Raw genomic sequence first — 40,406 nt, forward strand, 5'->3', positions numbered from 1 at the left:
TAGGGTAAGTAATGATAATCCCATGTCAGAATCGTTATTTAAAACCTTAAAATATAACGCATTATTGCCATTAAAACCGTTTGATAATATACAAGAAGCTAGAGAATGGGTGTATCAGTTTGTTCAGTGGTATAACCATGAGCACTTACACAGCAGCAATCAATTTATTACCCCTGCTGATAAACGCGTAGGTAAGGATGTGGCTAAATTACAGAAAAGACAAGAGGTAATGAACCGCAAGAAAGAAAGCCATCCTAATAGATGGGCTAAAGGGCGTATACGTGATTGGAGTCCAATAACTAAAGTGACGCTTAATGAAATGCCTAAAAAGGAAAAAACAAACGGTGTTGCTTAGTATGTAAAAATTATAAATAACTAACAACTATCTTGACAAGTTCCGCCTTTAATGATGGTGTGCTATAAAATTCTTAACAAGAATCCTAATTGATATCGATATTGATATTGATATTGATATTGATAGGGGGCATGTAATGCAGCAAAATTTGAAAGCAACATCAAACGCCCACTGAAATTTTTAAAGGCTAATTGATTAGCTTCATTCACATTCAATCGTTTGCATTTCTTTAGTTGCTGCTTTAATCATTGAGTTAATTTGACTTGCATTATTAGCCGTAAATACTTTCCCATTAGTGGCATTAGCTAAACAGGTCCCCGCCCCAGCACCTAGAATATCAATAACATTAATTTTTAGTTTAGGATGAGAATTTGCAAGCGCATTGGCTATAGCACAAGGATCACCATTACATGTTTCCTTGCCATCAGAGATAACTAATATCATAGATTCTTTAGAAGGATCTAATTGATGTCCTGCGTAGATCAAACCTTGTGCAAGAGCAGTTCCACCGGCCGGTGCCATATTATTTATTTTGCTTATCAATTGGTTTCTCATATTGCTTGCTACAGGTTTATTGATATCAATTCGATTACAATCGAAAGCAGAAACTAAACCAATATCAACATGCTTAGGCAATTTATTTATTACATCCACAGTTGATTTTTTGGCTACGCTCATTCTTTTAGGTTCATCTTCTATTCCCGGGACAGGGATGCCATTTTCCCATAAAGCAATTTGATCAGGCTTTGCATTCATATTTATTGACATAGAACCAGATGCATCTATTAACAAAACAATCTGTGCCTTCTCAGATTCAATTCTTTTTTTCTTAATTTTACACTGAGCAATCTCTTCCGCTTTTTTTATCTCAGCGGGAGATAATTTAGTTGTTACCTTAGGTTTATTTTCTGGCATTTTTACTTCTTTAGGTTTTTCAGACTCTTTAGGTTTCTCTGAATCTATAGGTGGCTGCGGTTCTTTTATGGGTTCAGGCTCTTGAGGTGGTTCTACTTCTTTTATCGGCTCAGGATCTGGTATGGGGGCAAGCACAAGAGGTAAATTACTTTTCACAGGAGTAGAGACTTTGCGTTTTAATTCCTCAATAGGTTTTTTTAATTCCTCTGTGGACTGTGCATTTTCAACCAAAGGCTTGTCGAAAAAAGGGAAGTGCCCATTTTTGTTCCAAAAGTCCCATAAGTAATAGCTAACAAAACCTATAATTAACAAAACGAATAGAGTAATTAATCCAGGTAAAATACAGCCCTTGTTGAAAAAAGGGGGAGCAGGTGTAGGTGGTGGTACTATTGGTTTAATAGGGGTGATAAATTGTTCATCTAAAGTAATAATTGGTGTGCCGTTTAAAGAATACAAAGCGTTAAGATTTGGAAACTGAACGGCACTATCTATAATACTTCTCTCTTTATCATTAGTTAAATGATTAGAATGCTCTTTAATCGCTGAAAGAAAGTGATCGAGGGTTTGTTTTAAGTTGCTTTGTGCTTCAGGCTCAAGAGATTCAAAAGCGACAGGTTGGCCTTGAATCTCAGTATACCACTCTAATACTCCTGCTTCTGGCGATTTTGGGGTAGCGTACAGTTGAGTAATTGTCTGGCCAAAAGGGGCAAGCACAGAACGGAGTAATTCATATTTAGCAAGTATTTCATCAACATTTCTAATATTTTCACGTCTTGCAATTCTATTCATGTGCTTGTTCACTCTTTTGCTTATATATTAAAAAATAAGTGTAATTAAACACTTAATTTTAGACTTTCTCAATCTTATTTTTCATTATTTGCGTCTGAGTGATCTGCGCTAGAGAGGGTGTTTATCTCAAGCAACCAGTGCTGAAGTTCACTCGCCGTTTTAAATAAGTTAGTGTTTTTATCTTTTGAGAAGCGACTCTCTTTTTGTTCAGTACCACTGACTTCAGAAATTAATGAGAGACGATCTTGTTCAAGCACTAAAGTGTTGTAATAATTGATTAATTCTTCCTTATTTGTATTTTTAAGTGCATTAATCAGTTCTTGACGACGATTGAATTCAGCATTCATTTTATGAAAATCCGTTAAAAATCGCGACGCTTCCTCTGATAGGGTTTGCTCAGGTTCTAGCAATTGACTTAATAATCCAGATTTATATTGTTCAAAGTCATTATCGCTAAGCGCTTTAAGTTTTTCTTGTGCTTCATGATAAAAGGCATCAAAATAAGTTTTAAGTTCTGCTGGCTGTTTTATGTTGCTCTGCAATAAAAATCCTAACCCAAATTGCTCACCTACAGGCATCGACAAAGTAAAAAGCGCATAACCCAATTGTTCTTGACTTCTTAATTTATCGTAAAACCATGGCTGAATTATCTCGTTCAAGAGACGAGTTTTCGCCTCGTCTTTAAATAATTGCTTATCCGCCTCTTGCGATATGTTTAGCTGATGAAGGGGGACGAATAAACTGAATATTGCAGAATCGGTAGTTGTTCCCTTGCGAGTTATTTGCGCTTGAGCAGGATGACTTATTTTTAGTTTGGGATAAATAAATGGATCAAAAGCAGAAGTGTCTTTATGAATAAGCTGAGGGCTAGCTGATGCTAATTCATTGATAAAATCTGCAATTTGTTTATTTGTCAAGTTTCCTACTGAGAGGATCTCTAATCCTTTGTTAGAAAATAATTGATCCTTGAACTCAACCACTTCACTTAAGGAAATATCTTCCAGTGCTTGGCGTCTATCGTCTCTTTCAAAGTAAGGTAATTGGGAAACAACTTGAATCGGCTGAATGGCTAGTTCATAAGGTTTGACGTTATCTGCTTGGTCTAATTTTTCCTTATACCACAATTTTGCTTGTGCGAGTTCTTGTTCACTGATATTGAATTGCGCATATTGGTTTATCAATTCAGCGAGTAACTCTAACAAATGCTGGGTGTAGCCGTTCGCATTAATCGTTAAGCCTGCATTATCATAGCTTGAAAAAGAGATGCCAGCGATATCTGCCTTGAATCTAAGTTCATTTAAACGTAAGACAGCGATATAATCAACAAGGGCTGAAAGGATCTGTTGTTTTTTTTGTTCATTTAACGCTTCAGGTACATCTTGGGCTGCCGTTCTTAATTTTAACGTGACATCAGCTTGTGGTTGGTTAATAAAAGAGAGACTAGGCATTGAATAAACGGTAATAGCTAAATTTTTAAGCGCTTCGTTTTTGGCTAGTTGAGCAATTTCTAGGCTATTTATTTTAGCCGGTATAGAGATACTGTCATCGGCCTGATGAACTAAAGAAAAGTCATCCGCAAGAAAAGGATTTAACTGTGGCAGTGACAGAGTCCAATTTTTTTTACGCTCGTCTAGACTGTTTTTGTCTTCAGGGCTTATCTTCGCTATTTTATAGGGAGCATCAACGAAATAGGCCACTTTATCGGTTTTTTCATCAGGAGACATTATCCAGATTCTGGCATTGTCAAGTGTGAATTGATTGAGTCTATTTTTTATTGCTTCTGGATTCATTTCTGAAATAGCATGATCAACATCAAGCACATTTTCTAATGGATAAAGTAGCATATTATCCGCTAAGTCAGAAACATAATCTAAATCGCGAGTCAGGGTAGGAAATTCATAATCTATATTAAGTACGCGTTTTATTTCATCAAAATAACTCGTTTGTATGCCTTTTTCTTTGATTAAATCGATGTATTTAAAAACTGCTGCAATCACATCCTCTTTATTTTCGTAGCCTTTATCAGTCAATTCAATGGAGATATTAAAGGTTCCTGCATTTCTAAATTGAGGCAAATAGGCACCAGCGCTTAGCGTATTAATTAAACCTCTGTTTTTTAGTTCTGAGGATAAGGTCCCTTTATCTGAATTACTTAGTAGATAAGAAATATATGTTTCATTTTTTTCTAAGAAACGTCTGCTTTGAGGATCGATTTGGGTATCTGTTAAGATAAATTCAATATTTAACCTTTTTTGAGGTTGAACGGGAACATAGTGAATAAAAACACCCCTGTCTTCATCTCTAACGACAGGTATATTGAGCTCAGGAGAATTTTTATTATGATTCGGTATCCGCCCAAAGGTATTCACTGCTAATGTTTTGAGTGCTTCAATATCTCTAGGGCTATAGATGACGCCTACCATATAGTTTGCCGAGTAGTTCTCTTGATAAAAGCGTGTTAGTTCTTCTTGTAGTTTACTCTCTGGTTTATCACTTAATGTTTCAAGATTGCCACCAAAAAATTGTGATACAGGATGAGCAGGATTCAATGTTTCAGAACCGATTTGTGCTATTCTCATCCCATCACGAGCTCTTGCTAATGTAAGTTCTGAATTAACTGCATTTCTCTCTTTGTCTGCATTTATCGGATCTAAAAGAGGCGCAGCAATCGCATCAGCTAATCTGTCTAACCCTTCTTCAAATCCACTGTCGTCTATTTCAAAAAAATAATTGGTACGGAATGCGGCTGTACTTGCATTATGCATCCCACCAAATTTTTTTAAGAATTCACTGAAGCCGCTGGGTTCAGGGTATTTTTCGGATCCCATCAGTACCATGTGTTCAAGGTAGTGTGCTAAGCCCTGTTGAGATGAGGGATCGTCTAATGAGCCTATGGGTAAGGCAAGAACTCCCATGGAACGAGTGGCTTTAGGATCTGAAACTAACAGAACGGTCATTTGATTACTGAGTTTTATTGGTTGGTAAATTCTATTATCTGCTGGGCTTTTATTTATTTTTATATTTAAGATCTCAAGGGCGCTGCTTGAATCATCATGGGCAGAATTGCTTGCTTCGCTGGCTTTTGCTTGACTAATTAAGGAGATATTGCTAGACAAGAAGCTTGTAATCAGAGTGCCTGTAATAACTGTGGTTAATATACGTTTTTTAAAATAAGATTTTTTCATATTTTTTCCTTAATTAAATTTCATCCGTGGTTAATTAAAAAAGAGAGCAAAACAGATAAAAAACATAATAAAAACAGACTGATTGTTTTATGCTTTGTGGTAACTATATGCTCGCAAACAGTGTAAATAAATCGAATGCTAGTAAGACGTAATTTTTTATTTCACTCTGACTAACAAGCTTAGGAACTCTTGGCGAGTGGTTGGATTGGTTTTAAAAATCCCGCCTAAAGCCGTCGTTGTCGTGACACTTGTTGCATCTTTTATGCCTCTTGCTTTAACGCAATAGTGAACAGCATCAATAGAGACTGCCACATTTTTTGTGCCTAAAAGTGTTTGTAATGCGATTAGAATTTGCTGAGTTAATCTTTCTTGTACTTGAGGGCGTTGCGAGAAGAATTGCACTATCCTGTTTATTTTAGAAAGACCGATGACTTTTTCCTTAGGGATATAAGAGATAGTGGCTTTACCGTCAATAGTCACAAAGTGATGTTCACATGTGCTGGTCATGGTGATATCTCTTACCGTGACCATTTCATCGACATTCATTTTATTATCTATGACGGTAATTTTAGGGAAATTACTGTAATCTAGTCCCGAAAAAATCTCATCGACATACATTTTTGCTATTCTTTTTGGGGTTTCAGTTAAACTGTCATCCATCAAATCAAGCCCTAATACTTTCATAATTTCTTGCATATGGGCTTCAATTTTTTTTCGGCGGGAGGCGTTGTCCAGCATAGGTTCAATCAATGGCGTTTCAAGTCCTTGAGCCATTAGAGCATCTTTTACTGCGATCGCTTCACGTGTTAAAGAGTTCATTTTATTTGTCATAGATAGGTTACCTGATGCTAAGATTTATTATGCTTACATAGCCAATATAGAGAAATTAATATAAAGAGTCATTATATGTGAAATTTAAAGGGTTAGGGTGACTATACCTAAAATTTATATCCCGTGTAATTGCTAAACCATCTATTACCCTTTGGTCGAACTTAAAGGGGTGATTAGAACAAGAATAGTTACTTTGTTTGAATATAGGTGCTGGTAACCCTAATAGCTCCGATGTCAGTTGGTAAAAAGCATTTCTTGATGGGTGTATCGGTGCACATAGATTATATATGGGCATTAACTTGCGATTGCAAGGGGAGAATGGATGAATTAATTTATCATTTATTATTGAGTCTATCGCATTGATGACATCCTCACCATGGACAAAGTTAACTAATGAGGTTCCCTCAAGTTGCAATGCAGCCTCCGGCTTTTGAAAGAAACGGCCAGGATGTCTGTTTGCACCAGCTAAGCCTGCAAGCCTGAGTATGGTGATGTTATCTTGTAAACTTTCAATCAAATACTGTTCTAACTCAACAAGTACCTTACCGGGTAGAGAAGATGGATTACAACTACTTGCTTCATCATAAACGCCGGGTGAATCGCCATAGACTGAGGTTGAACTGGTGAATATTGTGTGCTTGACTTTAAAGTTTTTAGCGATTGTGATTAGTTGTTTAACGCTAGCACTGTAATGTTCTAAAATAGCAGGGTTTCTAGATGCAGGAAGCGTGATGATTAAACAATCTGTTTCTTGAAATAGCCCTTGAATTGAAAGTAAAAGAGGATCGGGTAGACGTTTTTTTTCGTTTAAAAGGGCTTCATATTCATTTTCACTTATCGGTAAAGTCAAAGGATAACAGCCAACTGAATTTTCTTTTGGGGGCTGATAGTCTAAAAGACTTCTTTTAGAGCCAACTACTTGATGCTTAGAAGAGAGTCTATGAGCAAGCGGCATACCTAACCAACCGAGTCCAACAATGGCTATTTTCATCTCTTCTCCTAAGTGATTTTCAATGATTACCTTATTATAATTTAATTTCCCCCACTGAACAGGGGATAGTTTAATTCTATTTTAAAGCGAATACAGTTGATCATTTTTATTCTGTCATCAGGACAGTGAAACGATAATAACAATTATGATTGTAACTTACTTTACCTCTTAACGGGCAAAAAAGTCGTAAGCATGCGTAAAAAAACATACCTTTACTATAAAAAAAGTTATTATAATAAAGTCAATCTTCAGATATTATTATTATTGGGGATATTTACTTTTTCAACGCGCTACTAGCTTTTGCGTTTACTCAATTTTTTAAATAAGGAACCTTGCCATGACAAATCAATCCATGCAGCAGATTATTGAAAGTGCGTTTGAAAAACGCTTAGAGATTACCCCGAAAACAGTAGATGAAATGACTAAATCGACCATTTTCGCAGTCGTTGATAAATTAGATTCCGGTGAATTACGTGTAGCTGAAAAAATAAATGGTCAATGGGTAACTCACGAATGGTTAAAAAAGGCAGTGTTACTTTCATTTAGAGTTCAAGATAATCAAGTTTTGCCAGGTTCTGAGACTCAATACTTTGACAAAGTCCCTCTAAAATATAGCCAAACAACTCCTCTTGAATTTATAGAGCAAGGTGTTCGTGTTGTTCCTCCAGCTACGGTAAGAAAGGGCGCATTTGTTGCTAAAAATAGTGTCTTAATGCCATCTTATGTAAATATTGGCGCCTATGTTGATGAGGGTACTATGGTAGATACCTGGGCAACCGTAGGATCTTGTGCACAAATTGGTAAAAATGTGCATTTATCTGGCGGTGTGGGTATAGGAGGGGTGCTAGAACCTCTTCAGGCCTCTCCTACTATTATCGAAGATAACTGCTTTATCGGTGCTCGTTCCGAAATAGTAGAAGGCGTCATTGTGGAAGAAGGTTCTGTGATTTCAATGGGCGTATACATAGGTCAAAGTACAAAAATCTATAACAGAATGACTGGAGAAATAACTTATGGAAGAATTCCTGCGGGCTCGGTCGTTGTGTCAGGTAATCTACCAAGTAAAGAGGGTAACTATAGCTTGTATTGCGCAGTTATTGTTAAGATTGTTGATGAAAAAACCCGAGGTAAAGTCGGCATTAATGAGCTTCTTCGAGTTCTAGATGATTAATTTTTGAGAGACACTTCAACTCTTTTAGTAACGTAATACGCTAGTATTTTTTTAGGTATTACGTTGATTAACGCAAACTGTGCATAAGATTGCATATAAGAAGGTTGAGCAGATAGGCTGCTTTTAGGCAAATAATCATTCAGTTGTTGCTATTTGCAAACCCCCTTACTTTTGCCAGTATCATGTAGTCAATAACAATTTATCTTATAGCACTAAAAACTGAGATTTAATTTTTTGGAGTTCATCTCTTAGTAGAGCCGCCTGCTCAAATTCAAGATTTTTAGCATGTTCCAGCATTTTTTGCTCAATACGTTTAATTTCCTTAGTGAGTTCTTTGGGATTAAACAGGCTATAATCTTTTTGTTCAATCACCACTTGTTTTTTATTGCCTTTAGATTTGCCTTGCTGAGTCTCAATTTTGTAACCAATTTGTAGTATATCACCTACTTTTTTATTAAGTGCTTTAGGGATAATCCCAAGTTTAAGGTTATGAGCCTCTTGTTTAGCTCGACGTCTTTCTGTTTCTTCAATCGCTTCTTTCATCGCGGGTGTTATAGAATCCCCATATAAAATGGCTTTGCCATTTAGATTTCTTGCCGCGCGGCCTATGGTTTGGATGAGTGAACGAGTTGATCTTAAAAAACCCTGTTTGTCAGCATCTAAGATAGCAACTAACGAGACCTCTGGCATATCAAGACCTTCTCTTAGCAAGTTTATCCCTACGAGAACATCAAATTCACCTAATCTCAAATCTCTGATGATTTCAACACGTTCTACCGTATCAATATCTGAGTGAAGATATCTGACTTTCACTCCATGTTCTTGTAAGTAATCGGTTAAATCTTCTGCCATCACTTTTGTAAGAGTAGTGACAAGGACTCTTTCGTTTACATCTACTCGTAGTTTTATTTCTGATAATAAGTCATCGACTTGGGTCATGACAGGCCTTACTTCAATGGTTGGATCTAATAATCCTGTGGGCCTTACCACTTGTTCAATAACATCTCCCCCTGATTTTTCAAGTTCATAATCACCGGGTGTTGCTGAAACATAAATCGTTTGAGGCGATTTAGCTTCAAACTCTTCAAAACGCATAGGGCGGTTGTCAAGAGCTGAGGGGAGACGAAATCCATATTCAACAAGTGTCTCTTTACGTGATCTATCCCCCTTATACATAGCGCCAATTTGTGAAACGGTCACATGGGATTCATCAATAATTAATAATCCATCGGCAGGTAAATAGTCAAATAGTGTGGGAGGTGGATCACCAGGATCTCTGTTAGAGAGGTATCTAGAGTAATTTTCTATGCCTGAACAATAGCCTAATTCATTCATCATCTCAATATCATATTGAGTTCGCTGACTTAACCTTTGCTCTTCGACAAGCCTGTTGTTTTCTAATAATTGCGCTTTTCTTTCAGCTAATTCTATCTTTATATTTTCTATTGCCTCTAATATACGTTCTCTTGGGGTAACGTAGTGAGTTTTGGGGTATATAGTTATTCTTGGTACAGAACTAATGAGATGTCCTGTCAATGGATCGAAGATACTCAATCGCTCAATCTCTTCATCAAAAAGTTCGATTCTAACTGCCCAGTCATCAGACTCGGCGGGAAATACATCAATGACTTCACCACGAACACGAAATGTTCCTCGGCTGAATACTTGATCATTACGAGTATATTGGAGCTCAGCTAACCGTTCTAGAATATCCCTTTGCCCAATTATCATGCCGACGGACATATGTAGCATCATTTTTAAATAGAGTGAAGGATCACCAAGACCATATATAGCAGAAACAGAAGCTACCACGATAACATCCCTTCTTTCTAAAAAAGCTTTAGTTGCAGAGAGCCTCATTTGTTCTATGTGTTCATTAATAGAAGCGTCTTTTTCAATAAATGTATCCGAACTTGGTACGTATGCTTCAGGTTGGTAATAATCATAATAGGAAACAAAATATTCCACGGCATTGTTAGGGAAAAAAGCTTTCATTTCACTATATAATTGAGCCGCAAGAGTTTTATTGTGAGCAAGAATTAGTGCAGGTCGATTTAAGTCAGCTATGACATTCGCCATTGTAAAAGTTTTACCTGATCCTGTGACACCAAGAAGAGTTTGGTGCGCCAGTCCATCTATCAAGCCTTCTTTTAAAGCTCGAATGGCTTCGGGTTGATCTCCTGCTGGCTTATAGTCACTGACTAACTCAAAATTTTTGCTCATAAATTTGAACCCTTAAGATAACTGAATCATAAAAATAGCGCGTTAGATTATATTGAAAATCAATGTTTCGTTGATAATTCTTTTTTTAATGGAGTTCACTTTGTGCTTCGTGATGTTTATTTCAATACAAAAAATAAACATAGTTGCCTGAAAACGTGTTCATTTAGTAAGAAAAAGAGCAAGTATTGCACACTCAATTGGCGTATTTATACCTCGTAATTCATTGTCCATAATAACTGCTGCTACGGTTCGTTGCAATAGGGTCAGTACAATCATAACTAGGGCATTATTCTATTTGCTAGTGTGGCATTTATTGTGCAAAATCGTGACTAATCCTCAATCTGAAGTAGTTGATTTACTGAGATAAACGATCTGGAAAACTTCAGTAAGAACTCACTTAGACTTGACCGTTTACGCCAGACTAACGCGATGTCTCTTTTAGGAATAGGTTCTTTAAAAGGAATGTAATGAATATTATTAGCAGTCAGGACGGGGGGAATGATGGCTAATTTAGGAAAAAGGGTTATTCCAATATTCATCATGACCATTTGTCTTAAAGTTTCTAGACTTGTTGCTTGAAAGCCTATTTGTTCTTTATTTCCAGCTTGATAGCATACTTCTAGGGCCTGAGCTCGCAAGCAGTGGCCTTCATCTAATAAAAGTAGATCATAGTCAGATAACTTTTTTAAACTAATATGAGTGGTATTTGACAACGGATGTAGAGGATTAACACCCAGCATAAACTCTTCTGTAAAAAGAAACTGAATATCTAACTGATGTTCTTGTGATTCTAACAGCGGCAAAGCCAGTATTGCAGCATCGATTTTTCCCTCTAATAACTTTTCAATCAAGACATCGCTTTTTTCTTCATGCAGCAATAAAGACAGTTCTGGGTAATCATTTTGTATGGCAGGGATCACATGTGGAAGAAGATAAGGAGCTATTGTTGGAAACAATCCTAATTTGAGACTGCCTTTTTCAGGTGATTGATTTCTTTTTGCATCTTCTTTAATCGCATCTACTTCACTTAAAATAACACGTGCACGGGCTAATATGGCCAATCCCGCCTCGGTAAATACAATATTCCTAGGTTCTCGTTCAATGAGTTGAACACCTAATTCATCTTCAAGTTTTTTTATTTGCATTGACAACGTAGGTTGACTGACAAAAGAGGCTGCTGCAGCTTTGCCAAAATGCTTATGCTCATCTAGGGCAATTAAATAACTTAAATCTCTTATATTCATTGAGTTTGCTAAGTGCTCGATAGTTAATTTGATTAAGATAAGCACCCATGATAGGCCATTAATAAAACTTTCCACTCAGGGTGCTTACTGATTACTTCTACTTTATGGGTTATTCCGATTTTTTAGAGATTAAATCGATGCATAAATACTTAAGATAATACGCTTATTTTTGGCGAATTAAATAATCAAATGCACCTAAACTGGCCTTAGCGCCTTCCCCCATCGAAATGATGATCTGTTTGTAAGGAACATCAGTTGCATCCCCCGCAGCGTAAACGCCAGGCATAGAGGTTGCCTGGTGATTGTCTGTCACTATTTCACCCATGCGATTTAATTCAATCGAATCTTTAAGCCATTCGGTATTAGGGAGTAAACCTATTTGTACGAATATTCCATCAACTGAGAGCTCTTTTGATTCGTTATTGGTTCTGTCAGTATATTTTAGTCCTGTTACTTTTTTACCATCACCTAACACTTCGGTTGTTTGTGCATTTTTTATGATAGTAATATTGCTTAAACTATTCGCCTTGTCTTGTAATACTTTATCTGCTCTTAATGTATCGCTAAATTCTAATACAGTTACATGAGATGAAATACCAGCAAGATCTATCGCTGCTTCAATTCCCGAATTACCTCCACCAATGACTGCTATAGGTTTTCCTTTAAATAGTGGGCCATCACAATGGGGACAAAAAGCGACGCCTTTATTACGATACTCATTTTCTCCAGGGACATTCATTAAACGCCAGCGCGCTCCTGTCGCTAATATCATCGCTTTAGTGACTAACTGCGCACCATTACTTAGCGTCAATTTGATCAAATCATTTTCACGTTCAATTGATTTGGCCATAAAGCCAGTCATGATATCAATATCATACTCTTTCATGTGTGCTTCAGATGCAGCAACGAGTTTTGGTCCTTCTGTATAAGGAACAGAAATGAAATTTTCTATGGCCATTGTATCCATTACTTGCCCACCTAAACGCTCTGCAATAACACCGGTTCTTATTCCCTTTCTTGCCGAATAAATAGCGGCAGCTGAACCCGCAGGACCAGCGCCCACGACCAGAACATCAAATGGGGCTTTTTGAGATAATTTTTGGGCGGCTTTTTCATCGGCACCAGAATCAAGCTTAGCCAAAATTTCTTTTAATGAGCTTCGACCTTGTAAGAAAAGTTCGCCATTTAGGAAAACAGATGGTACAGCCATAATTTCTCTTTTTTCAACTTCATCTTGATAGCTCGCACCATCAATTGCTGTATGGCTAACTCGTTTATTTAATGCTGCAATCATATTAAGCGCTTGAACGACATCTGGGCAGTTTTGACATGACTGAGAATAGAAAGTTTCAAATACTAAATTATCAGGCAACTCTTTGATCTGTTCGATTGTTTCTTCATCAAGTTTTGTAGGATGGCCACCTACATGCAAAAGTGCTAGTACCATTGACGTGAATTCATGCCCTAGTGGAAGCCCTGAGAAATATAGATGGGTTTTATGCTCAGGTGATGAGACTCTAAACGTGGCATCTCTAATGACTTTGTTGTGTTCAATGTTGATGGTTATCATTGAACTGAGCGAACTGATTTGCTCAAGCATTTTGAGCATATCTTTGGCTGTTTTTGATGCATTTTCTACATCAGAGTGAAGGTTCGCCGTTAAAAGTAAAGGGCGTTTTAAATGGGCTAAATAACCCTCTAATTGTTGTTTAATATCGTTATCTAACATAGTGTTGACTCCGTTCTATTTAGTTATTCGCTAATTGAATAGCAACCATTTGGTATGTTTTTAGATTAAGTTCTATTTTTAAACTCCATTTGCTCATGCAGGCAAGTGCGAGAGAGTTTACGTTTTTAGGCTATATAGGTTAAATAATTATCAGTTTTAAGTGTTGATTTATATTATCTATAAATACATTTTAACTAATAAATTATCTGAATATGTATCTATTTTAATCAAAAGTGCTAATTTTTTGGAAAAAAAAGGTTTGCAAAAGCAAACCTTTAAAAGTGCGTATCAGTTTAACTTTCTGTTAACTAATTAGATTTTACCTACTAAATCTAATGAAGGTTTTAATGTTTTTTCGCCTTCTTTCCATTTAGCTGGGCAAACTTCACCTGGGTTATTAGCAACGTATTGAGCTGCTTTTACTTTACGTAGTAATTCAGATGCATCACGGCCAATACCATTGTCATGAATTTCGCAAAGTTTGATATCTCCCTCAGGATTGATAAGGAATGTACCACGTAGTGCTAGGCCTTCTTCTTCTATCATTACATCAAAATTACGAGTGATGGTACCAGTTGGGTCACCAATCATTGGGTATTTAACTTTGCTGATAGCATCAGAAGTGTCTTGCCAAGCTTTATGTGAGAAATGCGTATCAGTAGATACTGCATATATTTCGACACCTAAGTCTTTAAAATGTTGGTAGTTATCTGCTAAATCTTCAAGTTCAGTAGGGCAAACAAAAGTAAAGTTTGCTGGGTAGAAAAAGAAGACTGACCATTTACCTTTAAGATCAGCATCTGAAACAGTTTTGAACTCACCATTGTGATACATGTTTGCTACAAATGGTTTTACTTTAGTATTGATTAAAGACATAACTTCTCCTTGTGGTTTAATGAACTATCATACGTTTTAAAAAAATATCTATACAAGTCTACTTTTATAGTATTCGCTTTGTACAGTATTTTTCACTTGCGGACTATAATACCTTAAATTATAGATAATAAAAATCGATTATTTTTATTAATTCAATAGATTTTATCTATTAATATAATTTTGTTTTATTAGAGCCCTCTTTTCATCTAAAGTGAGTTTTAAATGACTTTTCTATAAAAAATCGTTATTATATTTAGATTATAAAAGATTAATTAATCTCAAATTTTAAGTTTTAATGATATTGTTGTAAAAATAAGTCCATTACTTTCCTTTAAACAATGTTAATTAAAGTAAAACAAGCATAAGAAAACAATTAAACAATGGATATTCCTTGTGATAGATAATGATGGCTATCGCCCTAATGTCGGCATAATTATAACCAATGGCACTGGACAGGTCATGTGGGCGCGCCGGTATGGGCAAAATTCCTGGCAGTTTCCACAAGGGGGAATCAATCAAGGCGAGACGCCTGAAGAGGCTATGTATCGAGAGCTTTATGAAGAAGTAGGACTCAAACCAAAGCATGTCAAAATACTGGCTACGTCAAAATTATGGCTAAGATATAAACTACCTAAACGTATGATTCGTTGGGACAGTAAACCTTTGTGCATTGGGCAAAAGCAACGTTGGTTCTTATTAGAACTAATCGCTAAAGAAGACGAAATAAATATGGTAGCTAATGCTAAACCCGAATTTGACGGCTATAAATGGGTGACATTCTGGTATCCCATTCGACAGGTGGTCTCTTTTAAAAGAGATGTTTATAGAAGGGCCTTAAAGGAATTTGCTTCTATAGTTCAGTCACAGCATGCGCTAGCTAATAAATCCTTCGAGTCAAAAACTTACAGTTTTGATAAAAGTAAAGTGAATCGACATAAATTATTAGATCAAAATTATAGTGAGCTCCACAAAAAAGGAGGGAGTAGTGTAAAAGAGACTGATAAACAGGTTGCTGTAAGTTTTGAAAAAGAAGAAAAAGTGGAAAATAAAACCTTTAAACAGCCTCAAATCAATAGCCTTGGGAATCAACCTGCCACAACAGGAGCTACAAAAAACTATACGCACAAGAAAAAAAAGCGCTGGCCTCATAGGGCTGGCAAAAAAAATAAGACAAAATAGTCAGTTTAATAATAGTCAGTTTAATAAATGTTAGTTTCAATTAAATAATTTCTGTTTGGATACCTTAAATATGTCAGATAACACTTATTTCCTTTTTCCTAGTATTGATCCTGTGGCTTTAAGCATAGGCCCCTTATCTATCCATTGGTATGGACTTACCTATCTTGCAGGTTTTTTATTTGCTTTTATTCTCGGTGGCTATAGAGCCAAACAACCTAACAGCGGATGGAAAAAAGAGCAATTCGAGAATTTGCTTTTTGGCTGTTTTGCCGGAGTAATTTTAGGGGGGCGGGTAGGATATGTCCTTTTTTACTCTTTTGGGGAATTTTTAAATGACCCCTTATACCTTTTTAGAGTTTGGGATGGTGGGATGTCGTTCCATGGTGGATTAATAGGCGTATTTCTGGCTATATTAATTTACGCTAAATCTGCTGGCCGCTCTGTTATAAGTGTTGCAGACTTTATAGCTCCGCTCGTCCCATTTGGCTTAGGAGCTGGACGCTTGGGTAATTTTATCAATGGTGAACTCTGGGGGAGAGTGGCTGTAGATTTTCCTTATGCAGTATTGTTTCCGCACTCTCGAAATGAAGATGCACAATTCGTGACTCAACATACTGATCTTATGGACGTATTTATTCAGAATAACAATATGTTACCAAGGCATCCCTCACAGCTTTATGAAATGTTTTTAGAAGGGGCTGTATTATTTATTATCTTAAATTGGTTCATTAAAAAACCACGCCCTGTCGGGAGTGTTTCTGGTCTTTTCTTAATTTTTTACGGGTTATTTAGAAGTTTTGTTGAATTCTTTAGGCAGCCAGATGAGGGCATTGATTTAATGTTTGGTTTGATAAGTCGTGGCCAACAGCTTTCTATTCCCATGATAATTATTGGGCTTGTACTTTTTGTCTGGAGCTACAGAAAAAAAAATTAATTTAACAAAAGGGAGATATCAGTATGCAAGTCTATTTAGATTTAATGCAAAAAATTCTTGATGAAGGCACGTTTAAGGACGACAGAACTGGTACTGGCACCTACTCAATTTTTGGGCACCAAATGCGTTTTGATTTATCTAAGGGCTTCCCTTTAGTTACTACTAAAGCTTGTCATCTTCGTTCCATTATTCATGAACTTTTGTGGTTCTTAAACGGGGAAACTAACATTCAGTATTTAACTGAACATGGTGTGAAAATTTGGGACGAGTGGGCAGATGAATCGGGTGATTTAGGACCTATTTATGGACACCAATGGCGTTCTTGGCCAACAACTGATGGTGGACATATCGATCAAATATCTGCGGCAATTGATTTAATCAATAAAGACCCTAATTCAAGGCGAATCATTGTTTCGGCTTGGAATGTAGGTGAATTAAATAAAATGGCATTAGCCCCTTGTCATGCACTTTTCCAATTTTATGTTGCAGATGGTAAGTTATCCTGTCAATTATACCAACGTTCTTGTGACGTCTTTTTAGGATTACCGTTTAATATTGCCAGTTATGCCCTTTTAATCCACATGATTGCCGCACAATGTCATCTCGGTGTAGGTGATTTTGTTTGGACAGGAGGAGATACTCATCTCTATTCTAACCACATTGACCAAGCTAAATTGCAGTTGTCACGTGCACCTAAAGCTTTACCAATGCTTAAAATACATCGTAAACCTCCCTCTATATTTGAGTATCAATTTGACGACTTTGAAATAGTGGGGTATGAGCCTCATCCGATCATAAAAGCCCCGATTGCAATTTAGATAGAACTTTTACCAGAGGATATGTGTATGGCAAATGAAGAAAATAGGTTAGACTTGAGTCATCTAACTCAGTTACAGTATGATATTACTCAAAAAGCAGGTACTGAAAGGCCTTTTACAGGTAAATTACTTAATGAAGAGCGAAAAGGCCGCTATATTTGCATTTGTTGTAAAAGGCCCTTATTTAATTCTTCAAGCAAATTTGATGCAGGGTGTGGGTGGCCTAGTTTTTTTGAAACGGTAACACCTGAGGCAGTAAAATATCTAGAAGATCACTCCTTGACACGACTACGCATTGAAATACGCTGTAATGCTTGTGATGCGCATTTAGGTCATGTGTTTGATGATGGTCCTGCGCCTACCTTTAAGAGGTACTGTTTAAATTCTGCCGCGTTGATTTTTGAAGAAGCAGAGACAGGTTTACAAATCATAGGGTAACCTGAAACTTTGTTAATCTAAATCCTGTTAAACTAAATCCTGTTAAACTAAATCCTAGGTTAGTTACTTAGGATTTTTTCTAATATCCCAAAAAAGTAACTCATTTTACAAACTAAGATTTGGTATTGCGTACTGAATCAGTTGAGTTAAAATCCACTCATGCGTAAAGCAACGTTTAGTTTATAGCCAAAGCAGATAGCATAGCTTGTAATAGTAGGAAAAAATCCGCAAATAAAGATTCAAAGAATGGCACAATTTGTGGAAGTAAAAGACCAAGCACATAAATTCCCATAAATAAGCTCAGAGGAAATCCTACGACGAAAACTGATAGTTGAGGGGTCATTCTGTTTAAGATCCCCATTGTGATGTTCATTAACAACAACACAGCAATCAAAGGCAAAGCAAACAATAAACCGTGTACAAACATGTTTGTACCTGCTTTGACCAATATAATAAGACCATCTGCATTTAACTGGTTGGTAGAGATAGGCAGTATGCTAAAACTGTCGACTAACATACTAAATAGCCATAAATGGCCCTGAAAGGTTAAAAAAAGCAATATAGCCAGAATATTTAAAAACCTAGCTAGAACAGGCATATTAGGACCGCCAGACGGATCGAAAAACACAGCAAATGATAATCCCATCTGTAGACCAATAAGCTCTCCTGCAATTCTTATCGATACGAAAGCTAATTGCAACATTAGCCCCATCATTACCCCAATTAAAATTTGCTGGATTAATAACCAGAAACTGAGCGGTTCTAACAGTGGCGTGTCATTGAGGGGAATATGTGGAGTGATAATAAAGGTAGTTAATGCTGCTAATCCAATTTTCACCCGATTGGGAAATTGTTTTTCATTAAACACAGGAGATGCAGCAATTAAGGCCAGTATTCGTACAAAAGGGAAAAAATAGTAACTTATCCAACTGATAAGTTGGCTACTGTCAAAAGTCATCATGCTAGACAGTTCTTCATATGGTTAGCCAATGATATAGGGTAAATTATTAAATAAAGCTTTCATATAGTCCATGAAATATTCTAACATCCATGGACCTGCAAAAATTGCCATGAAGCAGACTGCAATAATTTTAGGTATAAATGAAAGCGTCATTTCATTGACTTGGGTAGCTGCTTGCAACAAGCTAATGATAAGTCCCACAAACAGTGCTGTCAGTAAAAGAGGCGCAGAGATTGATAAAGCAACTTTCATTGCTTCTGTGCCCATCGTGGTAACTAATTCAGGAGTCATTCTAAACCTCTTTATTCTCAGCTAACTAAAAAAGCTTTGGGCTAGAGAGCCTAACAATAATTGCCAGCCATCAACCAAAACAAATAACATTAATTTAAAGGGTAAGGAGATAGTCGCGGGAGGTACCATCATCATACCGAGTGACATTAATACACTCGCAACGACTAAGTCTATGATAAGAAAAGGTATAAATATGGTGAAACCAATTTGGAATGCCGTTTTTAATTCACTGGCGACAAAAGCTGGCAGCAGGACACGCAGCGGTATATCATCAGGTGTTTTAAAAGCAGGTTGATTACTTATTTTTGCAAATAACGCAATATCCGTTTCACGTGTTTGGTAAAGCATAAATTCGCGCATAGGAGCCATACCTTTCGCAAAAGCCTCCTCTCCACTGAGTGTTTCATTACTATAAGGAAGGTAAGCTTCATTATATATTTTATCTAGAATAGGAGACATGATAAAAAATGAGAGAAATAGCGAAAGGCCAATTAAAATTTGATTCGACGGGGCCGATGGTGTGCCTAAGGCATTTCTCAATAGTCCTAATACGATGATTATTCGAGTAAAGCTAGTCATCATCAGAATAACCGCTGGCAAAAAGCTAAGAGAGGTTAATAGAACTAAAGTTTGAACTGATACAGACCAGCTCTGATCGCCTGAGGGGAGATTCTTAACAATAACACCCGGTAATTCCGCAAACGCAAAGAGGGGCGTAAAGGAAATGAGTGGTAAAATAAATAATCGGATTAGTTTTAGCATGAGCCACTCTAAAATGTATGATAACTATTTTATTTCAATAAATTATTTTGACTTTTTATTGATCATTTGGTCAAGGGTGTTTTTAAAAGATTCACCTAACTTTCCTATGGTAGCATTTTGGCTTTCCCTTACCTGCTCATTATCAGCCGGTAAAGGACTTTTATCTTCTGAGCTAATATCGCTTTTATCTAAAAGAGTAATTTGAGATGAGGTCACACCGAGAGTAAGTAGGGTATCATTTTTTTTGATGATAACCACTTTCTCTTTAGTACCCACCGAAATAGAATCAATGATTGTAAGATGCTTTGACTTTTTAAAACGATTATTCGCTCCCATCTTTTTTACAATCAAAGCAAGCACAATGATAAAGCCAAGCACTAAAAATAAAGAATAATAAGCATCAGAAAAACTAGGTGTCTTATTGCTACTTTCAGGAACAGTCAATACGGTGCTATTTACTGCTTCGATGTCAATGGTTTTGTTTGACATAATATCTAGCTTTTATTGAGTCTGCGCATTCTTTCTGATGGTGTAATAATATCTGTTATACGGATACCATATTTATCATCCACAACAACAACTTCACCTTGAGCAATTAAATATCCATTAATTAGGATATCTAAAGGTTCACCTGCAAGACCATCTAAAGGAACCACTGAGCCTTGAGATAAATTTAATAGATCTTTAATGGCCATTTTTGTTTTGCCAAGTTGGACAGTCATTTTTACTGGAATGTCCATTATTAAATCTAAGTCTTTTGAATGCTGCGGTGCTGAATTCTGTTCAAGTTGTCCAAACGGGTCTTTGTCATTGTGAGATTGTGCAGTTTCCTCAGAAGATTCTGTTTCACCTTGCTCAGCAAAGGCATCAGCCCAAAGATCTTCAGCTGACGCAGCGTCTATTTCATCATTTTTTTCGTTGTCATTCACATCAGTTACATCGTTCATTTATCTATCCTCTAGTCTTATAAAATATATTTTTTGAGTACGGAGTCCATCATATCTTGAACCTTGATGGCATATTGTCCATTATGATTACCATATTTGCCAGTTAGTACGGGCACACCGTCAATATATGCCGTGAGCAAATCTGGTTTATCAATTGGCAGGATATCCCCCTTTTTAAGTGTTAGGATATCATTTACTCTGATAGGTATATTGACAAAATCTACGTTTAATTCCACTTTAGATGATTTAAGTTCAGTTTTCATTTGTAACTTAAAAAGCTCATCTTCACTTTGGGAATTTTCCAAAGGAGGATTTTTCAGCAACTCTCTTATGGGTTCTATCATAGCAAAAGGAATACATATACTAAATTCCCCCATAGCATTGCCCAACTCGATATTAAAGTCAGTCGTAACGACAATATCATTAGGCGAGGAAGTAATATTTGTGAATTTGATTTGTGATTCAGAACGAACAAATTCAGGTTCAATTTTATAAACAGCCGACCAGCAATCACTATACGCTTCTAGAGCCAATTTTAATAAGCGCTTAATAACTCGCTGTTCTGTCGGTGTAAATTCACGTCCTTCAACTCGAGTAGGAAATCGTCCATCACCACCAAATAAGTTATCAACAGCAATAAAAACTAAACTTGGTGAAAAAACAAAGAGGGTAGAACCGCGCAAAGGTTTTAAGTTCACCAAGTTTAAGTTTGTAGGAACCGGTAGGTTCTTAGCAAACTCATGATAGGGCATAGTTTTTAATGGACCCAATGTGATCTCTGGGCTTCGTCTGAATAAATTAAAATAAACAATCCTAAGTTGCCTTACAAACCGTTCATTGATAATTTCCAATGCTTGTAATCTTTCTCTAACCACTCTGCGTTGTGTGGCGGGATCATATTTCTTGATCCCTTTAGAGTTTGTATCTTTTGCATTGTCTGCATTTTTTTCTTCAGCAGGTTTACCACCGCCTAGAAGGGCATCTATCTCTTCTTGTGAAAGAATATCATCAGTCATAATTAGTATCTGATTCCAGTTAAAAAATTAACTCAATTAAAGTAAATGTCAGTAGCTAAAGCTATCTAAGTAAATACAAATTACAAACCAAATTATCTTAAAATAAATTTATTGAAAGAAATATTTTTAATTTTATTTGGCGGAAGTTGAGGGTGAACAGGCTGTGTCAAAATAGTTTTCATCTCTTCTGCCAGCTTAAGTTTCCCCTCTAATGTTTTAAGTTCAGTTTTAGTTTTTGACGAAATCAAATATAAAATTCTTGTATTCACTTCAGGAAGATAGTTGAATAAATTTTTTCTGTCATCATCTGTTTCTAACTCTAAACTGATAGCTACATAAAGTACATGGTCGTCGCCTTCGACTTCAGGTTGTAAATTGATTGTCGTTGGTTCTAATTCTAAAAAAATAGGTAGTGCAGGGGGAGGAGGAACTGCTGCATGACCTTCTGCAGGTGCTTTGCCTTTGATTAAAAAGAAATAGCCACCAGCCCCACCACCTACTAACAAAATGATTACAATGAGTAAGATAGTAATAAGTTTTTTACTTGATTTTGAATCAGCCATTTTCCGTATGCCTTTTGTTAATTAAATGAAATTATCTACACCCGCAGAACGACTTTTCATTCTATGGGGTGCATTGTGGTTTTCTTGTAGTACTTCTTCTGTATTTTGAATTATTTCTTCTTTACGTTTTAAATCAGTAAATGTAGTTTTAGCGAGTTCATTTTCATCAGCTTGGTTTTCAGACTCTGAAAAACCTACAAAGCTGTCTGATAAATCATATCCTTGTTCACTAAACGACTCTTTTAGTGAACCAAGTGCGCTTTCCATTGTGTGCCTAACTTGGGCATTCCCTGAAAAAAGTTGCAATTTAACTAAATTATCATCCAAAGACATTTGAATATGTATTACACCTAATTCTTGGGGATGGAGCCTTAATTCAGCGTTTTGAATGCCATTTTTGATAAAAAATAAAATCTGCTGTTTTAGCGCTGCTTGCCAAGCATCTGTTCCAAATTGTGTAGTTAGTTGACCTTGATAAGTTCTATTTACGTTATCCGCTACATTTGCACTCAACTGTGAATTATTTTCAGTGACTGTATTGGTTAATGTATTAAAATGGTTTAATTCAATCCCCAAGCTTTTTTGACTATTTGCAGAGAGTGCTGAGCTGAATTTAGCCAGTTCAATTTGTTCATTAATGTGTTTAATAAAGGCATCGCTATCGTTTAAATTGACCATGTCGTTATTTAACAATAAAGATTCAATGCCATTGCTATCATCTAATGAACCGTTTGCTTCAAATGAGTTATTTGATGATTTCACAATAGATTGAAGGTGATGTGATGCCTCTTTTTGAATATTAACAAATTGAATCAGTGAATTTAATGATTTAGACAACCCTTCTAGTGATTGAATCTCACTTTCGGGTAATGAGCCCTTTGTGAATAGTTCAAGTGGATTACTTGATTTTATATTCTCATTATCTACACTAATGGCTTTTAAATCCAACCTCCACTCTAGACGAGAGTTACTATCTTGCTTAATTAATTGATCAAAATGTGTTAATTCATTTTCCACTCTCATTTTTAGCGCTTCTGCATCAACTATGCTAGATTCAATAAAAGAGCCTACTAATTCGTTTAACTCTTTTAAATTGAGCTTTGTTAAAACAAAATCTAATTGAGGTTCACTCAGATGTAATTCATTAAACATGTTGTTAATTTTAGTAAGTATGTTTTGAACTCTATCAGTCCCTGCTGCGTTTTCTAAAGAGCTTATTAATTCAGATAGAGTTAATGAGAATTGCGCTAGGCCTTCAGAAGAAAGGGATGTGTTTATTTGTCCTAGCGCTTCTGTATTTTCATTCGCTTGATTACTATTTGAGTTTACAATGCCTAATATTAAAGATAACACTTCAGCAATAGGGTTAACTGGCTCTGAATCAGTTTCATTTTGCTTAGATATCTTATTAGATATAATTTCTTTATTGTTGCTTTTATCATTAGGTGCTACAAGTAGTTCATTTTTTTCATCAAGTATTTTATTGAATTCAGTAGTAATTTCATTATCTGTTATAAATGAACTTACTGAAGCTATTTCAGGTTTTTGAGTCACTAGATTTAACAAAATTGCATTATTCACAAATTTCTCCTAGGGCTACGAGCACTATATTCATCCATTAACTTTTGTTCAATTTTTTGTTCTTTTGCTTGTTGCAAAATTGCTTCACGTTTAACAAGAATATCGAAACTATTGACTTTTTTGTTTTTTTCTTGCCAGTTTTCAATTGCTAACTTTACTTTATTATCTAATTCGACCAATACCCTACGTTGTTGTAGTATGGCTTTATCCATTGAATCTATAAAACGCTCAAAATTATCCCAAGTATTTGTTGTTATTCCTGATTTTAGCATCTGACTTAATTGTGTTCTGTAATCTTCTTTGTATTCAATTAAGTCAAGAAGTTGTTTCTCGCCTGCTGCATAATTAAGTCTTGCTTTACCTAAATTTTCAAGTGCTTGACTTAGTTCTTCATCTGCTAAATTTTTTAATAATTTAAATTTTGATTGTTTAGCCATAAGTCTCGCACCTATTTCTTAAGGCATGAGCTCGTTAAATTCATTCAATGAGTATTCTAAGTCTGCTTGTTTATTAATCCCTTGTTGTAAAAATTCTTGCATCTTCGGGTATAATTTTATGGCTTCATCTAATATAGGATCGCTTCCTGGTGCATATGCACCTACATTGATTAAGTCTCTATTCCTTTGAAAAGAAGAGAGTAAACGTTTAAATTTCATCGTTTTACGTAAATGTTCATCATCTATCAAATCTGTCATCGCTCGGCTTATGGATGCTTCAATATCAATCGCAGGATAGTGCCCAGCTTCTGCTAAATATCTGGACAAAACAATATGCCCATCTAGTATTGCTCTTGCTGAGTCGGCAATAGGGTCTTGTTGATCATCGCCCTCAGTCAATACAGTATAAAAAGCGGTAATTGATCCTTTCTCATCTTTTGAATTCCCAGCTCGTTCAACGAGCGCAGGCAACTTAGCAAAAACTGAGGGCGGATAGCCTTTAGTTGCAGGAGGTTCTCCTATCGCAAGGGCAATTTCCCTCTGAGCCATGGCGTAACGAGTCAAAGAGTCCATGATAAGTAGTACATTGAGTCCTTTATCACGAAAAGATTCAGCAATACGTGTCGCATAATTCGCTCCTTGCAATCTTAGCACTGCAGAAACATCAGCAGGGGCTGCCACCACAACGGCACGTCTTAATCCTTCTTCTCCTAAGATATCTTCAATAAAACTTTTCACTTCTCGCCCACGTTCACCTATGAGTCCAACAACGATTACATCTGCAGTAGTGAATCGAGACATCATGCCTAATAGCACACTTTTGCCTACTCCTGAACCAGCAAAAAGTCCCATTCTTTGCCCTCTTCCAACAGTCAAAAGAGAGTTGATCGCTCTGACTCCTACATCTAATATATTTCTGATAGATTGTCTATCTAATGGGTTTATCGGGGGATTATTTAACATGGTCATTTCAATGTTATTAATCTTGCCTAGCCCATCTAGTGGTTGACCTGAAGCATCAATTACTCTGCCTAACAAGCCTTCACCAATAGGCAATTTCTTTATCGCAATTTTATGATTTTCATCATAAACTGGGCATATTTTAGCACCCAATTCAACACCATCCATCTCTACTAAAGGCATAAGGTATAAACGCTCATCATTGAATCCAACCACTTCGCATTCAACGTCAGTAGAGTATAAACTTCTATCTCTTTCTACCCTGCATGACGCCCCAAGGGGAAGCATCAGACCGGTTGCTTCAAGTACTAATCCTGCAGCTCTGATCAGTTTTCCATAATAATTTACTTTTGGAAGTGCCATAATTTCTTTAGCTAATCGTTCCGATGAGCTCGACAATGACTCCAAACAAGAAAGATTATTATTTATCATGGAGAAATATGCCTTCTGAAAGTTTAATTATTTCTTGCCATTTACTTTCAAGGGTAGCATCGATCTCCTGAGTATCAGTTTCAATGATAAAACCACTTTTCACTAAAGAATCGTCTTTGATCATTTTCCAATTATTTTGGGCAAATAACTGAGTAATACTCCCTTGAATGAACGTCCAGTCATTAGGATTTATTCTTAAAGTTAGCTGTCTAGGAGCCAATGGCAGTTTCTCTAATTCATCCATTATTTTTTCACTTAATTCACCTTGCAATTCATCAATTTTATTTCCAATGAGTGATTTTGCGGCTGCAAGCGAAATAATTAACATCTTTTCAGGTAATAAATTGTTTGTATTATCAATCAGTTTATTAAATTGAGAAAATAGGTTTTCAATTTTTTCTACAAACTGATCTTGTTTGATTGCTGCTTCCTCTTCAGCTTTCTGCTGTCCATTTAAATATCCTTGTGATTCTCCTTCAGAAAGTCCTTTTGCAAAACCTTCTTCGTAAGCTTTTTTTAATTCATCAACTATCAATGATTCACATGAAGATTGAAAATTTGCACGTTCCTTTTGTAATTCCTCTTTTAGTGATTCTATCTCAATTAATTTTTGAGCATAGTTTGAAGCCGCATCTGTTGCATTAGCATTAAAATCTTCTAAATGCCATGGTGACCAAGATTGGCTATTAGACATAGTCGTCCTCACTTCCACCTACATTGATTTCACCACTTTCTGCAAGACGCCTTACAATCATCAAAATAGCTTTTTGTTCTGTGTCTACCTGAGACATTCTGACAGGGCCTCTGTTGTTCAAGTCATCGCGTAGGATTTCTGCTGCACGTGAAGACATATTTTTGAGGAATTTTTCTCGAAGATCTTCATCAGAACCTTTAAGTGCCACAAGTAATGACTCACCTTCGACATCTTGAAGTATGCGTTGGATACTTCGGTCATCAACTTTAATAAGATCTTTGAATAGAAACATTTCATCAATAATTTTTTGTGCTAATTCTCCATCAAAAGATTGCAATGCTTCGATAACGGCGTCATGCTGATTTTTCTTGAAGTAGTTAATAATTTCAGCGGCAGTACGTACACCACCCATTTTGCTTCTTTTTACATTTTGTCCCATTAATTGACTATTCAACACCTCGGTTAATTCAGAAAGGGCGCTGGGCTGTACACCACCAAATGTGGCTATTCTTAACATTACATCATGACGCAATCTGTCATCAAATAGAGCAAGGATGTCTGCGGCTTGGCTTCTTTTAAGGTGAACTAAAATAGTAGATATGATTTGTGGATGTTCATCAGCTATTAATTCAGCAGCAGAGTTAGGATCCATAAAGTTCAATGTATCCATGCCATTTGTTTCACTACTTTGTAATATATCATCAAGAATATTCGCAGCTTTTTCTTCGCCAAGTGACTTATTAAGCACTTGTTTCAGATAATCACCAGCATTTACACTAAGAGCAGCATATTGTTCAACATCATCCTCAAACTGGTTAAGAACTTGGTTTAACTGTTTTTGAGAAATTTGTTGCATAGTTATTATTCTTGCACTGATTTCCTGAACTTCGTTCGAAGAAAGGTGTTTGAAGACTTCAGCTGCTCGATTTTCACCTAAAGTCATTAATAAAATAGCACTTTTATCTATTCCTGTTAATTCACTCATTGTTTGATATCCATTGACGTACAACTAAAGCAACCACACGTGGATCTTTGTCAGCAAGATCACGAATTCTTTGAATTTTAACTTCCGTAGTGACACGTTGTTGTGAGCGTTTATGTCTGACTAAATCTTCACTCGTTAGACCGTTAAAATCAGCAGAAGAGAGAGGACCAGAAGTTAAACCTCCACTAATTTTTTGCAGAACGATAGCCTCACTACCATCAGACGTTGGATTGATAATTACATTTTCATCTTCATCATCACTGTCACCTCTGCTAGCGTCAGTTTTATTAGCCTCTTGCTCTTCCGTTTTACGCGCAATGAATGGTTTAACCAATTTACGCCACAAGATGAATGCAACGATGAGAACTAATAAATATTTCAAAATAGTTATAGCTAGATCGATAAAACGTTGTTGCTGCCAAATTGGGATAGCAGTTTCAACAGGATCAAGATTAGCGAATTTAGTATTAACAATCGTTAAACTATCAGGTCTAGGTCTTTGTTCATCAAATCCAACCGCCTGCTTGACCAAATTTTCGATTTCAGTTCTTTGTTCAGGCGTTAAAGGAACAAATTCACCTTCTTCATCTTGCAAATAGTTGACAACAACCGCAACAGTAATTCTCTGAATTTTGCCAACCTGTTCTTTCGAGTGACGAATTGTTCTATCGACTTCAAAGTTTATGGTTTCATCTTTTCTAAGTACAGTTGAACTACTGTTATCTCCATTTGTTAAATCAGTAACACCTGGAGGTTGAGGCTGGTTCGCAGGCGCAGTCGGGTTATTGGGTTCAATTGGCGCAGTAGCAACAGGATTTGCCTGATTCGTTAATGCCCCAGGTACACCTACGGCAGTCGCGTTGGCATCAGCTGAATTATTCTGGCTGATTTGTCTTGATCTGACGGCCGGTTCATTATTAGGGGGCTGGTTTGGACCATAATTTTCTTGGGTATATTCCATGATAGCAAAATCCATATCCAAGGTCACCTGAGCCCTGACATTACCATTACCTACAACAGGAGCCAAAATGTTTTCAATGTTTCTTTTGAGGCGCTGTTCATTTTCTTCAATGATTCTGAGTTGTTCTGCATTGCCTGCAAGGCCTAAAGAGGAAGAACGATTGGTCAGCAGACGACCATTTTGGTCAACAATAGTTACATCATCAGGATTTAATTTCGCCACACTACTAGAGACAAGATAAACAATTGCATTTATTTGAGTTTCTTCAAGTACTCTACCGTTGTGTAATTTTACAGTAATTGAAGCACTAGGATTGGTTTGCTCTCTTACAAAAAGAGATGGTTTAGGTATTGCAAGATGCACTCGAGCACTAACTACTGAATTAAGGGATTGAATTGTTCTGGCCAGTTCACCTTCTAAGGCTCTTTGATAATTGACTTGCTCTGCGAATTGACTAATACCAAATGTATCTTTGTCTAATAACTCAAAACCAACAGTCCCTCCTTGAGGAAGACCTTGTTGGGCAAGTTTAAGACGCGTATCAAAAACTTTTTCAGATGGAACAAGTATCGTGGCTCCATTATCTGCTAATTGATAAGGGATATTCATTTGTTCTAGTTGTTGTACAATTGTTCCTCCGTCTCTTGCTTCTATGTTGCTAAATAACACATCAAAGCTTGGACTTCTTGCCCATAAAAGTAAAGAAACAACTATTGCAATTGCTATTGAAGCAACAATTGCAAGGAGTAGAACTGGACTATTTTTTATTTTATTAAAGAATTCTTTAATGCTAAATTTTGATTCACCTTGTACTGGCGCGTTCATAGTATTTCCTTCTTAGCTATTACAAGGTGAGTAGCATTACCTTTAACTGTAGTAATCAAAGTATACCTCTTGAGGCTGTATCAACAAATATGTAAGTATTATCATGTACATTAAAATTCAATAATCCTTCTTATTATGCAGTTAAATGAGTAAAACTGCAAAGAAATATTTCTAATTAATTTACATAACATTACTTACTTGTTTAACTATAACATCATAATTTTAAAAATATTTATGTAGTTTATCTTAAAAATAACGGTTAGTCTTGTAAAAAAAAATTATTTTTTGTAATATATGAAACATTCTTTTGAGGATTCTAACAGCTTTATTTTGTATATTACTTGAATTAACTTGAACTAAGTGTTCAATTAATTTCAAAAGTTTTTTTTCATGCTATGATCAACCTAAGTATATTTTGTAAACACTTCTCAAAGGAGACTAATTGTGGCAATACCCTCTATAAATAATGTGCTAAATCAAATGAACACTATTTCAAACCCTACGCCAATAAACACGCAGGGTGTTTTAGAAAATTTTACTGCCCAACCAGTAGAATTTGCCTCTTTTTTATCTAGCGCCTTAGACAAAGTCAGTGCAGCACAAAATAGCTCAAGAGCACAAGCTGAAGCGTTCGAAAGAGGTGAGCCAGGGATTGATTTGACTGCGGTCATGATTGATTTACAAAAGGCAAGCGTAGGAATGCAGTTAACAGTCCAAGTGAGGAATAGAATTGTTCAAGCTTATCAAGAGATAATGAATATGCCTGTATAAGTATTTGTTTTTATTTGTTTTTATTTGTTTTTTTTGTTAAAGGGCAGAGCAGAGTGAGTCAAAATAATACATTTTTTTGTTAACATTTTTTAGAGCTGCACCTTTTAAACCCATATACTCAATGCTCCTTACTGTTCAGCTCTTTGGCGTTTATTGACATTACTCAAGCAACAAATTACTCTTTTTACACAAAAGAATGAAGCCTATATATCAATTCTCTTCGATTTTGTTAAGTCTACCATGCTAAAAGGTAGACGCAGTTCTTATATTGAAGCTTCTATATGAAGCTTTGGTTAAGTGTTTTTGCAAGATTTTTCACAATCATGAATGGGTGAAAATGCCAACAAGTATCATCGAACCTATCTCCAGCCATACTACGTTTGCATATACGTTTAAATAATTCTTTGCGTTTTTTACTGCTTGTCTTTGCTCATTTTCTTATATTTCTAGTCGTCATAAAAAATGAGCAAAGTATAGATTCAAAGTATATGTCAATCTACAGTCTAAACTGATGAGCGATCAGCTACTATTCTTCGTTATCGTCTAAAGGTAAAATTCTAACTTGATCAATTTTATACCCTTGCATTTTAGTAATGGTGAAGGAGTATTTATCAATAATAATGGCATCTCCTTCTTTGGGAATTGACCCAATATCTTCCATGATTAAGCCACCTATTGTGGTATATTCCCGTTTTTTAGGTAAATTGATATAAATTTTTTGTAATAAATCTTCAATTGGCAGTAATGCTGAAACTAAAATTGATCCATCGTTATCTTGAGTTATTTGGCGCCTTTCATCTATATCTTCTGCGGCCGTAGGAAATTCCCCTGCGATTGTTTCCATTATGTCTGTTAGTGTAACGATACCCTCAACTGTCCCGAATTCATTTGCAACAAACGCAAAATGTGTTTTAGCTTGTCTAAATTGATCTAAAGCACTTAGAAGAGTTAAATTTTCAGGGAATACCAAGGGTTTTTGCAGAATATCATCAAGGCGCAAAGGATGATCATTTAATTTTTGTAATAAAACATCGATGACATGCACAATACCTGATGGCTCATCAATCTGAGGTGATTTTTTAACTATCAAGCGCGTATGAGGTTGTTTTCTTAATAATTCATATAGTTCACTTTCTGTATCAGTTAAATGCGCATAATTAATATGCTGTCTTATTGTCATAATACTAGAGACTGTGCGTTCATGTAATTTTAAGATTTGCCCAACCATTAATCTTTCTTGTTGGTTAAAAGCATCAATAGAAGCCTGCGTGGATATCTCTTTATTAGACGTACTACTTGTATCCTTTTCAGAATTTATGTCATTTTCGTCTACATCTTTACCATGCAGAAGATTGAGTACAGCTTGAGCTGTTTTTTCTCTAAGTGCTTTATTCTTAAAAAAAGATTTTTTTCGATTAAATGACGCGATTTGGTTAAAGAGCTCTATGATTAAAGAGAAAGCAATTGCTGCATATAAATAGCCTTTAGGAATTTTCACACCAAATCCTTCAGCTACCAAGCTAAAACCTATCATTAATAAGAAACTTAAGCATAATATTACTAAGGTCGGGTGCTTATTTACAAATCGGGTAAGCGGTTTACTCGCTAATAGCATCAAACCTATAGCAACTGACACAGCAATGATCATTATACTGATTTCTTCTACCATGCCTATCGCTGTGATAACAGAATCTAATGAAAATACAGCATCTAATATTACAATCTGTGTTACTACAACCCAAAATTTAGTTGTTTTTCTTGTTTCTCCCGAGTGATGATCTTCACCTTCTAATTTGCTATTTAGCTCCATCGTCGCTTTAAAAAGCAAAAATAGCCCCCCTGTAATTAGAATTAAGTCACGGGCATTAAATGTATGACCAAAAAGGGTGAAAAGAGGGGTGGTTAGGCTAGCTAACCATGAAATTCCAAAAAGTAGACCAACACGCATTATTAAAGCTAAGCTTAGACCCATAATTCTTGCTTTGTCGCGTTGATGTTTTGGCACTTTTTCTGAAAGAATGGCAATAAAGATAAGATTATCGATTCCAAGGACAATTTCTAATAATATTAAAGAAACTAATCCTGCCCAGGCCGTTGGATCTGCAATCCATTCCATTTAGTGAATACCCCTTTTATTAATCTTAAGAAATAATTTGTTATAATTTATTGAAGTTTAAATGATTAAAAATGAACACAATTGTAATAGAGCTAGAAAATAGCCCACTATTGTAACAATTTAAGTAAGGCTTTTATATTACAGCATCAAGCAGCATCTGTGTATAATAATTTTGTGGTTTTTCAAAAATTAACCTAGTATCATTGGATTCTACAATTTCACCTGCCTTCAGTACCACAGTAAAAGAGCACAACTGCTTAATTAGGTGTAAATCATGGCTGATAATAATATATGTAAGGTCGTGTTTTTTTTGTAGTGAAATTAATAGATTAATAACTTGTTGTTCTGTACTTTTATCTAAAGCAGAGGTAGGTTCATCTAATATCACTATTTTGGGGTTGAGCACCATAACGCGAGCAATAGCAATACGTTGTCTTTGTCCCCCTGAAAATTGATGCGGATATTTATGAATAGAGTCCCTGTCTAAGCCAACGTCTTCTATTATTTTTTCTATTTTTCCTTTCTTTTCAGAAAAAGAAAGTCCGGGTTCATGAATTGTAAGCCCCTCCGAGATGATTTCAAATATGGTCATTTGGGGATTCAAAGAGGAATATGGATCTTGAAAAACAAGTTGGATCTCTTTTCTATAAGGCCTAAATGCTTTCTCACGCATTTGGCTTATTTCAGTATTTTTATAATAAATTTGGCCTGAGGCAGGCATAAGTTGAGTTATCGCAAAAGCCATAGTGCTCTTACCCGATCCAGATTCGCCCACTATGCCTACATTTTGTCCTGTTTTAATATCTAAGTTAAAATCTTTTAAAATCGGTTTGTAGGACTTTTGAAAAAATTTGCCTTTACTTTGCACAGCTACCTTCAACCCTTCAATTTGCATTAGACTTTTACTATCTTCCAATTTTTGTTGCGTAATAAAAGTGGCATCTGTGGCATTTGAATTGATAAGTGTTTTGGTGTAACTATGATGAGGCGATTGGAATAGTGCTTTGGTATCTTGATATTCAATACATTGCCCTTTATACATGACCGCGACTTTATCAGCTATTTTTTTTACCAATTGTAAATTGTGGCTAATAAAAATAAGCGTCATACCATACTCATTCTTTAACCGCATCAATAATTCAATGATCTGTTTTTGTGTTGTTACATCAAGCGCTGTAGTCGCCTCATCTGCTATGAGAATTTTAGGATTTCTAAGTATAGCCATCGCAATGATAATCCGTTGCCGTTCACCACCAGAAAATTGGTGCGGATAATTATCTAAGCGCTTGATAGGATCTTTTACGCCGACATTTTGTAAAAGTTCAATGAGTGTACTCAGTCTTTCTGATTTATTAATTTTTTTTAGTTTAGTATGATGATCAAATACTTCTAAAAGCTGTTTTTTTATTGTATGTACTGGATTAAGGGCAACCATAGGTTCTTGGAAAACCATAGCAATGTCTTCACTTCTTAATTGCCTCAGTTGGTTTTCATTCATTGAGAGGATATTTTTATTATTAAATATAATTTCTCCGCTTTGGTTCTTTACTAACGCTGAAGGTAAAAGTTGAAGTACACTCAGGGCACTTAGACTTTTACCAGAGCCAGATTCGCCTACAATACCTAATACTTCATTAGAATATAGCCTTAGATTCAATCCATTAATTAATTTTTTTTCTGTTTCTGTGTGCAAAAAGGATTCTCGATTCTCTAAATTATCATCTAGCGCAACTGGAGTAGTGATGAGAGTGAAGTTTTTAAACTCTAAAATACAATCGCTATTTGAATTCATTTTGCGCCTCATAGCTTAAGATAAGTTAACATTAAAAGCATCTCTTATGGCCTCACCAACAAATACAAGAGACGTCAAAATCGATCCTAAAAATAAAAAGGAAGTAATGCCTAACCAAGGAGCATCTAAGCTATTTTTTCCTTGTAGCAAGAGATTACCAAGGGAGGGATATGAAGAGGGTAGACCAAACCCTAAAAAATCTAGTGAGGTGAGTGTAGTTATTGAACCTGTCAAAATAAAGGGGAGGAATGTTAATGCTGAAACCATCGCATTAGGCAAAATGTGTTTACGCATTATTCTTATATTACTAACGCCAAGTGCTCTTGCTGCTCGTACAAAATCAAATTGTCTTACTTTTAAAAACTCAGCACGTATTAAATCCACCAGCCCCATCCAACCAAAGAGGACGGTAATGATTAAAAGCCAGGTAAAGCTCGGATCGACAACGCTTGCAAGTAGTATTATTAAAAATAAGGAAGGTATACCTGACCAAATTTCCATAAAGCGTTGTGAAAATATATCAATCCAACCACCATAATAGCCTTGTAATGCCCCAACCACTATACCGATTAAGCTAGAAATTAAAGTCAGAGCAATACCAAATAATAGGGAAATTCTAAATCCATATAAAAGAAGAGAGAGAACATCTCTCCCTTGATTATCAGTACCCAACCAATTAGTCGAATCAGGTGCGGAGGGAAAAGGTTTATTACTGGTATAATTGATTGTGTTAAAACTAAAACGGATAGGAGGCCAAACGATAAAGCCATTAGACTCAATTTTTTCGCTGATTAAAGGATCATTAAAATTCGCGGGAGAGTCAAACGGCTCACCAAAAGCACTTTCATTAACTGGTTTAATAAAAGGAAAATACCACTCATTAGCATAATTGACCATCAGCGGCTTATCATTTGCAATTAATTCAGAAAAAAGAGATATCAACGTGATAAAAAAGAAAAAATATAAAGAGTAGACGCCACGCTTATTTTTTTTAAAACGCTTTATTCTCAAACGATTGATCGGACTAAGTTGCAGCATTTAATTATTCCTTTCAAATGTAATTCTAGGATCGATCCACATATAAGTCAGATCACTGATAATTTTTACTAAAAGACCTAGTAGCGTAAAAATAAAAAGTGTGCCAAACATGACAGGATAATCACGTTGTAATGTAGCTTCATATCCCAGAAGCCCTAGGCCATTTAAAGAAAATATTACTTCTATCAAAACTGAACCTGTAAAAAACATACCAATAAATACGCCTGGAAATCCAGCAATAATAATTAGCATCGCGTTTCTAAAAACATGTCCATATAAAACTTGGTTTAATGAAAGTCCTTTAGATTTGGCTGTCACTACATACTGTTTATTGAGTTCAGAAAGGAAACTATTTTTTGTGAGCATCGTCAGTCCTGCAAAACCACCTATAACAGTTGCTATCACAGGGAGTGTTATGTGATGAAAATAGTCAAGTACTCTTTTATATAGGGGCCACTCTTCACTATGCAAACTACTTAGTCCTCTTAAAGGGAACCATTCAAAAAAAGATCCTCCAGCAAAAAGAACAATTAATAGCATCGCAAACAGAAAACCAGGTATTGCAGAGCCAGCTATAATCACTAGGCTTGTATAAAAATCAAATTTCGACCCCTCTTGTAACGCTTTTTTTATCCCTAATGGAATGGAGATAAAATAAATAATGAGTGTACTCCATACACCTAAAGAAATAGATACAGGAAGTCTTTCTTTTATTAGCTCTATGACAGAGGCGCTTTTGAAAAGGCTGTCACCGAAATTGAATTGAGCATAATCCTTAAGCATATTAAGGTATCTTATATGAATGGGTTTATCAAAGCCATACTGTTTTTTTATTGCTTCAATATGTTCTGGATCGAGTCCACGAGAGCCTTTGTAGCTGTTTTCCAATGCGCTACTCTGAGGATCATTTTGTCCGCCAGTAATTTTACTCATAGCAGATTGATGAGTATCCATGGCATTTTCACCCAATTCAATTTTAGCGATCGCTTGCTCGACTGGCCCACCAGGTGCTATTTGTACAATAAAAAAATTTAATGTAATAATTGCCCAAAGTGTGGGTATTAATAAAAATAGCCGTTTTACAACGTAATAAAGCATAGTATCGCCTTTTAAATATTATTTTGTTAGGGATTGCGCCTTTGTTTCATCAAACCACCAGGTATCTAATCCTATATCTAATGAAGGATAAGTTTCCGGCATTGAAAATTTATTCCAATAGGCAAATCTTGTTTTAGATGCATACCATTGGGGAATCATATAGTGTTGCCATGTTAATATTCTATCTAGCGCTCTACCAAGGATCACAAGACGATTTTTGTCGCCTTGGGCTTCAATAATTTTATCTATTAGGGTATCTATAGCAGGGTTTTTAACACCGGGTGCATTGTATGTCGAATCAATGAAACTTGAATGCCAATAATAAAGTAAAGAATCATCCGGATAGGGAAGAGTAGGGTAATTCTTAATTATCATATCATAATCCCTATCGCGTAATCTTTTGACATATTGAGATATATCTACCTCTTTGATGGTCATTTGAATGCCTATTTTATTTAAGGCCTGTACAAAAGGAGTTAGATGCTCAAGAGGAGAACCAGAATAACTAAGAAGTTCAAAACGCAACTGCTCATGAGTTTTTTGATCTATTAATTTACCGTCAATCAGTTCATATCCTGCGTCTTTAAGTAAAGCTAATGCATTTAATAAATTCTGTCTTGAAAAAGGATCACCATAATTATTGGGCGGAATTAAAGCTTCATCAAAGACCTTGTCAGTAAAGTGTTCACTGAGCGGTTTAAGAATATCAATCTCTTCCTGGCTGGGTTTACCTTGAGCACTGTAAGGAGAGTTTTGGAAAAAACTATTTACCCGAGTATAGCTTTGATAGAAATACTTTTCATTGAGAAATTCAAAATTAAAAGCATGACTGATGGCTTCTCTGACACGAATATCTTGAAATTTAGGTTGATTAATATTAAAAACAAACCATTGAGTGGATGTTGGAATGGTATTCTCTCTCTCTACTTTAATAATGTTACCATTGGCAAAGTTAGGCCCTTTATATCCTGTGATCCAATTTTTAGCTTTAGATTCCAATTGAAAGTCAAACGCACCGGTTTTGAAGGCTTCAAATGCTACATTTGCATCCAAATAGTAGTCATAGCGGATTTTGTCAAAATTATATTGGCCTTTATTGACAGGTAAATCTTTAGCCCAATACCCTTTGACACGTTCATAGATAACATATTGTCCCATTTTATATTCACTAATTTTATATGGACCACTGCCTATGGGCGGATTTTTTTGTGGTTCACCTAAATTTTTGTCTTGCCAATAATGTTCAGGAAGGATATTTAATGTAAGGAAATTGGACAATAATATTTTATCAGCTCTTGGAAGTATAATTCTGAAACTTAAATCATCAATTATTTCGAGTTCAACTCCAGCAAATGCTTTGGCAAATTGTGGCACACCCTCGTTATTAAATTTATCGAAGGTAAAGAGTACATCAGTTGCTTTAATAGGAACATCATCATGAAATCTTGCTTGAGGATTCAGTTCTACTATAGCCTGACTCAAATCATCTGCAACTTTAATTTTTGAAGCGATAAGAGGATAAAAACTGCTCGGATCATCTAAAGATTGAGTAAAAAGAGCGTCATATAATTCCCCACTTCTTTGAGCGGCTACTCCTCTTAACGCAAATCGATTAAAGTTATCAAAAGTACCAACTGCAGAAAAAATAATCTCCCCTCCTTTAGGGGCATTTATATTAACATAGTCAAAATGCTCAAATTCTGCAGGATATTTAGGATCACCTAATAAACTGATGGCATGAAAGGGTTTAAAAGTGGATGATTCTTCTATTGAGGCAGTAGGATTATTTTGTGTATTTATCCCAGCCAACGCAGATAAAGAAATACTGCAGAATAGAATAAAAGAGGTAGTCTGTTTAGCTCGAAAAATGAAATAAAAAGTAGATATCAGTTTTATTATCATAATTGTTCCAATATATATTAAGGTTATGTATAGAGTATAACCTTAATATATGCTTTAGAAAATACGATTAACTGTTTTTGGATGTTTTTTCGTTAAATAAAGCTTTATTAGTTTTGTCTTTAATACTTTTAGGATTTAAATTTGAAGCAGATTTAACTCCTTTAGTATTAAGAACGCGTCTCGCTTCTCTGAAGCGATTTTTCCAGTAAGAGTTATTCATGTCGGAAATAATGACACCTTGAGAAGTTGAAGCATGAACAAATTTATTATCGCCTATATATATCCCGACATGTCTACCGGTAGAACCTGCATTAAAAACAACCACATCACCGTTAACTAGTTCTTTTTTATTAGCAACTTTTTTACCAATTTGTTCTTGTTCATATGTTGAACGAGGCAAGGTAACATTAAATTGTTCTTTAAATGTCAGTTGCACAAAACCGGAGCAATCAATTCCTTTACGGGAGCTTCCACCTAACCGGTATTTTACACCTTTCCAGCTAGCATATTGCTCAAGGACTTTTTTACGTGTATCTAAGCTGTTAACCATATACTCAAAATCTGATTGAGAAGATTTTAGAGAATTGGATAATTCAGTGGGTTTTTCTTTATTAGGAGCAGCACATCCAACTAAAACTAATGAAATAATACCTAAAAAAACAAATTTTACACGATTATTAGTTGAAGCTTTGTTTGATGATGAAATTTTCATAAATTTAAAATTTTAGTCTTGAAACTTTATTGCGTGTTTCAAAACTTCCCTTGTTATGTTTTATTATCTTACTTAGCTGTGCAAAATATGTGTTTACACATTGCTTAAGGCAGATATTCAGTTAGTCAGTATAAATTTTCTTGTCGTATGATATAGCAAAAAAGATTTTAATTCTACCTTTAAATCTTTTTTATATAAAAAATCATCGAACTTATCATTCCAAAAGGCGATTATGTAAAATCAATAGGCTGTATTAAATTGAAATTAGTGTTTGACATAGTTGCAAAGTTGGTAATTACGAACGATTTTTTAGTGTGGATTAGTTAAAATTTAAGATCTCACTTATGCTTAACATTAAGAAAAATTCTCATGCTCTAAAAACGTTTAAAATGGTAAAAAATTATCAAATTGTTCTAAATCCTTAAAAAAATAGAGGTCACTGCCTCGAAGTAATCAGGTGTTTAAAAAAACTGTACTAGTAAACTGATTGCTGCAATTTAAATGTCCTAGATCCTTTAGATGTTAAAGGGAAAACTATGTGGCTGCTATAGTAAACAGGTCATATAAAAAGCTAAAGCGGTTAAAAATTCAATATATTTTATCATAATCCACTAGTGATAAATACTGACTTAAAACCCACCCATTATGTTCCTTTCCATTGCTATCGTAAAAAATCACTCGACTATAATCAAATTTTTCTTCAGTGAGCTTAACATAATCATTAAGTACTATAAATTTATCACTTTTCTTAAAAGAGCCTTCGATATATTCATAAAAATATAATCGTTTAATACCTTGTACTTTATAAAATCGTTCTTTTAAAATACAGTAATTTAGAGGGGATAACCATTTTTTATTAAATTCTATCTCATTTGAATTTTCTAAATTCACATCAAATGATTCAAGCATTTCGTTCGAAATATTAAACCTATAAAACCCTACCCAGAAGCCTCTCCCCCCTACATTTTCTGAGCTAGGAATATTATGCCTTTCTGGATAATCATAATAAACACTAATATCAATCAGTCCGAAATTATTGAAATCTTCAAAAGTCACATCTACATCAAAGTTAGTGTTTTTAGGAATTCCACTCTTCTCCTTAACTATTCCACTAGCTTTAACTGTTTGTTGTACTGTGTCACTACTAAGAATCAAACTTCTAACATATACACTACAAACTTCTACATCATGATAATAAGATGATTCCTCTGAAAACACATCTAAATGATATCCCAAAAAAAACAAAGGAAATATTATTTTTTTATTGAACATTTTATTCTCCTTTTTAATTTCGTATGAAATCTAGGCCTTTCACTCATAACTAACTCTTTAAATTAGAACGTACTATTTCATCGCTCTAGCTATGCCAAGTAGGCCAATCACCATTCGTCCTTTGAATAAAATACTGAATATTCCATTCAAAATATGCTGGAGTATACCCAATGGAAATTAAGATACAAATTTTAGCACCTGAAAATTATCACTAAGCCTTGTTCGTAGTTATGGAATGATTGTGGGTAGAGTATTTACGAAAAGTCCCAATACAGCCGCACGAAATTTATTTTTCGATGGAAAATATTGGTTATTTCTCCATTTTTTTTATGACCTTCCATAATCGCTCAATTGATTTTAAATTCGGACTATATGGGGGGTAAATAATGTATCACTATCCCTACTTCTAATGCTTTTTCAACGACAACATCCGACTAATTGTAACCTTCACCATCAAGAATGATATCATTCGATGGATCTTATAAGCAATTGATTGTGTGCTGTGAAGTTAGCTATTAGGTGGCTAACATGCTTTATCTAAGATGATGGTAGGCCCACCAGCATCGGCTGGCAAGAGCAGGTGCTAAATCGGCTCCAGCTGCGTTATTTAAG

Annotated in this window: 33 protein-coding genes and 2 pseudogenes; 7 read left to right on the forward strand and 28 right to left on the reverse strand. The window is 35.5% G+C overall.

The features are described from left to right. A partial coding sequence (locus ACFFIT_RS07880; RefSeq protein ID WP_385877109.1) for an integrase core domain-containing protein occupies positions 1-355 on the forward strand: 355 nt, incomplete at its 5' end. A 201-nt stretch (positions 356-556) separates the two neighbouring features. Here ACFFIT_RS07880 and ACFFIT_RS07885 read toward each other — a convergent pair. The 4 genes from ACFFIT_RS07885 to ACFFIT_RS07900 form a co-directional block, all read right to left on the reverse strand. After that, positions 557-2,059, reverse strand: coding sequence for a vWA domain-containing protein (locus tag ACFFIT_RS07885; RefSeq protein WP_385877110.1), 1,503 nt, complete (start codon positions 2,057-2,059; stop codon positions 557-559). 74 nt (positions 2,060-2,133) lie between these two features. Then, the gene (gene ptrA / locus ACFFIT_RS07890; RefSeq protein WP_385877111.1) at positions 2,134-5,244 is read right to left on the reverse strand and encodes a pitrilysin; all 3,111 of its coding nucleotides are present in this window, start codon (positions 5,242-5,244) and stop codon (positions 2,134-2,136) included. 156 nt (positions 5,245-5,400) lie between these two features. Next, entirely contained in the window at positions 5,401-6,063 is a 663-nt protein-coding gene (gene folE, locus ACFFIT_RS07895; RefSeq protein WP_385877141.1) for a GTP cyclohydrolase I FolE, read from the reverse strand. A gap of 67 nt (positions 6,064-6,130) precedes the next feature. Beyond that, complete coding sequence (locus ACFFIT_RS07900) at positions 6,131-7,066, reverse strand: NAD-dependent epimerase/dehydratase family protein (RefSeq protein ID WP_385877112.1); 936 nt, start codon at positions 7,064-7,066, stop codon at positions 6,131-6,133. A gap of 337 nt (positions 7,067-7,403) precedes the next feature. Between ACFFIT_RS07900 and dapD the strand changes: the two genes are divergently transcribed. After that, complete coding sequence (dapD, locus tag ACFFIT_RS07905; RefSeq protein ID WP_385877113.1) at positions 7,404-8,237, forward strand: 2,3,4,5-tetrahydropyridine-2,6-dicarboxylate N-succinyltransferase; 834 nt, start codon at positions 7,404-7,406, stop codon at positions 8,235-8,237. A gap of 204 nt (positions 8,238-8,441) precedes the next feature. Here dapD and uvrB read toward each other — a convergent pair whose 3' ends face one another. The 4 genes from uvrB to ahpC all read right to left on the reverse strand — a co-directional run bounded on the left by uvrB (position 8,442) and on the right by ahpC (position 14,309). Beyond that, a complete protein-coding gene (uvrB, locus tag ACFFIT_RS07910; protein WP_385877114.1) occupies positions 8,442-10,460 on the reverse strand; it encodes an excinuclease ABC subunit UvrB in 2,019 nt (672 codons plus the stop codon). Between the two features lie 329 nt (positions 10,461-10,789). Further along, entirely contained in the window at positions 10,790-11,779 is a 990-nt protein-coding gene (locus tag ACFFIT_RS07915; protein WP_385877115.1) for a LysR substrate-binding domain-containing protein, read from the reverse strand. 88 nt (positions 11,780-11,867) lie between these two features. Then, positions 11,868-13,433, reverse strand: coding sequence for an alkyl hydroperoxide reductase subunit F (gene ahpF / locus ACFFIT_RS07920; protein ID WP_385877116.1), 1,566 nt, complete (start codon positions 13,431-13,433; stop codon positions 11,868-11,870). Positions 13,434-13,745: 312 nt separating this feature from the next. After that, positions 13,746-14,309 carry an alkyl hydroperoxide reductase subunit C gene (ahpC, locus tag ACFFIT_RS07925; protein ID WP_385877118.1) on the reverse strand — a complete coding sequence of 188 codons (564 nt, stop codon included), beginning with the start codon at positions 14,307-14,309 and terminating at the stop codon, positions 13,746-13,748. Between the two features lie 393 nt (positions 14,310-14,702). Between ahpC and rppH the strand changes: the two are divergent. From rppH to msrB, 4 genes and pseudogenes are all read left to right on the forward strand, one after another. After that, positions 14,703-15,230: pseudogene (rppH, locus tag ACFFIT_RS07930) on the forward strand (RNA pyrophosphohydrolase); the annotation flags it as partial. 328 nt (positions 15,231-15,558) lie between these two features. Continuing rightward, positions 15,559-16,422, forward strand: coding sequence for a prolipoprotein diacylglyceryl transferase (lgt, locus tag ACFFIT_RS07935; protein ID WP_385877119.1), 864 nt, complete (start codon positions 15,559-15,561; stop codon positions 16,420-16,422). 23 nt (positions 16,423-16,445) lie between these two features. Beyond that, positions 16,446-17,240: a thymidylate synthase gene (thyA, locus tag ACFFIT_RS07940; RefSeq protein WP_385877120.1), complete on the forward strand. Its 795-nt coding sequence runs from the start codon at positions 16,446-16,448 to the stop codon at positions 17,238-17,240. Positions 17,241-17,267: 27 nt separating this feature from the next. Beyond that, positions 17,268-17,678, forward strand: a complete 411-nt coding sequence (gene msrB / locus ACFFIT_RS07945) for a peptide-methionine (R)-S-oxide reductase MsrB (RefSeq protein WP_385877121.1) — start codon at positions 17,268-17,270, stop codon at positions 17,676-17,678. A 175-nt stretch (positions 17,679-17,853) separates the two neighbouring features. On the opposite strand, the gene fliR is transcribed toward msrB, so the two are convergent. The 13 genes from fliR to fliF form a co-directional block, all read right to left on the reverse strand. Beyond that, complete coding sequence (gene fliR, locus ACFFIT_RS07950; protein ID WP_385877122.1) at positions 17,854-18,639, reverse strand: flagellar biosynthetic protein FliR; 786 nt, start codon at positions 18,637-18,639, stop codon at positions 17,854-17,856. A 21-nt stretch (positions 18,640-18,660) separates the two neighbouring features. After that, the gene (fliQ, locus tag ACFFIT_RS07955) at positions 18,661-18,930 is read right to left on the reverse strand and encodes a flagellar biosynthesis protein FliQ (RefSeq protein WP_385877123.1); all 270 of its coding nucleotides are present in this window, start codon (positions 18,928-18,930) and stop codon (positions 18,661-18,663) included. Between the two features lie 21 nt (positions 18,931-18,951). Continuing rightward, a complete protein-coding gene (fliP, locus tag ACFFIT_RS07960) occupies positions 18,952-19,692 on the reverse strand; it encodes a flagellar type III secretion system pore protein FliP (RefSeq protein WP_385877124.1) in 741 nt (246 codons plus the stop codon). 42 nt (positions 19,693-19,734) lie between these two features. Beyond that, on the reverse strand, positions 19,735-20,181 hold the full coding sequence (fliO, locus tag ACFFIT_RS07965; RefSeq protein ID WP_385877125.1) for a flagellar biosynthetic protein FliO: 447 nt from the start codon (positions 20,179-20,181) through the stop codon (positions 19,735-19,737). A gap of 5 nt (positions 20,182-20,186) precedes the next feature. Next, positions 20,187-20,621, reverse strand: a complete 435-nt coding sequence (gene fliN / locus ACFFIT_RS07970) for a flagellar motor switch protein FliN (RefSeq protein ID WP_385877142.1) — start codon at positions 20,619-20,621, stop codon at positions 20,187-20,189. Between the two features lie 35 nt (positions 20,622-20,656). After that, positions 20,657-21,655, reverse strand: a complete 999-nt coding sequence (gene fliM, locus ACFFIT_RS07975; protein ID WP_385877126.1) for a flagellar motor switch protein FliM — start codon at positions 21,653-21,655, stop codon at positions 20,657-20,659. A 92-nt stretch (positions 21,656-21,747) separates the two neighbouring features. Next, positions 21,748-22,218, reverse strand: a complete 471-nt coding sequence (gene fliL, locus ACFFIT_RS07980; protein ID WP_385877127.1) for a flagellar basal body-associated protein FliL — start codon at positions 22,216-22,218, stop codon at positions 21,748-21,750. 21 nt (positions 22,219-22,239) lie between these two features. Next, on the reverse strand, positions 22,240-23,799 hold the full coding sequence (locus tag ACFFIT_RS07985; RefSeq protein WP_385877128.1) for a flagellar hook-length control protein FliK: 1,560 nt from the start codon (positions 23,797-23,799) through the stop codon (positions 22,240-22,242). Then, the gene (gene fliJ / locus ACFFIT_RS07990; RefSeq protein WP_385877129.1) at positions 23,796-24,236 is read right to left on the reverse strand and encodes a flagellar export protein FliJ; all 441 of its coding nucleotides are present in this window, start codon (positions 24,234-24,236) and stop codon (positions 23,796-23,798) included. Before fliJ ends, ACFFIT_RS07985 begins: the two co-directional genes overlap by 4 nt. Before the next feature lie 18 nt (positions 24,237-24,254). After that, positions 24,255-25,628, reverse strand: coding sequence for a flagellar protein export ATPase FliI (gene fliI, locus ACFFIT_RS07995; protein ID WP_385877130.1), 1,374 nt, complete (start codon positions 25,626-25,628; stop codon positions 24,255-24,257). Further along, the gene (locus ACFFIT_RS08000) at positions 25,618-26,322 is read right to left on the reverse strand and encodes a FliH/SctL family protein (RefSeq protein ID WP_385877131.1); all 705 of its coding nucleotides are present in this window, start codon (positions 26,320-26,322) and stop codon (positions 25,618-25,620) included. Before ACFFIT_RS08000 ends, fliI begins: the two co-directional genes overlap by 11 nt. Beyond that, positions 26,315-27,307, reverse strand: a complete 993-nt coding sequence (gene fliG, locus ACFFIT_RS08005; RefSeq protein ID WP_385877132.1) for a flagellar motor switch protein FliG — start codon at positions 27,305-27,307, stop codon at positions 26,315-26,317. Before fliG ends, ACFFIT_RS08000 begins: the two co-directional genes overlap by 8 nt. After that, positions 27,300-29,093, reverse strand: coding sequence for a flagellar basal-body MS-ring/collar protein FliF (fliF, locus tag ACFFIT_RS08010; protein WP_385877133.1), 1,794 nt, complete (start codon positions 29,091-29,093; stop codon positions 27,300-27,302). Before fliF ends, fliG begins: the two co-directional genes overlap by 8 nt. A 444-nt stretch (positions 29,094-29,537) precedes the next feature. On the opposite strand from fliF, the gene fliE reads away from it, so the two are divergent. Next, entirely contained in the window at positions 29,538-29,864 is a 327-nt protein-coding gene (gene fliE / locus ACFFIT_RS08015) for a flagellar hook-basal body complex protein FliE (RefSeq protein WP_385877134.1), read from the forward strand. A 526-nt stretch (positions 29,865-30,390) separates the two neighbouring features. On the opposite strand, the gene ACFFIT_RS08020 is transcribed toward fliE, so the two are convergent. The 7 genes and pseudogenes from ACFFIT_RS08020 to ACFFIT_RS08050 all read right to left on the reverse strand — a co-directional run bounded on the left by ACFFIT_RS08020 (position 30,391) and on the right by ACFFIT_RS08050 (position 39,794). Then, complete coding sequence (locus ACFFIT_RS08020) at positions 30,391-31,980, reverse strand: TerC family protein (RefSeq protein WP_385877135.1); 1,590 nt, start codon at positions 31,978-31,980, stop codon at positions 30,391-30,393. 133 nt (positions 31,981-32,113) lie between these two features. Further along, positions 32,114-33,772, reverse strand: a complete 1,659-nt coding sequence (locus ACFFIT_RS08025) for a dipeptide ABC transporter ATP-binding protein (protein ID WP_385877136.1) — start codon at positions 33,770-33,772, stop codon at positions 32,114-32,116. 15 nt (positions 33,773-33,787) lie between these two features. Beyond that, a complete protein-coding gene (locus ACFFIT_RS08030; protein WP_385877137.1) occupies positions 33,788-34,810 on the reverse strand; it encodes an ABC transporter permease in 1,023 nt (340 codons plus the stop codon). Further along, on the reverse strand, positions 34,811-35,908 hold the full coding sequence (locus ACFFIT_RS08035) for a microcin C ABC transporter permease YejB (RefSeq protein ID WP_385877138.1): 1,098 nt from the start codon (positions 35,906-35,908) through the stop codon (positions 34,811-34,813). Between the two features lie 18 nt (positions 35,909-35,926). Beyond that, a complete protein-coding gene (locus ACFFIT_RS08040) occupies positions 35,927-37,810 on the reverse strand; it encodes an extracellular solute-binding protein (RefSeq protein ID WP_385877139.1) in 1,884 nt (627 codons plus the stop codon). 166 nt (positions 37,811-37,976) lie between these two features. Continuing rightward, positions 37,977-38,522: pseudogene (mepS, locus tag ACFFIT_RS08045) on the reverse strand (bifunctional murein DD-endopeptidase/murein LD-carboxypeptidase); the annotation flags it as partial. A gap of 588 nt (positions 38,523-39,110) precedes the next feature. Continuing rightward, positions 39,111-39,794 carry a hypothetical protein gene (locus ACFFIT_RS08050; RefSeq protein ID WP_385877140.1) on the reverse strand — a complete coding sequence of 228 codons (684 nt, stop codon included), beginning with the start codon at positions 39,792-39,794 and terminating at the stop codon, positions 39,111-39,113. Positions 39,795-40,406: the final 612 nt, after the last annotated feature.

Origin of the sequence: Thorsellia kenyensis (assembly GCF_042432445.1) — a bacterium.
Lineage (GTDB): Bacteria > Pseudomonadota > Gammaproteobacteria > Enterobacterales > Thorselliaceae > Thorsellia > Thorsellia kenyensis.

Excerpts from the sequence above, each read along its gene's own strand:
- fliP (WP_385877124.1), bottom strand. The coding sequence starts at position 19,692 with ATGCTAAAACTAATCCGATTATTTATTTTACCACTCATTTCCTTTACG.
- ACFFIT_RS08035 (WP_385877138.1), bottom strand. The coding sequence starts at position 35,908 with ATGCTTTATTACGTTGTAAAACGGCTATTTTTATTAATACCCACACTT.
- fliQ (WP_385877123.1), bottom strand. The coding sequence starts at position 18,930 with ATGACTCCTGAATTAGTTACCACGATGGGCACAGAAGCAATGAAAGTT.
- ahpC (WP_385877118.1), bottom strand. The coding sequence starts at position 14,309 with ATGTCTTTAATCAATACTAAAGTAAAACCATTTGTAGCAAACATGTAT.
- fliM (WP_385877126.1), bottom strand. The coding sequence starts at position 21,655 with ATGACTGATGATATTCTTTCACAAGAAGAGATAGATGCCCTTCTAGGC.
- dapD (WP_385877113.1), top strand. The coding sequence starts at position 7,404 with ATGACAAATCAATCCATGCAGCAGATTATTGAAAGTGCGTTTGAAAAA.
- ACFFIT_RS08040 (WP_385877139.1), bottom strand. The coding sequence starts at position 37,810 with ATGATAATAAAACTGATATCTACTTTTTATTTCATTTTTCGAGCTAAA.
- ACFFIT_RS08050 (WP_385877140.1), bottom strand. The coding sequence starts at position 39,794 with ATGTTCAATAAAAAAATAATATTTCCTTTGTTTTTTTTGGGATATCAT.
- ACFFIT_RS08000 (WP_385877131.1), bottom strand. The coding sequence starts at position 26,322 with ATGTCTAATAGCCAATCTTGGTCACCATGGCATTTAGAAGATTTTAAT.
- fliJ (WP_385877129.1), bottom strand. The coding sequence starts at position 24,236 with ATGGCTAAACAATCAAAATTTAAATTATTAAAAAATTTAGCAGATGAA.
- folE (WP_385877141.1), bottom strand. The coding sequence starts at position 6,063 with ATGAACTCTTTAACACGTGAAGCGATCGCAGTAAAAGATGCTCTAATG.
- ACFFIT_RS07885 (WP_385877110.1), bottom strand. The coding sequence starts at position 2,059 with ATGAATAGAATTGCAAGACGTGAAAATATTAGAAATGTTGATGAAATA.
- ptrA (WP_385877111.1), bottom strand. The coding sequence starts at position 5,244 with ATGAAAAAATCTTATTTTAAAAAACGTATATTAACCACAGTTATTACA.
- fliL (WP_385877127.1), bottom strand. The coding sequence starts at position 22,218 with ATGGCTGATTCAAAATCAAGTAAAAAACTTATTACTATCTTACTCATT.
- fliF (WP_385877133.1), bottom strand. The coding sequence starts at position 29,093 with ATGAACGCGCCAGTACAAGGTGAATCAAAATTTAGCATTAAAGAATTC.
- ACFFIT_RS08025 (WP_385877136.1), bottom strand. The coding sequence starts at position 33,772 with ATGAATTCAAATAGCGATTGTATTTTAGAGTTTAAAAACTTCACTCTC.
- fliG (WP_385877132.1), bottom strand. The coding sequence starts at position 27,307 with ATGAGTGAATTAACAGGAATAGATAAAAGTGCTATTTTATTAATGACT.
- fliR (WP_385877122.1), bottom strand. The coding sequence starts at position 18,639 with ATGATGACTTTTGACAGTAGCCAACTTATCAGTTGGATAAGTTACTAT.
- fliI (WP_385877130.1), bottom strand. The coding sequence starts at position 25,628 with ATGATAAATAATAATCTTTCTTGTTTGGAGTCATTGTCGAGCTCATCG.
- ahpF (WP_385877116.1), bottom strand. The coding sequence starts at position 13,433 with ATGTTAGATAACGATATTAAACAACAATTAGAGGGTTATTTAGCCCAT.
- lgt (WP_385877119.1), top strand. The coding sequence starts at position 15,559 with ATGTCAGATAACACTTATTTCCTTTTTCCTAGTATTGATCCTGTGGCT.
- msrB (WP_385877121.1), top strand. The coding sequence starts at position 17,268 with ATGGCAAATGAAGAAAATAGGTTAGACTTGAGTCATCTAACTCAGTTA.
- fliO (WP_385877125.1), bottom strand. The coding sequence starts at position 20,181 with ATGTCAAACAAAACCATTGACATCGAAGCAGTAAATAGCACCGTATTG.
- thyA (WP_385877120.1), top strand. The coding sequence starts at position 16,446 with ATGCAAGTCTATTTAGATTTAATGCAAAAAATTCTTGATGAAGGCACG.
- ACFFIT_RS08030 (WP_385877137.1), bottom strand. The coding sequence starts at position 34,810 with ATGCTGCAACTTAGTCCGATCAATCGTTTGAGAATAAAGCGTTTTAAA.
- uvrB (WP_385877114.1), bottom strand. The coding sequence starts at position 10,460 with ATGAGCAAAAATTTTGAGTTAGTCAGTGACTATAAGCCAGCAGGAGAT.
- ACFFIT_RS08020 (WP_385877135.1), bottom strand. The coding sequence starts at position 31,980 with ATGGAATGGATTGCAGATCCAACGGCCTGGGCAGGATTAGTTTCTTTA.
- ACFFIT_RS07900 (WP_385877112.1), bottom strand. The coding sequence starts at position 7,066 with ATGAAAATAGCCATTGTTGGACTCGGTTGGTTAGGTATGCCGCTTGCT.